44 protein-coding genes (2 of these 44 only partly in view) are annotated in these 57671 nt (G+C 28.6%); 21 read left to right on the top strand and 23 right to left on the bottom strand.

The window, feature by feature from the left end; genetic code table 11:
• Positions 1 to 461 carry the 3' portion of an argininosuccinate lyase gene (argH, locus tag B0174_RS01255; protein ID WP_108557817.1) on the top strand. 928 nt of this gene lie to the left of the window's left edge, so only the last 461 of its 1389 coding nucleotides appear in the window; its start codon lies beyond the left edge, outside the window; its stop codon occupies positions 459 to 461.
• 52 nt (positions 462 to 513) lie between these two features.
• Here argH and B0174_RS01250 read toward each other — a convergent pair whose 3' ends face one another.
• Entirely contained in the window at positions 514 to 1422 is a 909-nt protein-coding gene (locus B0174_RS01250; RefSeq protein WP_108557816.1) for a chemotaxis protein CheV, read from the bottom strand.
• A 58-nt stretch (positions 1423 to 1480) separates the two neighbouring features.
• Positions 1481 to 2137 carry a tRNA threonylcarbamoyladenosine dehydratase gene (locus B0174_RS01245; RefSeq protein WP_108557815.1) on the bottom strand — a complete coding sequence of 219 codons (657 nt, stop codon included), beginning with the start codon at positions 2135 to 2137 and terminating at the stop codon, positions 1481 to 1483.
• A gap of 62 nt (positions 2138 to 2199) precedes the next feature.
• Here B0174_RS01245 and greA point away from each other — a divergent pair, with 62 nt between their 5' ends.
• The 6 genes from greA to nth are packed head-to-tail and all read left to right on the top strand — an operon-like array spanning position 2200 to position 7525.
• Positions 2200 to 2688, top strand: a complete 489-nt coding sequence (greA, locus tag B0174_RS01240) for a transcription elongation factor GreA (protein WP_108557814.1) — start codon at positions 2200 to 2202, stop codon at positions 2686 to 2688.
• On the top strand, positions 2685 to 3689 hold the full coding sequence (argC, locus tag B0174_RS01235) for an N-acetyl-gamma-glutamyl-phosphate reductase (RefSeq protein ID WP_108557838.1): 1005 nt from the start codon (positions 2685 to 2687) through the stop codon (positions 3687 to 3689). Before greA ends, argC begins: the two co-directional genes overlap by 4 nt.
• Positions 3679 to 4377: a metallophosphoesterase gene (locus B0174_RS01230; RefSeq protein WP_108557813.1), complete on the top strand. Its 699-nt coding sequence runs from the start codon at positions 3679 to 3681 to the stop codon at positions 4375 to 4377. Before argC ends, B0174_RS01230 begins: the two co-directional genes overlap by 11 nt.
• Positions 4374 to 4904: a hypothetical protein gene (locus tag B0174_RS01225; protein ID WP_108557812.1), complete on the top strand. Its 531-nt coding sequence runs from the start codon at positions 4374 to 4376 to the stop codon at positions 4902 to 4904. Before B0174_RS01230 ends, B0174_RS01225 begins: the two co-directional genes overlap by 4 nt.
• Positions 4905 to 4907: 3 nt before the next feature.
• Entirely contained in the window at positions 4908 to 6881 is a 1974-nt protein-coding gene (gene uvrB / locus B0174_RS01220; protein WP_108557811.1) for an excinuclease ABC subunit UvrB, read from the top strand.
• Positions 6878 to 7525, top strand: coding sequence for an endonuclease III (nth, locus tag B0174_RS01215; RefSeq protein ID WP_108557810.1), 648 nt, complete (start codon positions 6878 to 6880; stop codon positions 7523 to 7525). Before uvrB ends, nth begins: the two co-directional genes overlap by 4 nt.
• 27 nt (positions 7526 to 7552) lie before the next feature.
• Here the strand turns inward: nth and B0174_RS01210 are convergent, their stop codons facing one another.
• The gene (locus B0174_RS01210) at positions 7553 to 7963 is read right to left on the bottom strand and encodes a hypothetical protein (protein WP_108557809.1); all 411 of its coding nucleotides are present in this window, start codon (positions 7961 to 7963) and stop codon (positions 7553 to 7555) included.
• An 80-nt stretch (positions 7964 to 8043) separates the two neighbouring features.
• Here B0174_RS01210 and B0174_RS01205 point away from each other — a divergent pair, with 80 nt between their 5' ends.
• Together B0174_RS01205 and B0174_RS01200 are read left to right on the top strand one after the other, a co-directional pair.
• Positions 8044 to 9633, top strand: a complete 1590-nt coding sequence (locus B0174_RS01205) for a glycerol-3-phosphate dehydrogenase/oxidase (RefSeq protein WP_108557808.1) — start codon at positions 8044 to 8046, stop codon at positions 9631 to 9633.
• A gap of 69 nt (positions 9634 to 9702) precedes the next feature.
• Positions 9703 to 11664: a TonB-dependent receptor plug domain-containing protein gene (locus B0174_RS01200; RefSeq protein ID WP_108557807.1), complete on the top strand. Its 1962-nt coding sequence runs from the start codon at positions 9703 to 9705 to the stop codon at positions 11662 to 11664.
• Between the two features lie 10 nt (positions 11665 to 11674).
• Here B0174_RS01200 and B0174_RS01195 read toward each other — a convergent pair whose 3' ends face one another.
• The 4 genes from B0174_RS01195 to folD form a co-directional block, all read right to left on the bottom strand.
• Positions 11675 to 12901 carry an HD domain-containing protein gene (locus B0174_RS01195; protein WP_108557806.1) on the bottom strand — a complete coding sequence of 409 codons (1227 nt, stop codon included), beginning with the start codon at positions 12899 to 12901 and terminating at the stop codon, positions 11675 to 11677.
• A 113-nt stretch (positions 12902 to 13014) separates the two neighbouring features.
• On the bottom strand, positions 13015 to 13470 hold the full coding sequence (gene rpiB, locus B0174_RS01190) for a ribose 5-phosphate isomerase B (RefSeq protein WP_108557805.1): 456 nt from the start codon (positions 13468 to 13470) through the stop codon (positions 13015 to 13017).
• Positions 13470 to 14255 (bottom strand): signal peptidase I, encoded by a 786-nt coding sequence (lepB, locus tag B0174_RS01185; RefSeq protein WP_108557804.1) that lies wholly within the window; start codon positions 14253 to 14255, stop codon positions 13470 to 13472. The genes rpiB and lepB overlap by 1 nt, the downstream gene beginning before the upstream one ends.
• Positions 14256 to 15116 carry a bifunctional methylenetetrahydrofolate dehydrogenase/methenyltetrahydrofolate cyclohydrolase FolD gene (gene folD, locus B0174_RS01180; RefSeq protein WP_108557803.1) on the bottom strand — a complete coding sequence of 287 codons (861 nt, stop codon included), beginning with the start codon at positions 15114 to 15116 and terminating at the stop codon, positions 14256 to 14258.
• A 155-nt stretch (positions 15117 to 15271) separates the two neighbouring features.
• Between folD and B0174_RS01175 the strand changes: the two genes are divergently transcribed.
• The 4 genes from B0174_RS01175 to B0174_RS01160 are packed head-to-tail and all read left to right on the top strand — an operon-like array spanning position 15272 to position 17899.
• The gene (locus tag B0174_RS01175) at positions 15272 to 15808 is read left to right on the top strand and encodes a 50S ribosomal protein L25/general stress protein Ctc (RefSeq protein ID WP_108557802.1); all 537 of its coding nucleotides are present in this window, start codon (positions 15272 to 15274) and stop codon (positions 15806 to 15808) included.
• A 9-nt stretch (positions 15809 to 15817) separates the two neighbouring features.
• Positions 15818 to 16369 carry an aminoacyl-tRNA hydrolase gene (gene pth, locus B0174_RS01170; RefSeq protein WP_108557801.1) on the top strand — a complete coding sequence of 184 codons (552 nt, stop codon included), beginning with the start codon at positions 15818 to 15820 and terminating at the stop codon, positions 16367 to 16369.
• 1 nt (position 16370) lies between these two features.
• Positions 16371 to 17438, top strand: a complete 1068-nt coding sequence (locus B0174_RS01165; RefSeq protein WP_108557800.1) for an LptF/LptG family permease — start codon at positions 16371 to 16373, stop codon at positions 17436 to 17438.
• A 14-nt stretch (positions 17439 to 17452) separates the two neighbouring features.
• On the top strand, positions 17453 to 17899 hold the full coding sequence (locus B0174_RS01160; protein ID WP_108557799.1) for an NUDIX domain-containing protein: 447 nt from the start codon (positions 17453 to 17455) through the stop codon (positions 17897 to 17899).
• Here B0174_RS01160 and B0174_RS01155 read toward each other — a convergent pair.
• The 15 genes from B0174_RS01155 to B0174_RS01085 form a co-directional block, all read right to left on the bottom strand.
• A complete protein-coding gene (locus B0174_RS01155) occupies positions 17862 to 19241 on the bottom strand; it encodes an N-acetylmuramoyl-L-alanine amidase family protein (protein ID WP_108557798.1) in 1380 nt (459 codons plus the stop codon). The two genes, B0174_RS01160 and B0174_RS01155, sit on opposite strands and share 38 nt — an antisense overlap.
• A 101-nt stretch (positions 19242 to 19342) precedes the next feature.
• Positions 19343 to 20422, bottom strand: a complete 1080-nt coding sequence (locus B0174_RS01150) for a nitronate monooxygenase (protein ID WP_108557797.1) — start codon at positions 20420 to 20422, stop codon at positions 19343 to 19345.
• An 11-nt stretch (positions 20423 to 20433) separates the two neighbouring features.
• Entirely contained in the window at positions 20434 to 21642 is a 1209-nt protein-coding gene (tyrS, locus tag B0174_RS01145; RefSeq protein WP_108557796.1) for a tyrosine--tRNA ligase, read from the bottom strand.
• A gap of 18 nt (positions 21643 to 21660) precedes the next feature.
• Positions 21661 to 23805 (bottom strand): RelA/SpoT family protein, encoded by a 2145-nt coding sequence (locus B0174_RS01140; protein ID WP_108557795.1) that lies wholly within the window; start codon positions 23803 to 23805, stop codon positions 21661 to 21663.
• 38 nt (positions 23806 to 23843) lie between these two features.
• Positions 23844 to 24062 (bottom strand): DNA-directed RNA polymerase subunit omega, encoded by a 219-nt coding sequence (locus tag B0174_RS01135; protein WP_108557794.1) that lies wholly within the window; start codon positions 24060 to 24062, stop codon positions 23844 to 23846.
• 24 nt (positions 24063 to 24086) lie between these two features.
• Positions 24087 to 24794 carry a UMP kinase gene (pyrH, locus tag B0174_RS01130; protein ID WP_108557793.1) on the bottom strand — a complete coding sequence of 236 codons (708 nt, stop codon included), beginning with the start codon at positions 24792 to 24794 and terminating at the stop codon, positions 24087 to 24089.
• 55 nt (positions 24795 to 24849) lie between these two features.
• Positions 24850 to 25917 carry an ATP-binding protein gene (locus tag B0174_RS01125; RefSeq protein WP_108557792.1) on the bottom strand — a complete coding sequence of 356 codons (1068 nt, stop codon included), beginning with the start codon at positions 25915 to 25917 and terminating at the stop codon, positions 24850 to 24852.
• Entirely contained in the window at positions 25914 to 26849 is a 936-nt protein-coding gene (gene pdxA, locus B0174_RS01120) for a 4-hydroxythreonine-4-phosphate dehydrogenase (RefSeq protein ID WP_108557791.1), read from the bottom strand. The genes B0174_RS01125 and pdxA overlap by 4 nt, the downstream gene beginning before the upstream one ends.
• Positions 26842 to 27627, bottom strand: a complete 786-nt coding sequence (locus B0174_RS01115) for a pyridoxine 5'-phosphate synthase (protein ID WP_108557790.1) — start codon at positions 27625 to 27627, stop codon at positions 26842 to 26844. Before B0174_RS01115 ends, pdxA begins: the two co-directional genes overlap by 8 nt.
• 79 nt (positions 27628 to 27706) lie before the next feature.
• The gene (locus B0174_RS01110; protein ID WP_108557789.1) at positions 27707 to 29116 is read right to left on the bottom strand and encodes an anthranilate synthase component I family protein; all 1410 of its coding nucleotides are present in this window, start codon (positions 29114 to 29116) and stop codon (positions 27707 to 27709) included.
• Between the two features lie 14 nt (positions 29117 to 29130).
• Complete coding sequence (locus B0174_RS01105; RefSeq protein ID WP_108557788.1) at positions 29131 to 30147, bottom strand: SPOR domain-containing protein; 1017 nt, start codon at positions 30145 to 30147, stop codon at positions 29131 to 29133.
• A gap of 26 nt (positions 30148 to 30173) precedes the next feature.
• Positions 30174 to 31436 (bottom strand): serine hydroxymethyltransferase, encoded by a 1263-nt coding sequence (locus B0174_RS01100; protein ID WP_108557787.1) that lies wholly within the window; start codon positions 31434 to 31436, stop codon positions 30174 to 30176.
• A 23-nt stretch (positions 31437 to 31459) separates the two neighbouring features.
• Positions 31460 to 32980, bottom strand: a complete 1521-nt coding sequence (lysS, locus tag B0174_RS01095; RefSeq protein ID WP_205663481.1) for a lysine--tRNA ligase — start codon at positions 32978 to 32980, stop codon at positions 31460 to 31462.
• 15 nt (positions 32981 to 32995) lie between these two features.
• The gene (locus B0174_RS01090; protein ID WP_108557785.1) at positions 32996 to 33727 is read right to left on the bottom strand and encodes a CvpA family protein; all 732 of its coding nucleotides are present in this window, start codon (positions 33725 to 33727) and stop codon (positions 32996 to 32998) included.
• 55 nt (positions 33728 to 33782) lie between these two features.
• Positions 33783 to 35858: an ATP-binding protein gene (locus B0174_RS01085; RefSeq protein ID WP_108557784.1), complete on the bottom strand. Its 2076-nt coding sequence runs from the start codon at positions 35856 to 35858 to the stop codon at positions 33783 to 33785.
• Between the two features lie 106 nt (positions 35859 to 35964).
• Here B0174_RS01085 and ispG point away from each other — a divergent pair, with 106 nt between their 5' ends.
• The 3 genes from ispG to B0174_RS01070 all read left to right on the top strand — a co-directional run bounded on the left by ispG (position 35965) and on the right by B0174_RS01070 (position 38932).
• Positions 35965 to 37026, top strand: coding sequence for a flavodoxin-dependent (E)-4-hydroxy-3-methylbut-2-enyl-diphosphate synthase (gene ispG / locus B0174_RS01080; RefSeq protein ID WP_108557783.1), 1062 nt, complete (start codon positions 35965 to 35967; stop codon positions 37024 to 37026).
• Positions 37026 to 38468, top strand: a complete 1443-nt coding sequence (locus B0174_RS01075; protein WP_108557782.1) for a replicative DNA helicase — start codon at positions 37026 to 37028, stop codon at positions 38466 to 38468. The genes ispG and B0174_RS01075 overlap by 1 nt, the downstream gene beginning before the upstream one ends.
• 65 nt (positions 38469 to 38533) lie before the next feature.
• Entirely contained in the window at positions 38534 to 38932 is a 399-nt protein-coding gene (locus tag B0174_RS01070) for a type II secretion system protein (protein WP_108557781.1), read from the top strand.
• Between the two features lie 4 nt (positions 38933 to 38936).
• On the opposite strand, the gene B0174_RS01065 is transcribed toward B0174_RS01070, so the two are convergent.
• A complete protein-coding gene (locus tag B0174_RS01065) occupies positions 38937 to 39740 on the bottom strand; it encodes a DNA ligase (RefSeq protein ID WP_108557780.1) in 804 nt (267 codons plus the stop codon).
• 148 nt (positions 39741 to 39888) lie between these two features.
• Here B0174_RS01065 and B0174_RS01060 point away from each other — a divergent pair, with 148 nt between their 5' ends.
• The 5 genes from B0174_RS01060 to B0174_RS01040 all read left to right on the top strand — a co-directional run.
• Positions 39889 to 40434: an adenine phosphoribosyltransferase gene (locus B0174_RS01060; RefSeq protein WP_108557837.1), complete on the top strand. Its 546-nt coding sequence runs from the start codon at positions 39889 to 39891 to the stop codon at positions 40432 to 40434.
• A 24-nt stretch (positions 40435 to 40458) separates the two neighbouring features.
• On the top strand, positions 40459 to 41667 hold the full coding sequence (trpB, locus tag B0174_RS01055) for a tryptophan synthase subunit beta (RefSeq protein WP_108557779.1): 1209 nt from the start codon (positions 40459 to 40461) through the stop codon (positions 41665 to 41667).
• Positions 41668 to 41679: 12 nt separating this feature from the next.
• Positions 41680 to 42381 (top strand): DedA family protein, encoded by a 702-nt coding sequence (locus B0174_RS01050; RefSeq protein WP_108557778.1) that lies wholly within the window; start codon positions 41680 to 41682, stop codon positions 42379 to 42381.
• A complete protein-coding gene (locus B0174_RS01045; RefSeq protein WP_108557777.1) occupies positions 42371 to 43792 on the top strand; it encodes a leucyl aminopeptidase in 1422 nt (473 codons plus the stop codon). Before B0174_RS01050 ends, B0174_RS01045 begins: the two co-directional genes overlap by 11 nt.
• Before the next feature lie 249 nt (positions 43793 to 44041).
• Positions 44042 to 57671: the 5' portion of a hypothetical protein gene (locus B0174_RS01040; RefSeq protein ID WP_108557776.1), read on the top strand. The gene runs 12041 nt beyond the window's last position; only the first 13630 of its 25671 coding nucleotides appear in the window; it begins with the start codon at positions 44042 to 44044; its stop codon lies off the right edge, out of view.

The raw sequence follows: 57671 nt of genomic DNA, 5'->3' as shown, positions 1-57671 counted from the left end.
TGAAAGGTTTACCACTTGCATATAACAAAGATACTCAAGAAGATAAAGAGGGAGTTTTTGATTCAGTTAAAACTATGGAAATTTCAATTTCTATTTTAAATGAAGTAATCAAAACAATGATTGTAAATGTAGATAAAATGCAAAATGCTTGTAAAATTGGGCATTTAAGTGCAACAGATTTTGCAGATTATTTAGTAACTAAGCAAAATATGCCATTTAGAACAGCATATTACCTTACAAAAGATGTGGTTACAAAAGCAAATAGTTTAAATAAAGATATTAGTGAATTAAATATTGATGAAATTAGAAGTTCAAATGAAGAATTAAAAGATATAAATGAAGAAATTCTGATGTTTTTAGATTTAAGAAACTCAATGAATGCAAGAACTTCATTAGGTGGAACAGCTACAAGTCAAACAGTTAGTCAAATAGAAATATTTAAAGAGTGGTTAAAAAATTAGAGTAAAAAAATAAGATGAGAAAATCTCATCTTATTTATAAAAGATTATCATATTATCTTAGTAAGAATTTTTTCGTTAATTTGAAAAGATTTGAAATATCAGTTTTTCCAACAAATCCATCAACACCAACTTGACTCATTTTCCCTCTTACTGCATCTGTTGTCATTGAAGAGTTTACAATAACTGGAATATGAGCGAAATTTTTATTACTTTTTATAAATGAAGCAACTTGATAACCATCAGTTCCAGGCATTTCAATATCAGTAATAACCATTCCGATCTTATCAGGATTTAGTTCTTCTAATCTTTTTATTAGAAGTGTTCCATTTGCATAAATTTCATATTCAAGACCAGTTTCTTGAAAGAATGAACTTAAAACTTCCCTAGCAACTCCTGAATCCTCAGCTGCTAAAATAATTTTACTTGAGTGAAGTTTTTCATCAACATATTTTTTAATTTCATCAGAACCATCATCAGTCCATTTAATATCTCTTAATAATTGTTCTGCATTAAATACAGTACAAAGTTCGTCTTTATTATTTACTTTTACATAAGTTGTATAAGTTATCTTTGAATTTGTTTCTTCTGTATGTCTTAATTCATCAGTTGTTTTTTCAACAATATCAAGCATATCTTTTACTAAAAAACCAATTTTTTTATGATTAAATTCACAAAAAATAATAAGTTTATAATCTTTCACTTCTAAAGCTGGAAGTCCAAGCCAAGCATCAAGATTTATTAAAGTTACAGGTTCACCTCTTATTGTTGCAATTCCTGCTATAACATTTGTGTCTTTTGGAGTATCATTTATAGCAACTTCTTCAGTAATTATAAAAGCTTTAACTTTTGCTATATTAATTGCGTAAATATTACTGTGACCAGTGTAAAATACAGCTAATTGTTGAACATTCCTAAGATGTCCTTGAGTCATTTGTTCAACACTACTACTAATACCGCTCATGAGAATCCTTTATTAAGTATAAGTTAATTATTATATATCTTTTAAACTTTAAGTAACTTTAAGTTATTTTTTTGAATTTATTTATCAATTTTTGAATAGTTACAGATGCCATCATTAAACCGAAACTTCCTGTAACTCCCTCAAAACTTCCCTTTTCTACGCATATTGGAAGTTCAGATGAAAAAATTACTTTGAATTTTTTCTTAAAGCCTTGAGCTTTTAATTCAGTTCTTATTTTTTTTATAAATGGGTCATTGTATGTATCCCAAATAGAAATATATTCTATTTTAGATGGGTCAATTCTTTTTGCTCCACCACTTGTACTGATTATTTTTGTAAAATATTTTTTTATTAGGTGAACTTTTGGTTTTACATCATCAATTGCATCTAAAATATAATCATAAGACGAAAAATCAAAATCGTCAATCCATTCAGGTGTAATTTTTATATGAATAGCTGTAACTTCGGGATATTTTTCTTTTAAAGCTTCTACTTTTACTCGTCCAATATTCCCAAAACTTCCCATTTGTCTATTTAAATTTGATTCTTCATATGTATCAAAATCTACTATTGTGATATTTTTAATTCCAGTGTTATAAAGTGCATCTAAAGCAAAACTTCCAACACCACCAACTCCTAAAAGTATTAGTTTAACATCTTTGAATTTTTCAAAAATATCCTCACCAAATAGCTTTTTCGATCTATCATATTTCATCTAAACTTCTCTTTTACTTGTTTTTGGGTATTATAACATAAATTAATTTATTGGAGATGTTCATGGATAAAGAACCAATGACCCTAGCTGGGTATAACAAAATTACTGGTGATTTGGAATTTTTGAAAAAATCAGAAAGACCTGAAACTGTAATTGCACTTGAAGAAGCTAGACAATTAGGAGACTTAAAAGAAAATGCTGAATATCACTCTGCTAAAGATAAATTAAAACTAATTGATTTTCAAATAGCTGAATTAAATGCAGTTATTTCAAAAGCTGTAATAATTGATCCAGCAACTCTTCCACACAATAAAGTAAGTTTTGGTTCAACTGTTTCTTTAGTTGATTCAAATACTGATGAAGAACTTACTTATATGATTGTTGGTGGAGTTGAATCAAATGCCGAAAAAGGAATGATTTCATTTAATTCTCCCTTAGCTAAACAACTAATGGGAAAAGAAGAGGGCGATGAAGTAAAAGCTACACTTCCAGGTGGAGTTAGAACTTTTGAAGTTTTAGGTGTATGTTACAAGGAAATTATTTTACAATGAATGTAGCAATTATTGGTGCTAGTGGTTATACAGGTTTAGAATTAATAAAGATTTTAATAAACCATCCAAAGTTTAATATTGCTTATATTGCAAATTCAAGTGGGGATATAAATGTTAAAGATTTACATCCTTGTTTAAAAAATGTAATAAATATGGATGTAAGTTTAGCAAATGCGTCAGAAGTTGCAAAAGTAGCTGATTTAGCCTTTTTAGCACTTCCCCATAAAACTGCAATGTCATTTGCAAAAGAGCTTTTAGAACTTGGTCTAAAAGTTATTGATTTAAGCGCTGATTATAGACTTGAGCTTGAAACTTATGAAAAATATTATTGTGAACACCTTGATAAAGAACATATCAAAGATGCTGTTTATGGTTTACCTGAATATTTTAAAGAAGATATTAAAACTGCAAAATTAATCGCAAATCCAGGTTGTTACCCAACAGCTTCACTTTTAGCATTATTACCATTTATTGATTATATTGACACCGATGCACAGATTTTTATTGATGCAAAATCTGGTGTTAGTGGAGCTGGAAAAAATCCTAGTGAAACGACTCATTATTGTCAAATAAATGATAATGTTCATGCTTATAATCCATTTAAACATAGACATATGCCAGAGATTCATGAAAAAGTGAAGATTTTAAAAGGTAAAGATGTTTCTATAAATTTTGTACCTCATTTATTGCCACTCACAAGGGGAATGTTGGTATCAGTTTTTGCCACATTAAAAGATGATATTGATGTAAATGAGATTTTAAATAAAGCTTACAAAGATTGTGAATTTATAAGAATTAGAGAAAAACCAGTTGATGTTAAATCAGTTGCTGGAACAAATTTTTGTGATTTATTTGTAGCTAAAAATGGTAAAGCACTTTTTGTTAGTTCTGCTATTGATAATCTTCTAAGAGGAGCTTCATCTCAAGCTGTTGTAAATGCAAATATCATTTGTGGGTATGAAGAATATGAGGGAATCCCTAAAATAGCCTATGTTCCTTAGTATAAAACCAGATGCTATTTTTGTAGCTGATTCGCATTTTAATAATAAAAACCAAGAATTATTAACATTTTTAACAAAAGTTGAAAGTAAAAAAATACTTACTTCTCAACTTTTTCTTATGGGTGATATGATAGATTTTATTTCAGGTGAAAGTAGATATTTTGTCAAACAAAATAGTGTTGTAATAAATCTTTTAAATAAATTATCAAATGAAATAGAGATTATTTATTTAGAGGGAAATCATGATTATAATCTAAAAAATCTTTTCCCAAATATTCAAGTAATAAAAAGAGAAAATCAACCATTATTTGCTAACTTTGAAGAAAAAACTGTTGCAATTTCACATGGAGATAATTTTATAAATTGGAAATATGATTTGTATTGTAAGTTTATAAGAAACGCTGTTTTTTTAAGAGTTATGAACTTTTTGGATATAAATTATTTTATTTCAAAGAAAATAGAAAATGCATTATTGAGTAAAAATATTTGTCATAAAATGAACAATTTTGAACATATTGTAAAAAGAAGATTAGAAAATTATAATACAGATATTGTAATAGAAGGACATTATCATCAAGGTGTTGGATATTTCTTTGATAATAAAGAGTATATAAATATTCCATCTTTATGTTGTCAGAAAAAATATATGAGAATCTCAAAATCAGGATTTCATGGAGAAGAAATATGAATTTGATGTTTTTGGTCATAGGATTAGTTGTTTTATTAATAGTTGTTATTTTAATTCCTACATCATTGGGTAGTAAAAAAAATAAGAAAAATAGTGAAAATATTAATAATTCAGAAATAAAAATAAATGATTTAATACTTCCAAGAAAAATAGAACAGATGAATCCTTACTCTTTATTTCAAGCTTGTAAAATAATCACAGATTCTTATGTAGCTTTAAATTATGTGAATAAACTTGCAAGTGCTTTAGATAAAATCGAATGGCATTCATGGCAAATATCGATTTTGATTCAATTTTTAAAAGTACATAAAGATTTTATTCTTCCTTATGATATAAAAATAATTAATAGTATGATTTTAAATTTGAGTAATGATTTAAAAGAAAAAGAGATGCAAAAAATCTTTAAAAAATATATAAACCATGTTAATATAGAAAAAAATAGAGATGAATTAAGTAGAGAAATAATTTGGACAGCAAGAGAAGTTTCTGTTATTTTATTTAATATATTGAAAAACCAAAAAGGATAACCCATCGCAAAGTTTGAAGTAGTAAGTGATTATGAACCAGCAGGTGATCAACCAGTTGCCATAAAAGCTTTAAGTGATTCTATAAACGCAGGAAACCAATACAACACGCTTTTAGGGGTTACTGGTTCAGGTAAAACATATACTATTGCAAAAGTAATAGAAGCCACACAAAAGCCAACTTTGATTATGACTCACAATAAAACATTAGCTGCTCAGTTGTACTCAGAGTTTAAGCAGTTTTTTCCTAATAATCATGTTGAATATTTTATTTCTTATTATGATTATTATCAGCCAGAAGCTTATATTCCAAGAAGTGATTTATTTATTGAAAAAGATAGTTCGATAAATGAAGAACTAGAAAGATTAAGATTAAGTGCCACAGCTTCACTTTTATCTTTTGATGATGTTATTGTAATTGCATCAGTATCAGCAAACTATGGTTTGGGAAATCCTGAGGAATACAAAGCTATGGTTCAAAGGGTTGAAGTTGGATTTGAATACTCTCAAAAAGCCTTTTTGATAAAACTTGTGGAAATGGGTTATAAAAGAAATGATAAGTTTTTTGATAGGGCAGATTTTAGAGTAAATGGCGATGTTATAGATATTTTCCCTGCTTATTATGAAGATGAATTTATAAGAGTTGAGTTTTTTGGCGATGAGGTTGAATCAATTTCAAAAAGAGAATATTTAACAAATAATAAAATAAAAGATTTGCAAGAATCAATTATTTATTCAGTAAATCCATTTGTTGTTTCAAATGATAAATTAGCAACTGCTGTAAAAAGAATAGAAGAAGAACTGGATGAGAGACTTGATTTTTATACAAAAGAGCAAAAGTTAGTAGAATATCAAAGACTAAAACAAAGAGTTGAGTTTGATTTAGAAATGATTGAGGGAACTGGAATGTGTAAAGGAATTGAAAATTACGCAAGTCATTTAACTGGTCAACAACCAGGTGAAACTCCATATTCTCTTTTGAATTATTTTGAACAAATGGATAAAGATTTTTTATTAGTTGTTGATGAATCTCATGTTTCTTTATCTCAGTTTCGTGGAATGCACGCAGCTGATAGAAGTAGAAAAGAAGTTTTAGTTGAGTATGGTTTTAGACTTCCAAGTGCTTTGGATAATAGACCTTTAAAATTTGAAGAATTTATAAAAAAAGCGCCAAATTATGTGTTTGTAAGTGCCACTCCAAATGAGTTAGAATTAAATTTAAGTTCAGTTGTAGCAGAGCAAATTATTCGACCAACGGGATTACTTGACCCAATTATTGATATTGTGGATAGTGAATTTCAAGTGGAAAAACTTCATGATGAAATCAAAAAAGTAGTTGCTAAAAATGAAAGAGTTTTAGTTACTGTTTTGACTAAAAAAATGGCAGAAGAACTAGCAAGTTATTACGCAGATTTGGGAATAAAAGTAAAATATATGCATAGTGAAATTGATGCAATACAAAGAAATCATATTATTAGAGAATTAAGACTTGGAGTTTTTGATGTATTAATTGGAATTAACCTTTTAAGAGAAGGTTTGGATATTCCAGAAACTTCTTTGGTTGCTATTTTAGATGCAGATAAAGAAGGATTTTTAAGAAGTAAAACATCACTTATTCAAACAATCGGACGAGCTGCTAGAAATGAAAATGGAAGAGTTATTTTATTTGCAAAAAAAATCACAGCATCAATGCAGTTTGCAATAGATGAAACAAATAGAAGAAGAAAAATCCAAGAAGAACACAATATTCTTCATGGAATCACACCAAAATCAACAAAAAGAAAACTAGACCAAAGTCTAAAACTAGAAGAGTACGATGAACTTGCATGGAAAAAAGAAAAAATAGAAAAAATGCCAGCAAGTGAGAGAAAAAAGATTTTAATTGAACTAAATAGACTAATGAAAAAAGCAGCTCAAGACTTAAATTTTGAAGAAGCTATTAGGCTAAGAGATGAAATTTCTAAGGTTAAAGAGATATGAAAAAAGCAACAAAACAAGATATAGAAATCATAAAACAAGCCTTTATAGAAAAATACAGTGATGCTGTTACTGAACTTAATTATAAAAATGATTATGAGTTATTAATTGCGATTATTTTAAGCGCACAATGTACAGATAAAAGGGTAAATATTATAACTCCAGCACTTTTTCTTAAATATCCAAGTGTGAAAGAACTAGCACTTGCCCAACTTGATGATGTAAAAGCTTTATTAAATTCTTGTTCATTTTTTAACAATAAATCAAAAAATATTATTAAAATGGCTCAAAGTGTATTAACTGAATATGATGGAGAAATTCCACATAATCAAAAAGAACTTATGAAATTAGCAGGTGTTGGAAACAAAACTGCGAATGTTTTTATGATTGAATTCGAAGGTGCAAATCTTATGGCTGTTGATACTCATGTTTTTAGAGTTTCTCACAGACTTGGTCTTAGTGATGGGAAAACAGTAGATATAACTGAAGCTGATTTAGTTAAAAAACTAAAAGGGCATGATTTACATATTTTTCATCAAGCGATGGTTTTATTTGGAAGATATATTTGTAAAGCTGTAAAACCTGAGTGTGATAATTGTTTATTTCCACAGGTTTGCAAAACTAAAGTCTCTTTTAAACCTGCATAAATATGAGAGAAGAAGAGTTATTTTAGACTATCTTTTTAGACACTCTTCTTGTAAATCTGAGAAATTTTTAAATATAAAATTATCTTTAATCTTATCTATTTCAATATTTGTAGCCACACACAAAAACTCTTGATTATCTTTTTTTACAATGTATGTAAATTTATAAATAAATTTATCTTTTGAGCTTACAACTTTGTTATTTAAAAGTTCTGCACTTAAGCTTTCAATAATTAAGTTTTTTTCTTTTTCATATTTTTCTTTAAATAAATTTGGAAAAAATTCTTCTTGTTTTTTTTCGTATAATATATAAGTAATAGTAGATATTACGATAACTAATAAAAGGATTATAAGCTCTCTTTTTTCAAATTGATTATTTACTCTATAAATTATCAAAGTAATAGCGATAATTAAAGCAGCAATTATAATTATTATTTGCATTTTATTCCTTTTTGTTTATTTTTATTATATCCTAGCTTAACAAAAAGCTTTTGGAATAAAGCTTTGAAAGTAGGGGAATTATGGAATTGTCTGAGGAAAAATATGATATTGCAATAATTGGCGGTGGCTGTGTTGGAAGTGGGATTGCTTTGGATGCAACATTGCGAGGATATAAAGTAATATTACTTGAAAAAAATGATTTTTCAAGTGGATCTAGTTCTAAAAGTTCCAAGTTAGTTCATGGTGGTGTTAGATACCTTGAAAAAGCTATAAAAGAGCTGGATATAACTCAATATAATTTAGTAAAAGAGGGCATAAAAGAAAGAGCAATTTTTCTAAAAAATGCTCCATATTTCTCAAAAAAAATAAAAATCAATATTCCAATATTTTCATATTTAAATCTTATTTATACATATTTTGGAATTTTAATTTATAAATTAATTGCTAGAAAAAAAAGCTTAGGTAAAAACTCTTTTATAAATAAGATTGTTAGTGTTTTATGTTTTCCAAATATAAAACAAGAGAAATTAAAAGGTTGTATTTCTTTTTATGATGGAAGTTTTTTAGACTCAAGAATGATAATATCACTTCTACAAACAGCTTCTAAAAATGCAGCAATAATAAAAAATTATTGTGAGGTAATTGAATTCTTATATGATGAAAATAATAAAATTAAAGGCGTTAAATATTTTGATAAAACTCAAAATAAAACTTATGAAATAAATGCAAAAATTGTTGTAAATGCAAGTGGTGCAAATGTAGATAATTTGAGATTAAAAGATGATGAAACATCAAATGAAGTTTTGGCTTTAAGTAGTGGAATTCATATTGTAGTTTCAAAGGAAGTTTTGCCTTTGGAGGAAGGACTTTTACTTCCAAATACAAGTGATGGAAGAATTATTTTTATTTTGCCTTATTTAAATCATTGTTTAATTGGAACAACTGATAATAAAACTATTTATGAAGAAAATCAAAGAGTGAAAGATGAAGAAATAAAGTATTTATTAAAAGAGATAAATAATTATTTTGAAAAAGAGATAACAAAAGATGATATTTTGTCTTCATGGAGTGGAATTAGACCATTAATAAAAAGTAATAAAAGCACAACACAACAAATGGTAAGAGAACATATAATTTTAAAATCAAAGAACAATTTAGTTTCAATAGCTGGTGGAAAATGGACAACTTATAGAAAAATGTCTGAAGATTTAGTAGATTTTTTAATTAAAAATAAGTTTATAGAAAAACAAAAAAATTGTGAAACTAGAAATTATAAATTAGCTGGAAATGAAGCAAATATAGAAGAATTTGATAAATTTATGAGTTTTTATCCTATATTAAAAATGACAAAAGAGTCTTTGAAAACTTTATATGGAACTTTTTGTATTAAAATTTTGAGTTTAGCAAATGAAACAGATAATTTTGAGTTAATAAATGAAAATTTGCCATATTTAAAAGCTGAAATAGAATATTGTATAAAAGAAGAATTTGTAGAAAAACCAATAGATTTTTTAGCAAGAAGAATAGGGCTTTGTTTTTTAGATAAAAAAATGGCACTTGAGTGTGTAAATTGTGTTTGTGAAGAAATGGGAAAAATTCTTTTTTGGGATGAAAAAAGAGTCGAAGATGAGAAAATTGAGTGTAAAGAGTATATAAATAATTATTTCTAATAGATAATTAACAAAAAATTAACAGCTCTTGGTAATACTTTTATAAATTTATTAATTTAAGGCAAATTTATGAAAAAATTTATTTCATTATCACTTATAACAACTGCAATTTTGTTAAATGCAAGTGAAGTTGAAACTTTAGAAACTATAAGTGTTGTAGAAACTGCGAACTCTAAAATAGTAAAAGATGTTAGTTCTGAAGAACTAAAAAGTGCTGATTTAGCTGAAGCTTTAAGTAAAAATGTACCATCTATTTCAATAGTAAGAAGAAGTGGAATTGCAAATGATATTATTTTAAGAGGTCAGAAAAAAGATAATATTAATATTCTTCTTGATGAAGCAAAAATCTATGGAGCTTGTCCAAATAGAATGGATCCTGCAACTTCTCATGTATTAACAAACAATATTCAAAGTGTAAAAGTAATCGAGGGACCTTATGATGTTGAAAATTTTGGAACATTAAGTGGACTTGTTCAAGTAAAAACAAAAGAACCAACAAAAGATGTTCATGGGGAAATCAACTTAAACGCTGGAAGTTTTGGATATAAAAAAGCTAGTGCAACGGTAAGTGGTGGAACAGATAGATTTAAGCTTTTAGTATCAACTTCAACAGAAGAGGGTGATCAATATAAAGATGGAAATGGGGATAATTTTTCGCAGCAACAATTAGAAAAAGGTGTTGAATATAAAAGTCAATACTCAAATCCAAAACAAAAAGCATTTGAGAAAAAAACACTTCTAACAAAAGGTGTATTTAATATCAATGATGATTCTGAAATAAAATTATCTTATACTGCAAATAGAAGTGATAATATTTTATATCCAACTGGTTCAATGGATGCTGATTATGATGATTCAAATATTTATACAGTTGGATATACTGCTAGAAATTTAGGTGATTTTTCTAAAGAGTTGAATTTAGATTATTATTATTCAGAAGTTGATCATCCAATGAGTACTACATTAAGAAATAGAAAAGCAACAGCAACATCAATGATGCCTATGGCTCCAATGATAAGTCGTCTAAAAACATCTATTTGGGGAACTAAAGTTAAAAATAGTGTAGAAGTTGCAGATTCAATTGTTACAGTTGGCTTAGATACAAGTGTTAGAAATTGGAGAGCCGTTGATACTGCAACTCCTAGTATTCCCTCAACTGATACTACAAATAAAGCAATTTTCTCAAAAGTTGAAAAATCATTCGGTAAATTAGATTTAGAACTTGGAGCTAGATATGATTATACAGATATTGATACAAGTAAGATAATAAATCCTGATGATAAAAAATATGTTGGATTAAATGCAAATATTTTTGGTGTTTATAATATTGATGAAAATACAAAAACTTTTGCTGGTATTGGTAAATCTTCAAGAGTTCCAGATGCAAGAGAACTTTATAATAGTATGGCTGGAAATTCTACATTAGATCAAACAAAAAATTATGAAGCAGATATAGGTTTTGATAAAACTATTGGAACATTTAACATTAGACCAAAACTCTTTTATTCAGTGTTAAAAGATTATATTTATAATTCAACAGTTACTTCAACAACAAGTAAATTTGAAAATGTTGATGCAAAAATCTATGGATTAGATGTTTCAGGATTTTATTTTATGACTGAAAATTTATCACTTGATTATGGAATAGCATATCAAAGAGGGACAAAAGATGGAGATTTTGCAGACAAAGATTTAGCAGAAATTCCACCATTAAAAGGAAATTTAGCATTAAATTATGAAATGGATAAATCAAAATATACAGCTGAAGTTGTAGCTGTTGATTCTTGGGATAGTTATGATAGTTCAGCTAAAGAGCAAGAATTAGGTGGATATGCAGTGTTTAATTTAAAATATACTAATCAATTACATAAAAATATCGGTATAACTTTGGGAGTTGATAATGTATTAGATAAAAATTATGCTTCAACAAATACTTATCAAGATATAAGTTACTTATCATTGAATAATGAAAGAATTTTATTCAATGACCCAGGAAGATATGGATATGTAAATTTAAAATATAGCTTTTAAAAGCTATATTTTAATCAAACTCCATTCGGACTTGTGTTTGTCCAGTTGTTCCAAATTCATAATCTATTTGTGTGGCAATTGCTTTAAAATCAATACCTTGAACTACTTTTAAACCTTTTAGAATCTCTTTTTTCCCACTTATTAATTCTTTTGATTTTATTCCATGAGAAATAGATAAACTAGCTTCCACAAATGCTGATAATTTATCACATTGTTTTAAAGCTAATCCATCAATTGCATTATATTTATTTGAGTTATATTTTGAAATATCTTCTACTATTTGAATCTTATCTTCATAGATTTTATCTTGAAATTCTTCTTTAATTCCATCATAAAGACCTAAAATATAAGAAAATTCATCATGTAATATTTCTGGAATATTAGGCAAAATATCATCTTGAATTTTTTCTATTTCATACTCTGCAATTATGTCTGATAACTCATCAACACAATATTTTACAGGTGTTATAATATCTCTAGTAAGAGCTTCAGGTAAATCATGAAATAGTGCTGTAAAGAAGTTATTTTGTAATCTTTTATCACAAGCATTTACTTCAACTGAAAAGAAATATCCAAAAATTGCAACTGTTAACATATGTCCTAAAACTGATGTTTCAGGAACTCTTGGCGTTTGTGCCCATCTTTTTTGAAATCTTAATCTTCCACTTAAATCAATAATTTTTCCAAGTTTTTTATTTAGTGCAATTTTTCGAACTCCAATTAATTCATAATAATCTTCAAGTTCTTCATCAACACTTTTTTTGACATCTTCAATATCATTTAAAAATTGACTTGTTTGATAAACAATAGAAAATTCCCATTTAGTTGCTAAATATGAAGCAGCTTTGAGAACAAATCTCTCTTTTTTATACATTTCAGGATTACTTAAATATTCTTCAAATTTTTGTAAAAAATTCCCATTATCTATATCTTTTATAGATGGAGTCAGTTTTGAAATAACCCAAGCATTAATCTCTTTTGATTTTTTTTGTAAAGCTTTTCTAAAAACATCAGGTCTAATATCAGTTACAACAACTCGTCTTAAAAACTCAAAAATTCCAGCTTCTATCAAATGAGTATAGTTTATATCTGTTTCAAGTTTTGCAATAAAATATGCAATTATAAATTTATGTGCTTGTTTATCAAGTTCAACAAGTTCAACCATTCGAGGATAATCATTCCATCTTTGAATTGAAGCTGAAGTAAAAATATAATCTATAATTCTTGGATTTATCAATTTCTAACCTTATTTGTCTTTTTTTGAATCATCAAAAAACATCATTTTTTTACCAAGTAACATTAGTCCAACAACAACAAACATCATTAAATATACTTGCCAATCACTCATAATTAACTCCTACAATTTCCCATTTTCCCCAAAGCATTGATTTTCTCAACTCGACCTTGGTGTCTTCCACCCTCAAATTCTGTTTTGTCCCATGATTTAATAATAGCTTCAATCATACCATGACCTGAAACTCGCTCACCTAAACAAATAATATTTGCATCATTGTGTTTTCTAGCCATTCTTGCACTATATTCATTGTGACAAAGTGCTGCTCTAATCCCATCAAATTTATTTGCAGCCATACTCATTCCAAGTCCTGAACCACAAATTAAAATTCCCATAGTTCCTTCATTTTCAAGAACTTTTTTACAAACTTTTGCTGCATAATCAGGATAATCAACTCTATCTTTACTAAAAGGTCCTAAATCAACCACTTCATGACCTCTTTCTTCAAAAAGTTCTTTAACATAATCTTTTATATCGATTCCAGCATGATCAGCACCAATAAAATATTTCATTAATAAATTCCTTCTTGCTGTTCAATTTTTAATTTCTCAAAATCAACAGTTTCTTCTAAAGTTTTAACACTTTTTAAAACTCTATTCCATCTAATTTCTTTATGCTCATCCCATGAAAAATATATAAACCAAGGAGTTCCAACTATATCTTTATACGGAACTGTTCCCCAAAATCTTGAATCATTTGAATGGTCTCTATTATCTCCCATCATAAATGTTTCATCTTCTGGAACAATTATTGCTGACATATTAAATAATTCAGCTGGATTTAGACCATTATCCACAACATTTTCATCATTATGAATACCTGAATGTTCTTTTCTATATGGATTTACAACCCAAAGTTTATCCCCAACTTCAACAATATTCTCTTTTGGATAGTTTGCTTTTACAAACTCATTTCCCTCTTTTGGATGAAGTAAAAGATGCTTATCTTGGATTGCTACTAAATCGCCACCTGTTGCTACTGCTCTTTTTACATAGTGAATAGTTTCATTTTTTGGGTATCTAAAAACTACAATATCACCTCTTTTTGGTCTTGGTCCTTCAATTAAGTGACCATTTCCATTAAAATCTGGTAATACTTTTATTTCTAGCCATGGAATTCTAGGAGTTGGAATACCATAAGAGAATTTTTTAACAAAAAGCATATCTCCAATTAGAAGAGTATTTTTCATACTTCCACTTGGAATCACAAATGCTTGTGCAATAAAAAATATTATTCCAAGAACAATTATAATCGTTCCGGTCCATGAAGAAGACCATTTATATATTTTGCTAAACATTTATTTTTTTTCTCTTTTTTCTCTTAGTTTTGCGGCTTTAATTGTATTTTTTAAAAGCATTCCAATAGTCATTGGTCCTACACCACCTGGAACTGGTGTTATATGAGAACATTTGTTTTTACAGTCTTCAAAATCTGCATCACCTGTTAATTTACCAGTATCAAGTCTATTAATACCAACATCAATAACAATAGCACCATCTTTAATCATGTCAGCTTTTAATAAGTGAGGAACACCAACAGCAATTACAACAATGTCAGCAGCTTTTGTGAAAAATGCTAAATCTTTTGTTCTACTATTACAAACAGTTACTGTTGCTTTTGCATTAATTAAAAGTGAAGCCATAGGTTTTCCAACAATATCAGAAGAACCAATTACAACAACATTTTTTCCACTTACTTCAATTCCATACTCTTCAAACATTCTCATAACACCAAAAGGAGTTGCTGGTAAAAATGCATCAAGATTTGAAACCATTCTTCCTACATTGTATGGATGAAATCCATCAACATCTTTTAAAGGATCAATTGCTTCAAGAACTACAGTTGTATCTATATGTTTTGGAAGTGGTAATTGAACTAAAATACCATCAAGTTTAGGATTTTCATTCATTCTTGCAATTGTTTCAAGTAACTCTTCTTGAGTTATACTTTCAGGCATTTCATGAACAACTGAATAAATACCAGCATTTTTGCATGATTTTGCCTTACTTGCTACATATGTTGCACTTGCTGCATCATTTCCTACTAAAATAACAGCAAGACCTGGAGTGATTTGTTTTTCCTCTACAAGTTCTGCTACTTCAACTTTTACTTCTTCTTTGATTTTTTCAGATAATGCTTTTCCATCTAATAATATCATTGGATTTTACCTTGTTTTGTATTTATATATAAGACAGTCATTTTATCCAAAAATGAATTAATAAAAGTTAAATGTAAAATTAATAAAAACTTAAACTTACATTTAGAAAACTTTTTATATAATTCTGCCCTAAATTTAAAAACAAAGGAACCGTTATGTTAGAGGGTATCATCAGAGATAGTATGACAAAACAAGCTACTAAAACTTTAAGAAGAGATGGGTATTTAATTGCGAATATCTATGGTAAAGGTTTAGAAAATATTTCAGCTGCATTCAAAAGAAATGAATTCATCAAATTTTTAAAAAACAAAGAGACTTTAGCATTTGATGTTAATCTTGGTGGAAACATTGTAAAAGTTGTAGTTCAAGAATATCAAAAATGTCCATTAACTTCAGAGTTATTACATGTTGATTTAATGGTAGCACAAGCTGGTCTTAAAACTGCATATAAAATTCCTGTTAAAACAACTGGTATTGCAAAAGGTCTAAAAAATAAAGGTCTTTTAATGATTCATACAAAAAGAGTACCTGTAAGATGTACATTAGAAAACTTACCAAATAGTATTACTTTAGATGTAACAGAATTAGATACAGGTGATAATATCTTAATTAGAGATTTAACTTTATCTGATACTTTAGAGTGTTTCTTAGACCCTAGAGTTCCTGTTGTTGGTATTATTAAAGCTAAATAGTTTTAATTAATGCATTTAATTGTAGGTCTTGGTAATATTGGTGAAAAATACCAATTAACTAGACATAATGTAGGATTTATGGTTATTGATGAAATAACCAAAAGTCTTACAACTTCTAATATCCAAAAATCAAATTTTCATTCTACCTTAGAAAAATCTGCTTATGATTTATTCTCAAAACCAACTACATATATGAATAATTCTGGAATGGCAGTTCATGCAATTAAAGAGTATTATAAATTAGGAATTGAAGATATTATTGTAATTCATGATGATATTGATTTACCATTTGGAGCTATAAAGTTCAAAATTGGTGGTGGTCATGGTGGACATAATGGCTTAAAATCAATAGATGCACATATAGGAAAAGAGTATATTCGTGTAAGAATTGGTGTTGGAAAACCACAAGATAAAGCAGATGTTGCAAATTATGTTCTTAATAACTTTTCAAAAGAAGAATTAAACAAACTACAAGATATAATGCCTCATATTATGAATGCTATAAAAGCACTAAAAAGTGAAGATATAGAACAAGTAAAATCTAAATTTACATTGAAGTAAGATGAACATATTAACAAAATATATTTTAAAAAAGTACCTAATTAATTTTATTATTGTTCTTATTTCCTTAGAGTTCTTTTTTGTAGGTATTGATATTTTACAAAACTTCAAATCTATTCCTCAATCAGCTAATTTACAAATTTTATATGTGCTATATATGGGATTTTTTACATTAACTCTAACTTTACCTTTATCAATTGTTTTTGCTTGGATTGTAACTTTAGTTGTATTTATTAAAAATAATGAATTTGTTGCTTTTAATGCACTTGGTTCTACAAATAAAAGAATCTTTTTACCAGTTGTAAATATCTCTATTTTATTATTAATAATGCTTATTTCTCTTCAAATGACTCCTTTAGCCTATTCATCAGATCAAAAAAGTAAGATATTAAGTAATCAATATTTTACAAATACAAAAAAAGATATTTTTTTAAAATATAATGATTATTATGTATATTTTAAAAAATTATTCCCTTTAGAAAAAAGAGCAGAGGGTATACATATTTTTAAAGTTTCAGGAAAAGATGTTATTGAAACAATTATTGGAGAAAAAGCATATTTCCAAAATAATAGATGGTATGTTTTAGATGTAAAGATAATTAATAAACCAAAAGATTTAAATTTAGATAATTCAAAATTAGATATTAGATATGAGAAATTTTTACATACATTAGATGGATTTAAGCCAAAAATTCTTGATAATGTTTATGATAATAAGTCTGATTTTTCTATATTAGATGCTGTTTCAGCACTTACTTTACTAAAAGAACAAGGAATAAACACAGCTAAAATAAGAAGTATTTTATATAATCAAACTGTAATTCCTTTTTTTGTTATTCCTCTTATCTTATTAATTTTTGCCTATGCTTCTTTAAATAGCAGATTTTTTAATATGGGAAAATTTACTTCTATTTCAATTTTTGGAACATTAATAATCTGGGGTATTTTCTTTATGTTATTTAAACTAACAAATGGTGGAATTATCCTCCCTGAAGTATCAATTTTATTGCCAATGTTATTTTGGATAATTATTTCAATCTATTTTTATAATAAAAAAATCAATTCTTAATACCAAGGCTAAAAATGAGATCTCATATAAAATCATATGGAGTAGTTCCTTATCTTGTAAAAGGTAATAATATAAAAATATTATTATGTAAATCTGTTGCAAGTAAAGATAAATGGGGTTGCCTTAAAGGAACTAAAACTAGTAAAGAAAGTGCTTATGAATGCGCTAAAAGAGAGTTTATTGAAGAGAGTTCAATTAATGTTGATATTGCTTTATTTGAGAACTATTTTGAGCAAATTAATATAGATAAAGATGTTGGAATTTGGCTAGTAAATGCAAATAATATTGAAAATTTAGAACAATATTTTGTTGATGATACTTTAAAAAATAGCTATTTATCTTGGGAAAATTCAAAAGTTAAATTTTTTTCTTTAAGTAATTTACCTAGAATAAAAAATAAGCAAATAACTTTAATAAAAGAAATTAAGGATTTTTTGAAAAATAAGAATCTACACCATTAGCAATTCCATTTGCTAATAATTGTTGATATGCTTTATCATATAATCTTTTACTTTCTACTGGATGTGAAACATATCCTAATTCTACAAGAATAGAAGGCATTTGAGCACCTACAAGAACCCAGAATGGTCCTTCTCTTACTCCTGAATCTTTTATATCTTTATATTTACTTCTTGCTGATTGTAAAATTCCTGATTGTACATCAATTGCAAATTTATGTGATGCAGTTATTCTTGGACGATTTAAAGATTCTAAAAATACATCTTTTGATGAAGCACTCATTTCTCTAATATCAGTTTTATTTTCTAGTGCAGCAACTCTTTTTGCTCTTTCATTTCTTGCAGGACTTAAGAAAAATGTTTCAATTCCATCAACCTCATTTGCTTTTTCTTTAGGAACTGCATTTGTATGAATTGAAATAAATAAATCTGCATTTTTTTCATTTGCTAAAACAGTTCTATCCATAACTTTTATAAATGTATCATCATTTCTTGTCAAATAAACGGTATATCCTCTTTGTTTTAAAAGAGCTCCCACATATTTTGTAACATTTAAGTTAATAACTTTTTCATATCTATTATTTGGTCCAACAGCACCAACATCATCAGCACCATGTCCTGCATCAAGTACAATTACTTTATTTTTTGATTTAGATTCTGATTTTATAGATGAAGAGATAGAACTTGGAAGATTTAATGGTGCTTCTTTGGTTTTTGAAGATTCTTTTTTATTTGGAATTACAGTTGCTACATTTGTATTTGATAGTTGATTATTTATAGTGATAATTAATTCTCGAGGAGCTAAAGAATATGTAATTTTTGTATTTTCTTTATTAGAAATTTTAATATTTACACTGTCTTTATTATCATTTACAGAGATAGTATCAATATTATTTATTTCCAATTTTGTAGGCATTGTATATTTATATTTACCTGCTATATCAAAAGAATATACATAATTGTTAGCAATTTTTTGTGATGTTTGTTTTATATCATTTTTTACATAATTTTTATTGAATTTTACTACTATTTTATTTTCATTTGTAGAAATAGAACGAATAGAGTTTATTGTATCAATATTTATTTGTTCTGTTTTTAAGATATTATTTTCAGGTTCATTTTTTGCAAGAACTTTTTCTTGCACTTGATTTTTTACTACATTAGATGTTGTAACTTTTTTATTTGTTTTTGAATTTGAAGAGATTTGTCTTCCTAATAAAATTTCAAGTTTCTTTTTATCAGGTCTTACATCTTTATTTAATTTTTCACCAATAGATACAATATTTTTTAATTCGTCAATTTTTAATTGTTCATCATTTTGCATTACAGCTTTTAGGTAATTCATTTTTGATGAATGATATTGTTCATTTAAGCTACTACTTGATTCGGCACTAAGTAGTAAGTTAAAAGTTAGAGTGATGAGAATAAAAAATTTTTTAAAAATTTTTATTCTCCTTTTGTTAATTTTTCCATTAGTTCTTTTACAGATATAATTTTTTCAATTCTGTACCCATTTGAACCTGAAAAGAATAAACCTGTTTCTACATCACCTTTATATGCAGCACCTAATCTATCTGCAATACAGTAACCTACAATTTTAGCTTCATGTCCTCTATTGCAAGGAGCAACGCAGTTTGATACACATTGAACTTTTGGAGCAGTTTTATTTACAATTGAAAATTGTAAATTAGTCATAACTCCTCTTGCAGGAAGTCCAACAGGTGATTTCATTAACTGAATATCTTCAGCTTTTGCATTTAATAAAACATTTTTAAAGTTTGCATCAGCATCACATTCAAAAGTTCCTATAAATCTAGTTGCCATTTGAACACCTGTACAACCCATTTTTATAAATTTATCAATATCATTTTTATCCCAAATTCCACCAGCTGCAATAATTGGAATATTTCCCCAATTTTTGGCTTCTTCAATAATTGGTCCAATAATATTTTCTAATTGAAATTCTTCTTGTGCACATTGTTCATATGTAAATCCTTGATGACCACCACTTAATGGACCTTCAACAATTATTGCATCTGGAAGTTTATTATATCTTTGCCATTTTTTACAGATTAATTTTAATGCTCTAGCACTTGAAACAATAGGAACAATTGCAACATCTGGAAAATCTTTTGTAAATTCAGGCATATTTGTAGGTAATCCAGCACCTGTAATAATTATATTTGCACCAGCTTCACAGGCATCTCTTACAACTCTTCCATAATCGTTAATTGCATACAACACATTACATGCAATTGGTGCATCTCCACAAATTTTTCTTGCATTTGCAAAAATTTCAAAAAGTGAATCTCTACTATAAAAATTTAAAACATCTTTTGGTTTATCTTTTTTTGTAACAATATGAATATTTTCACTTATATTTTTATAATAACCAGTCCCAACAGCAGATATTACACCTAATCCACCTTCTAAACTAACATTTCCAGCTAATTGGTCCCAGCTAATTCCTACACCCATTCCACCTTGTATAATTGGATGTTTTATCTCATATTTTCCTATTTTCACAACTAGCCTTTCTATTTTATTACTATCTTAGCGAAATTTTTTTTACCTTTTTGTAAAATGTATTCGCCAGTTTCTAAATTTAACTTATCATCATCTATTTTTTCTTGATTTATTGATACTGCATTTGCTTTTATATCTCTTCTTGCTTGAGAAGTTGAATCAACAAGTTTACTATCAACTAACGCTTGACAAACCCAAATTGGAGCTTCAAATACAAATTCAGCCATATCTGTTGGAATATCTTTTTTAGCAAAAACTCTTTCAAACTCTTCTTTTGCTTTTTGTCCCTCGCCCTTTCCATGGAATCTTTCTACTATTTCCATAGCAAGTTCTTCTTTTATTTTTTTAGGGTGTAAAGTTTCATTTTTTACACCTTCTTTAATTTCATCAATCTCTTTTAATGATTTAGAAGATAATAATTCAAAATATCTCCACATTAATTCATCACTAATTGATAATATTTTCCCAAACATATCAAAAGGTTGGTCTGTTACACCAATATAGTTACCTAATGATTTAGACATTTTTTGAATACCATCAAGACCTTCTAAAATAGGCATCATTAAAACTGCTTGTTGTTTTTTACAGTTATATGCTTTTTGTAAAGTTCTTCCCATTAGAAGGTTGAATTTTTGGTCTGTTCCACCAAGTTCAATATCTGTATTCATTGCAACTGAATCATAACCTTGAAGTAAAGGATATGTAAATTCACTTAATGCAATAGGTGTATTACTAGCATATCTTTTTGAAAAATCATCTCTTTCTAACATTCTAGCTACCGTTAAATTTGAAGCAAGTTGAATAAGTCCACCTGTTCCTAACTCTTTTAACCAAGTTGAATTAAACATTACTTGTGTTTTTTTAGGGTCCAAAATTTTAAAAACTTGTTCTTTATATGTTTCTGCATTATTTAAAACTTGTTCATTACTTAAAATCTTTCTAGTTTCACTTTTCCCTGTTGGGTCACCAATAGTTGCTGTAAAATCTCCAATTAAAAATTGAATAATTCCTCCAAATTTTTGGAAAGTTGCTAGTTTTTGAATAAGAACTGTATGTCCTAAATGTAAATCAGGGGCTGTTGGGTCAAATCCAGCTTTTATATAAAAATTTTCACCAGTTTCAAAATATTTTTTTATAAGTTTCTCTATTGCTTCAATATCAATAATTTCAGATGTTCCTCTTTTTATCTCACTTAATGCTTCTTGAACTTTTTTTTCCATTAATTTTTTACCCTTTAATTATTTGTTATAAGCATCTTTTTTTGAATAAAATTCTATAACTTTTACTTTTCTTTCTATTATTTTTCTAACTTCTTCTATATTTGATTTGTTTATTTCAAACTCAATATAACAGTATTGTATATATGAGTGAGTTTGTCGTCCAAACTCTACACCTAATATATAAAACTCATATTCAGCCATATAAGTTAGTACTTTTGCTAATTCACCTTTTGTATTTGGAATACTAATTACCATTTTATATTGATAAACTGTATCTATTGTCCATTTACAAAAAAGCATTTGTTGATTTGTTTTTATTTTGTCGTAGGCTTTATCACACATTTTATGATGAATTATAGCTTCATTACCACTTCTAAAAGCAACAATATCATCACCAAACTTTGGATGACAACAATGGTCAAATGATACAGAACTTATACTGAAATTTGAATTTATTAAAACATTATCAAATTTATATTCTTTAATTTTACTAGTTAATATTTTAAATCTGGTCATTAAACCTTTATGACTTATTATTTTTTTCTCAATTATCTGTTTAGTATGTTTAAAAAAATCTAAAATTTGTGGTATTTTATGTGGAGATTCTATTGGATATATTTCTGTAATATCATCAGAATATCTCGAAAATACAGTATTTATAATATTCTTTCCAGATAATTCGTCTATCTCTTTTTGTCTATGTGTACATAAAAATTTAATTTGTTTTTTTGCTCTTGAAGTTTTTACCATATCCATCCAAGAACATCTAACAATAATCTCATCACCTAATTCAATAGATACAATATCTGTACTTTTTAATTCAGTTAAAAGAGGTTTTTTTATTTTATTAATATAACATCCAATTGCTTTTTTCCCAACATTACTGTGAACTGCAAATGCGAAATCATAGGCTGTTGAGCCAACCGGTAGCATAAATACTTCACCTTTTGGTGAATAAACAACAATTTCTTGAGTATACAAATTGTCTTTTGCATCTTGGTAAAACTCTTCTACATTTTCATTTGAAAACTCTAAAGATTTTAACCAGTTAAGATTTGTAGTATTTTTAGCTCCAGATTTGTATTTCCAATGTGCTGCAATCCCAAATTCTGCGATTTTGTTCATCTCAAAAGAACGAATTTGAATTTCATAAATTTTAGAATTATAAAATATTGTAGTATGTATCGTTTGGTAACCATTTTCTTTAGGAGTTGCTACATAATCTTTAAATCTTGAAATTAATGGTTTAAATTCTAGGTGCATATATCCTAAAATTTTATAACAATCAATATCATCTTCAACTAAAATTCTAATTGCAAATAAATCTAAAACTTCATCTATTGAAATCCCTTTTCTTTGCATTTTTAAATAAATTGAATAATGATGTTTTATTCTACTGTAAATTTTAATTTTATTTAAATCATAGCCATTTTTTTCTAAAAGGTTTTTTGTTGTAGAAATAAATGTATTAAAAGTAAGTTGCATTGCACTTTGTTGCTCTCTTAAAAAATTATCAATCTTTTTATATTCATTTGGATAAATATAAAAAAATGCCAAATCTTCTAAAGCATTTTTTAAAGTAGAAATTCCTAGTCTATTTGCAATAGGAACATAAACAACTAAAGTTTCTTCGGCAATTCTTTTTTGTTTATTTGCAGGTAAAACACTAAGTGTTAACATATTATGCAATCTATCACAAAGTTTTACGATTAAAACTCTAACATCATCTATTGAGGCTATTAACATTTTTCTAAAAGTAAGTGCAGAAGATATTATTTTAGAATCACTAGCATCAATTGAAGTTATAAATTCATTTTCTCTAATTTCAACAATTTTAGTTAATCCATCAACCATATGAGCAATATCACTGCCCCATCTCTCTTTTATGAAGTCCAAAGAATAATTAGTGTCTTCTACTACATCATGCAATAATGCAGTTGCAATAATTGCTTCGTCTTTTGAAAAATGAGCTGTAATAGAGGCAACTAAAATTGGATGAACGCAATATGGTTCTCCACTTTTTCTGTATTGACCTTCATGGGCTTCTATTACAAAATTAATTATTTCACTTAGTTTTTCAGATATTTCTGTTTGAGTATTTAGTTTGTTAATTGCATCTTCAACATTGTTTATATGTTGAATTTCTTTGATAAATGGATCCATAGTATATTAGACTTTAAAGATAAGCTTTTGGCTCATCTTTATTTCTTGTCCACAAAACCTTCTATTCTTAGTAAGCCACTTGCAATTTCATCAATTGCAATATCAGTATATTTCATTTTTTGAGTATTTTGTTCTAATAATGGTTTTGCACCTTTACTTAATTCATCCGCTCTTTGTCCAACAGCGATTGCTAAAATATATCTGTCATTGTCAACATATTTTAAAGCTTTTGATATTCTTTCTTCTAATCTCATCATAAGTTATCCTTTTGTATTTAATTATTAACTAACTATTGAACATCTACTATAATCACCTAAAATGATTTTTAGTAAGTTTCCTTTTTCATTCATATTTGCAACAACTATAGGAAGTTTGTTGTCTTTAGCAAGTGCAATGGCTGTATCATCCATTACTTTAATATGGTCTTCTAATGCTCTATCATAAGATAAAGTTTCTAATTTTTTAGCATCTGGATATTTCATTGGATCTCTGTCATAAACACCATCAACTTTTGTAGCTTTTATTAACATACAAGCCCCAATTTCAGTTGCTCTTAAAGTAGCTCCTGTATCAGTTGTGAAATATGGATTACCTGTACCTGCACCAAAAATTACAACTCTTCCTTTTTCAAGGTGTCTTGTTGCTTTTCTTACAATAAATGGCTCAGCTATTTGCTCCATTTTAATTGCAGTTTGTAATCTTGCACTTAAACCTTTGTACTCCAATGCTTCTTGCATAGCAATACCATTAATTACAGTTCCTAACATTCCCATGTAATCAGCACTTGTTCTTTTAATAACACCATCAGCTGCTGCTGTTACTCCTCTGATTATATTTCCACCACCAATTACAATACCAACTTCAATACCGTTTTCAACTAAACTTTTTATCTCTTCAGCAATATAATCTAATATTTGAGTATCAATACCATAACCTTCAGCACCAGCCAATGCTTCACCAGAAAATTTTACAAGTACTCTTTTGTTCATTATGCATATCCTTCTATAATTTTTGGATTTTATCTAAAAAATCATTAACAAATACTTAGCTTAACGCCCATTCGTAAAATGGAATTATATTTATTTTCAATTTTGGATCAGATATTTTTTCATTGTTAGAAATTGTAATAATATTTATCTCATTTATTTCAAATTCATTAGCATTTTTAATAATTTTTTTTAGTGCATTATTCATTAAAAATCTATTAAAAAATGGAATAGGTATGATTGCAATATTTTTTGATTTAATATAAAAATCAATACTATCTAAATAATAAATATCTTTATATTTATGTACTAATTCTAAAAATATCATATTAGAAAACTCATTTTTAAACTTTTTTACATGGGAAATTGCATTTAAAAAAGAGTGATTATAACAATATATTTTTTTTACAGATTTTTCTTGATTGTATTTTTGTAAAAAATAGATAGATTTATTATTTTCATAAATTTTACAAGTTTCATAAAACTTATCTTTTGATATTTTGATTTTTGATTTTAAAGTGTTAAATAGTTGAAATAAAGACTTTTTTTCATCTATATTTTCAATTAAAATTTTAAAAATTTCATATTGAGTTTCATTTTTACATTGTAATTCTATTATTTCTTGTAAACGATTTATTTTTTTGTGATCTTCATAATTAATTAATTCAGGAATATTTCCAAATTTTAGAAAACTATTAAAACTTTGAGTTATATTTTGATGTCTATTATCATGTAGTAAATACTCTTCAAAATCTAAAGCAGAAATTATTATATTTTTGAAACCTTTTAGATTTATAGGTGTTTTGGTAGAAATAATAATATTTTCACAAGTTGGAAGTTCAAAATCAAAATCAAAATTTTCTAATACTAAAACAGTAATTTCATTCATTTTTATAAATTTTTCTAAATTTTTACTAACTTCACTAGCATCATTTCTTAAATCTGAAAAATCAATATAAAGATAATCTTTGGGTTTAAAAGTAGATAAAAAGTCATAAATAAGATAACTCTTTCCCGTTTTAAAAGCACCACTTATTAGAGTTTTTGATTCAGTTATTTTTGTTTTTCGCTCCATGAAATTAACTTTTGAGAAGTTAATTTCATAACAAGCTTCTAGTGTTCTCATTTTTTATTTTGTATTAAAATGATTGCTTCTTTGATTGCATTTACATAACTTTTTGTATTTATTTTTTCATGTTTATAAGCAATATTAAAAGCAGTTCCATGATCAACAGAAGTTCTAATTATTGGAAGATTTAAACTTACATTTATACTTTGGTCAAAATATAAAGCTTTAAGTGGAGCTAATCCTTGATCATGATACATTGCAACAAAATATTTAAAGTTTTTTCTTGAAAGTGGTGAAAAAGCAGTGTCAGGAACTAATGGTCCTTTGAAAATATCTTTTTCCAAATATTTATTTGCTTTTTTTATAGCTTTAATTATTTGTTCTTCTTCATTTCCTAATACACCATTATCACTTGCATGGGGATTTAGTCCTAAAACACCTATATTATTACTTTTTGTATTTTTATAAAAATCAATTAAAAAAGTTGTTAAATCTTTTTCATTTATTTTTTTTGCAACTTTTTTAAGTGGAATATGTTCTGTAAAAAGCCCTACAAACATTTTTTTACAACCAAGCATCATAATTGCATTTTTATCAAAATAATCTCTTAAAACTTCAGTATGACCTTTGTATTTTATATTTGCTTTACTCCAAGATTCTTTATTAATTGGAAGTGTACAAATTGCATCAACTTCTTTTTTATTGGCCAAATTAATTGCATCTATAAATGAATCATAAGAATATTTTCCTGCTTTTTTTGAAACAGTTCCCGCTTCTAAATCAAAGTTACCCTTTGTTTCAAATAGTTTAAAATTCTCTGGAACAGCAATTTTTAATTCATAACTTGCAAGTTTTAGCATTTTGTTATTTATACAATAAATTGGTTGGCAGATTTTTGATATTTTTTCATGACATCTTAAAGCTATTTCAATTCCAATACCATTTAAATCACCTATACTAACAGCTATTTTTGGTTTTAAATCAGTCATTTTTAATTAACTCTCTCATGTCAATAATTGCTTTATTTAAACCTGTAAATACAGATCTTGCAATAATACTTTGTCCTATATTTAACTCTTCAATTTCAGGTATTTTTGAAATAAGTGTAACATTTTGATAGTTTAATCCATGTCCAGCAGCTATTTTTAGATTTAATTTTTTTGCTAATTTTGATGAAGTTTCTATTTCTTTAATTGCTTTAGTTAATTTGTTTTTTAACTCTTCTTTACTTAATTCTAACTCTTTTATACTGTGATGCGTTGAAGATAAGTTTGAATGAATCATTGCATAAACATTGGCAAAAGTTCCAGTATGTAACTCCACCCATTCAACTTCCAGTTGGCTTGAAAGTTCTATAATTTCTTCATTTGGGTCAATAAAAAGTGATACTTCAATCTCATTTTCATGAAGTTTATCTATTACTTTTTGAAGTTTTTCAAAATTTCCTTTAACATCAAGTCCACCCTCAGTTGTAACTTCATTTCTATTTTCAGGAACTAATGTTGCCCGTGCAGGTTTTAGTTTGCAAACAATATCAATAATTTCAGGGTTAATTGAACACTCCAAATTAACAGGAAGTGATGATTGCTGAATAATGGCAATTGCATCATTGTCATGAATATGTCGTCTATCTTCTCTTAAATGAATAGTTATTTGATTCGCACCTGCAAGTTTGCAAATACTAAGAGCATCAAGTGGATTTGGATCGTTGATTTTTCTAGCTTCTCTCAAAACTGCAATGTGATCAATATTTACACCAAGTAGCAATTTATATCCTTTAATATTGGCTTTTTCTATGAAATAATAGCCAATATTAAATAAAGAAGTCTTTGTGGGATTTTTTAGATTATGATAAATCTTTTAGTGTTGCAATATTTGCAGCTAGTTTATTTTGAACTTCTAAATATTCATCTTCAGGATTAGAATCTGCAACAACTCCTGCACCTGCTTGAAATATTAAAGTATCATGTGTAAGCATTGTAGTTCTAATAGTAATTGCACTATCCATATTTCCATCAAAACCAAAATAAGCAATACTTCCTGAGTAAAAATTTCTTTTAATTCCCTCAAATTGAGCAATTAATTCCATAGCTCTAATTTTTGGAGCGCCAGTCATTGTTCCTGCTGTAAAAGTTGCTGCAAATAAATCAAACATATCATACTTATCATCAATAATTGCTTCCACATCTGAAACAATATGCATAACATGAGAATATCTTTCAATTCGCATTAAATCAGTAACTTTTACAGTTCCTGGTCGTGCAACTCTTCCCACATCATTTCTTCCTAAATCAACAAGCATTAGATGTTCAGCTCTTTCTTTTGCATCGTTGATTAGTTCATTTTCCATTTCAAGGTCTTTTTCTAAAGTTCGACCTCTTTTTCTTGTTCCTGCAATTGGTCTTAAAAGAAGATGCCCATCAACAAGTCTTATCATAACCTCAGGAGAACTTCCAGCGATTGAGAAATTTTCAAATTGTAATAAAAACAAATATGGACTAGGATTTTTACTTCTTAATGCTCTATAAAAACTAAGATGATCAACAATGGCTTTTTGAGTAAATCTATTAGACATTAAAATCTGAAAAACATCTCCTGATTTTATCATCTCTTTTGATTTTGCAACCATTTCAAAGAACTCTTTTTTTGTAAAGTTGAATTTTCCTTCATCAAGAATAGTTGCTTTTTTTAATGGAGTATATTCATAACTTTTTAAGAGTTCTTTTTCTATTAATTCTAAATCTTTTTCTTTTTCATTCATGGATGTAATAATCACAAGTTTTGAAGTTTTGTGTGAAAATCCAAGAATTATTTTGGGTCTTATTAAATCTAAATCGGGAATATTTAGTTCATCAACTAATGAATTCATAGACTCTTTTAATTTAGGTTCAAACTCTTTTCCAATGTCATATCCAACATTTCCAATGAATCCATCAATTAGACCAATTCCTAATTCTAAAGATTTGTTTTTGTAAAGTTCTTTATCGAAATTTTTATAATATCTTTTTAAAAAAATTAATGGATTTGATTCAACTGTAGAAATTTCTTGTTGTTCATTTTTATAAAAGCAAGTTCCATTTTCATACCAAACTCTTTCTCTATCCCCAATAATAATATAAGAATAATTTCCAGTACTTGAATTAATAGTACTTTCAAATAAAAATGTTATTTCATCTTTATATAAATTCTTTATTTTTTCATATATTGAAACAGGTGTAAATTGATCTAAAAACAGTTCTTTGCTATAAAAATTCATTAATGTCACTTTTTCTAAAATTTAACTACAAATGCACTTGTAACATTTAGTTTTTGTTTTACATCTTCAACACTTTCACTTGCTGCTGCTTTTGAACTATAAGGACCAATTAATACTTTATTATAAGCTACACCGTTTACTGTGTCTTGATATATTTTATATTTTAATTTTGCATTTCTAATTGTGCTTACATAACTATCTGTTGGTTTTTTTGTAAATGCTCCAATTTGAATAAAATATCCACTTGACATACTAGTTGATACTGTATTTTCAGAATGAGTTTCTACTAAATCTTTAATAGAAGATTTTTTTGTCTCTACTTTTTTTGTAACAATTTCTTCTTTTTGTGTTGAAACAGGAGTTGTAGATACTTTTTCTTTTTGTCCAGAAGATTTACTTCTTTCAACTTTTTTTATAGTTTGATCAATTGCTTCATCTGAAATTCCTGTTGATTTTGAATTATAACTTTCAGCTTCTTTTTGTAGGTTTTCAAAAGCTTGTAGAGTATTTGAATCTTCTGCTTTTTCATTATTTTGAGATTTTGATGCTGAGTTATGAACTTCTGGTGCCATTGGTTCATTTGTATCTTTTTTTACTCTCTCATTAATAATTTTTTGAAAATTTTCTTCAATATTATCACTATCTTGTAGTTTTTTCATTTCAGTAGAACTAGCACTATTTGATGTAAATTGGTCTTCTTTGGGAGCATCACTTGTTAATAGTCGTATAATAATTATAGTTAGTAAAAATAAAACTACAAGAACAATACCTAATATTAGATATTTTTTCTTATTATCTTCATTTGCATTAGATGAACCCAGCATAATATTATCAAGCTCATGTTCATTTGGTTCAACATTATTATTATAGCTATTGCTATTATAATCATTAGTATTGTTTCTTTCCAAAATAACAGAGTCATTATTAATTGACATTTCTACTTCTTCAAGTTCATTTAATTTTCGTTCTAATTCTTCTCTTTCTTGCTGAATTTGAACTTTTTTTACAAACTCTTCACCTTTTATTTGCATAACATATCCTTATTTATATAAAACCCTTAAAAAGTCGATTTATTGTAAATCACAAAACCACTAGCTAATTCTTCTAGTTCTTTATTAATCTTAGCATGTAAAACTGTATCTTCAATATTATCTAATACATCACAAATTTTGTTTGCAATTATTTCAAACTCTTTTTCTTTCATTCCTCTAGCTGTTAATGCAGGACTTCCTATTCTAATACCTGAAGTTACAAATGGGCTTCTTGTTTCACCTGGAACTGTATTTTTATTTACAGTTATCCCTGCATTTCCTAAAGCTGCATCTGCATCTTTACCACTGAATGGTTTATTTAAAAAACTCACTAATACTAGATGATTATCTGTTCCACCTGAAACTAAATCATATCCTCTTTTAATTAACACATCAGCTAATACTTTTATATTTACTTTTACTTGTTTTGCGTAATCTTTCCATGCAGGATCTAAAATCTCTTTAAATGCTACTGCTTTTGCAGCTATTACATGAACAAGTGGTCCACCTTGAATTCCTGGGAAAATTGCACTATTGATTTTTTTAGCTATCTCTTCATCATTTGTCATAATCATCCCACCTCTTGGACCTCGTAAAGTCTTATGAGTAGTAGTTGTTACAACATGTGCATAAGGAAATGGACTCATATGCTCATTTGCAGCAACAAGTCCTGCAATATGAGCAATATCAGCAAATAAAATAGCACCAACGCTATCAGCTATTTCTCTGAATTTTTTAAAGTCAATTTCTCTTGCATATGCAGAAGCACCACAAACAATGATTTTAGGTTGACAAACTTTTGCAATTTCCATAACTTTATCATAATTGATTCTACCATCAAGTTCAACACCATAATAAAATGCAGAATAGTTTTTTCCAGAAAAAGATGGTTTAGAACCATGAGTTAAATGTCCACCATGAGATAAATCCATACCTAAGATTCTATCACCAGCATTTATAAGTGCAGCATAAACAGCACCATTAGCTTGAGAACCAGAATGAGGTTGAACATTAGCATAAGAACATCCAAAGATTTCACAAGCTCTATCTATTGCTAATTGCTCAACAGCATCAGCAAACTCACAACCACCATAATATCTTTTATAAGGATAACCCTCAGCATATTTGTTAGTAAAAACAGAACCCATAGCTTCCATAACAGCTGGACTTGTAAAGTTTTCACTTGCAATCATTTCTAAATGATTAGTTTGTCTTTTTAATTCATTCTCTATTATGTCAAATACTTCTTTATCTGCTTGTTCTAGCGTTGCGTTTGTTATATATCTCATCTTTGTATCCTAAATATTATAAATTATTGTATTTCTTCATCATGAAGATTTATTTCATTTTTGATTGGTTTCATTGCTGGGAAAAGTAATACATCTCTAATTGAGTGCTCATTTGTAAGCATCATAACTAATCTATCAATTCCTATTCCTTGTCCAGCTGTTGGAGCCATTCCATAAGATAAAGCATTTACAAAATCTTCATCCATTTCATGGGCTTCATCATCTCCACCACACTCTTTTGCTTCCATTTGACCTTCAAATCTTTGAAGTTGATCAATTGGGTCATTTAACTCTGAGAATGCATTTGCTATCTCTTTTCCAGCAATAAATAATTCAAATCTATCAGTTAAATGAGGTTTTTCATCATTTCTTCTAGCAAGTGGAGAAATTTCAACTGGATATTCTGTAATAAATGTTGGATTTATAAGTTTTGCTTCAACATATTCATCAAATAGTTCACCTTGAAGCTGTCCGATATTCATTTTATCATTTACATCTAATTTCTTTTCTCTCATAAATGTAATAATTTTATCTTTATCTTCAACAATATCAGCAGGAACTCCACCTATTTGTACTAAAGATTGAATTAATGGAATTTCAGTAAAGTTACTAAAATCTATTTTTAATTCTCCATAAGGTAAAACTGTTGGTAATTCTAAATGTTCAAATAAATATTCAAAATACTCTTTTGTTAAAACGATTAAATCTTTGTAAGTTTTATAAGCCCAATAAAATTCAATAGATGTAAATTCAGGATTATGCGTTGCATCCATTCCTTCATTTCTAAAGTTTCTATTAATTTCAAATACAGCTTCAAATCCACCAACAATTAATCTTTTTAGATATAACTCAGGAGCAATTCTTAAAAATCTATCAATTCCTAAAGCATTATGATGAGTAACAAATGGTTTAGCATTTGCTCCACCTGCAATTGGGTGCATCATTGGAGTTTCTACTTCTAAAAATCCTTTGTTTTCAAAGAATCTTCTTGTTAAACTTATTACTTTACTTCTAATATGAAAAGTTTTTCGCACTTCTGAATTCATAATTAAATCTAAATATCTTTGTCTATATCTTAACTCTTTATCTTGAATACCATGAAATTTTTCTGGAAGTGGAGAAATAGCTTTTGTAAGAATTTTTAAACCATCTGCATGAAGTGAAAGTTCACCTTGTCCTGTTACAAATGGATAACCAGAAACTTCTATAATATCTCCAACTTCAATATTTTTTTTGAATATGTCGTTATAAAATCCCTCAGGTAAATTATCTCTTGCCACATAAATTTGAAGCATTCCACTTTCATCTTCGATTTTTAAGAAACTAGCTTTTCCCATAAGTCTGAAAAGTTTAATTCTTCCAGCAACTGTATAAGTTCTATTTTCATCTCTTTTTTCTTCTGTATGAAGAATATCACTATTTACATTTAAATATTTTGCAATCGTACAATTTCTTGAGCATTCATTTGCATAAGGATTAATTCCAACTTCTCTTAGTTTTTCAGCTTTTTCAATTCTTTGTTGTATATATGTATTTTCAAACAATATTAAATCCCTTAATTAATTTTCTTGTGGTTTATTAGCAATACTTCTTAGTTTTTCTTTTGTACTACCTAGTTCTTCTTTTGTTGTATTTTTTGTATCTTCTATTTTTTCTTTAATAGTATCTATAACTTCTTCTTCAACAGCTTCTTTTACACTATCTGTAGTTGTTTGAATATTTTCTTTTATGTTATTTTTTGTATTTTCAATAACTTCAGAAGCTTTTGTTGTATCAATTACTTTATTAACATTTGTTGTAATTGCAGTTGTATCAAGTTTTATAATAAATGAACCTGTACTTATTAAATGAGGCATCATAAATGAGTTTTCAAATTTTTCATCCATTACTTTTTTGAAAGATTGAACTTGATATAAAGCATAAGCGATAACTGAGAATATTAAAAATACTTTTGATGCTCCAAATATAAATCCAAAAATTCTATCAACAACACCTAATCCACTCGCTGAAAAAATCTTACTAACAATTATACCAGCTGTATAAACTATAAGCCAAACAGCAACTAACGCAGTTATAAATCCAATTAATTTTATGGTTGCTGGATTATCTAAAACTAAAACTGGAGCTAATAAATCGCCTGTTTCTTTTGAAATTCTTGAAGCAACAAATATCGCACCAATAATTCCAATAATTCCAAATACTTCTTTTATTAATCCTCTAAATAGTCCTTTTAGTCCTAATATTAGAGTAATAGTTATAATAATTAAATCAAAAATAGAAAAATCTTGCATTAAATCCCTTTTCTTATAATTCGTGCATTATATCTAATCTTTACAAAATCGAAGTTTAATTAAAATCGATAATAAAGTTAAGCCCAGAATAATTTTTATTTTTATAATCATAAGTTACATTTTGAATATCAATTTTATAACCAAGATTTTGAACAAAAAATTCGTTTACTATATAAAGCCCAAGTCCGACTCCAAAAGCCTGATGTTTAGTTGTAAAGTAAGGTTCTAATATCTTTGAAATAATATTTTCATCTATACCATTTCCTGAATCTTTTATTTGTAAAATATTATTTTTAAATTCCATAAATATAAATCTATCTTCAATATTTTCAACATTTATTAAAGCATGAACTGAATTATCTAAAATATTTAAAATAGCTTGTGAAAAATCATTTTTATTACAGTTTAGAATTATGTCATTATCGTAAATCAATTCACATTCAATTGAATTTTTTTCTAAAATTGAATCCATAAATTTTCTTGTATTTTCAAGAGCTTCTATTAATGAAAATCTAGTTGAATTATCATCTGTATTAAAGAAATTTGTAAAATTATCTATAGTTGTAGATAATTTATTTGTATTATTTATTATTCCATCACAAGATAAATTAAATTCATTATCATCAAGAATATTTAACTCTTTTTGTAGTTTCATTCCACTTGTTATTGTACTTATTACACTTAAAGGTTGTCTCCATTGATGGGCAATATTTTTTAAAGTATCTGTAATCGCAGCAATTTTTGATTGTTGAAAAAGTATTCTATCTTTTTCCTTATTTGCTTGAATTTGTTCTATTTCTTGAGTTATATCTGTAAAAGTTGCGATTATAAAATCTTCATCTTTAACTATTGAACATTTAATAGAAAAGTGTCTTATTTCTTCTTGCATATTTTTTATAGCAACTCGAAAATTTTTATCTGGATTTGCTAAAACATGTTCAGCCCAATTTTTTCCATTGTAATATTTTTCAATAATATAAATATCATCTTTCATATCTATGAAAGCACTACAAATACATTTATATTTTCTTTTAAAACTTTCTAAATCTTTAGTATTTGTAAAAAAATCATACAATCTTTGATTTGCATCAATAATTTCATTTCCAAGCGTAATTACAATAATATTTTCTTGAGAATTAAGAATAGCTTCTTTTTTATTTTCTTGAATTCTTAAAAGTCTTAAATAACTTGTATAAAGATAAATTAAAAAGAAGAAAAGCATAGTAATTAGAACTATTGCGGAAATCATAATGGTTTGAATTTTAAAAGATTCCACAATTCGAATATCTATATCTGATAATTTTACAAAATTTAAAATATATCCTAGTTTTTCATTTTTATTATTATAAAGATCATATTTTGAAATCATATAGTTGTTTTCTATTATATAATTATCAATTTTAAGATATTTCTCAATTTTATTTTGTTGTAAATAAGTGATTAATTCTTTATTTACATTTTCATTTGCAATATAATAATCATCTATAAATATTTTGCTAAATGGAAGTTGAATTATTTCATTATATTTTTTATCTGCAATTATTACAGAATCAATTTTATTTTCTTTTAAATCAGTAGAAATAGAATTAAAATTACCAATAACTTCAATAGCTCCTAAAAAGTTATTTTCTTCATCCATTATAGGTGCTCTGGCTTTTATTGTCATAGAATATAATCCAACACTAATAGAAGTAGAAACTTTTTTATTTTCGATAAATTTTTTTAAATCTTTTCTAAAAAAAAGATTGTCACCTTTTTTATCTGTCCAAGAACGATAGACACTATTTCCGTTTTTATCTATTATTTGAATCCAAATATTCTTATATTTTGTATTTTCTTTTATTTGTAGTGAAATATCGTTATAGTTAAATTTATTATACTCTTCACTCGACATTAATTTATGTAATTCAGAATCTTTTACCAACGATAAAGCTATTGCTAGTGTAGTGTTTGTTTTATTATCTATAAAATTTTCAGTAAGTTTTAAAATATGTGTATTCATTGTATTATAAGTAGAATCTAATAGAATTTTTTGTTTATTTAAGATGTAATAATAAGTGCCACTAAGGACACAAATAGTTAGAACTAAAAAAGAGAAAATCGCAATAAAAACATTTCTTTTGGTGTGCATTAATATAAACTTTTAGTAGATTTAAGAGTTTTTACTATACATAAACCCAACTTTCTTTTTAATTAATATTCATTTAGAATTAATAAATTTGTGATAAAATCACACCATGATAAAAAGATACCCAACTAAACAAATATTTGTAGGAAATGTACGAATTGGTGGCGATGCCCCAATTCCTGTACAATCAATGACATTCACAAAAACATCAGATGTAAAAGCAACAGTTGAGCAAATCACAGCTTTACATTTTGCAGGTGCTGATATAGTAAGAGTTGCTGTTCCAAATATGGAAGCAGCATTAGCATTAAAAGAGATTAGAAAACAGGTTGATTTACCTTTAGTAGCTGATATTCATTTTCATTATAAATTAGCTCTAATTGCTGCTGAAGTGGTAGATTGTATTAGAATTAATCCAGGAAACATTGGAGATAAAAAAAGAGTTCAAGAAGTAGTAAAGGCTTGTAGTGAGCGAAATATACCTATTAGAATTGGAGTAAATTCAGGGTCTCTTGAAAAACAATTTGAAGATAAATATGGACAAACTCCTGCTGGAATGGTAGCAAGTGCAGATTATAATATTAAGTTTCTTGAAGATTTAGGTTTTACAAATTTAAAAGTTTCACTAAAAGCCTCTGATGTTCAAAGAACAGTTGAAGCTTATAGAACTTTGCGACCTATGAATAATTATCCATTTCATTTAGGTGTTACAGAAGCTGGAACTCAGTTTCATTCAACTATTAAATCATCAATAGCTTTAGGTTCACTTTTACTTGATGGAATAGGTGATACTTTAAGAGTTTCAATGACAGGTGAACTTGAAGAAGAGATAAAAGTTGCAAAGGCAATTTTAAAAGATGTGGGAATTGCAAAAGAGGGCTTAAATATTGTTTCATGCCCAACTTGTGGAAGAATTGAAGCTGATTTAGTAAGTGCAGTTTCTGAAATAGAAAAAAGAACAGCACACATTAAAACATCAATGGATGTTTCAGTTATGGGTTGTGTTGTAAATGCAATTGGAGAAGCAAAAAGTGCTGATGTTGCTATTGCTTTTGGAAAAGGAAGTGGACTTGTTATGAAAAGAGGTGAAATTATTGCCAAACTTTCAGGAGATGCTTTAATAAACAGATTTATAGAGGAAGTGGAAATAGAAGCCCAAAAGAGAAAATAATGGATAGCGTTTATAGTATAAATATAGAAAGAGCTGTATTAAGTTCTATTTTATTTAATCCTGAAGAACTCGAAGATGTTTTAGGTGTTTTAAAACCTAAAGATTTTTATTTACCAGCACATAAAAAAATATTTGAAGTAATGGTAAAACTTCATAATGACGATATGCCAATTGATGAAGAGTTTATAAGAAAAAGAGTTGATTCAAAAGATGTTGATGATTCTATTTTATTAGAAATTCTTTCAGCAAATCCAATCACTAATACTTTAGCATATGTACGAGAAATAAAAGATGGTTCAGTAAAAAGAGAATTAGCAACACTTGCCACAACTATAAAAAAAGTAGCAATTGAAGAAGATATGAGTGCAAATGAAGCCCTTGATACTATTCAAGGAGAACTTTATAAAATCTCAACAGACTCAGCAACTTCTGAATTAAAAGATATGCAGGTTGTAACTCATGATACTCTTGAATATATAGAAAAAATGAAAAAAATGGGGAATAAACACCTCATTGGTGAAACAACTGGATTTGAAGCACTTGATAGAAGAACAACAGGTTTTAATGCAGGGGATTTGATTATTATTGCAGCAAGACCTGCGATGGGGAAAACAGCACTTGTTTTAAATATGGCTTTAAAAAATGTAGAACAAGGAAAAGGTGTTATTCTTTTTTCACTGGAAATGCCAGCTGAACAATTGATGTTAAGGATGCTTTCTGCAAAAACTTCTATTCCTTTGCAAAACCTTAGAAAAGGTGATTTAGATGATCAACAATGGACAAACCTTAGTGGCGCTTTTGATGATTTAAATACAAAAAAACTTTTTGTTGATGATGGTGGAAGTATAAATATTAATCAACTTCGAGCAAGAGTGCGGAAACTTGCTCAAAATGAATCAAATAATATAAAACTTGTAATCATAGATTACCTTCAATTAATGCAAGGAACAGGAAATAAAGATAGACACCAAGAGGTTTCAGATATTTCAAGGGGTTTAAAAATGTTAGCAAGGGAGATGAAAATCCCAATTATTGCCCTTTCTCAGTTAAATAGAGGACTTGAAAATAGACCAGATAAAAGACCAATGTTATCAGATTTAAGAGAATCTGGAGCAATCGAACAAGATGCCGATATTATAATGTTTGTTTATAGAGATGATGTTTATAAAGAACGAGATGAAGCACGAAAAGAAAAAGAAGCAAAAGACAAAGGTGAAGATTATAAATCTAAATTTATAAATAAACCAGAAGAAGAAGCAGAAATAATTATTGGAAAACAAAGAAATGGACCAATTGGAACAGTAAAACTTAATTTCCAAAAAGCACTTACACGATTTGTAGATAAAGAAAATGAGCATAATAATTCACCAATAGAAATGGTATTTGAAACAGTTGCTGATACGGAACGAGAGACAAATATCGATATGCCGGATATTTTTTAAATAATACATAAACTTATTTTAAGAAATAAGTACATATAATCTTTAAAATTATTTTAAGGATTATTATGAAATCTGCTTTTTCACTTTTAGAACTTATTTTTGCTATTGTTATTTTAGGAATAGTTGCATCTTTTGCAATTCCTAAATATATTGATACAAAAGATTCTGCTTTGGTTTCAACTATTAAAAGAGATTTAAATACAGCTGTTTCTTCTCTTCAAAGTTATTATTTATTAAATCAAAAAATTGAAAAAATAAGCGATGTTTTGACGATAAATGACACTAACTGGACGGTAAGTGATACAAAAATAAGTGATAAAAATTCTTGCGTATATTTAGAAGTTAAAACTTCACAAAGTGAAAATAAATCTATTGAAGTTGTAGTTGATAGCCAAAAAGATACGACTATTTGTAAAAAAATAAAAGAAGCAAAGATAGTTACAGCTTCTTATGAGCTTTATTAAATTATTATTCTTTTTTTCTTATTCTTAAAAAAGAAGCAAATTTTGGTTTATTATTTTTTGTTAAATCATAATACTTAAAAGTTACAATATCTCCAATTTGAGGTGGATTTTTTCTTTGTATATCTGAAAAACCACCACCTAAATTAAAAATAATTCCATTATTTAATTTAAGTTTTAAACTTTTAAATTCATCATTTTTTGAGTAGTTTAATCCTATTACCAAACCCTCATTATCATAAAATTTTTTAACTTTTAAAATATTTTCACTTCGCCCACTAAAATATTCTAAGTTAGGATTTTTTAGAATAATTCCCTCTGCTTTTTCATTAACTAATTTTTCTAAATAGATATTTAATTCAGTATCATTTTTACAAATTATTTGAGGAATTATTTTAATAAATTTAGTAGGATTTTTATCTAACCAATTTTTTACTTTTTCTAATCTTTTATCAAAATTTCCTTTTTCATTTGGAACTTCAAAGATATTGTAAGTTATTTCTTCCCATTTTAATGATGGATTTGTATCTAAAACTATATTTTGTATATTTTCAAAATCTTCTCTTTTTGTCCATAATTCACCATCAAGTTCAAAAGGCGGGAAATCTTTTGTAAACCAACTTGGTGTATATATTTTATTACCATTTTTACTAAGAAGTTCTTTCCCATTCCAGTATGCACGGATTCCATCAAGTTTTTCACTCATATACCAATTTGTAATATTATGTTTTGAATTATCATAATTTTTTGCTTTTTGAAGCTCTTGAGAATTTAGGTTAATAATAAGAAAAAATAGTATCAAGAATCTCATAATAATCCTTTATAAATAATGTTTTATATTATATATTATAGATTCTTAAATATTCGAAAAACATCATTAAACAATAATAAATATTTAGATAGAATATTCAACTTATGATAAAGTAGCGATAATAAAAGGATTTTGATTGAATAAAAATATTGTATTAAATGACAATGATAAAAAAATATTAGTAGATTCAATAAGAAGTGTAAATGATTTTCCCAAACATGGAATAGTTTTTAAAGATATTACAACTTTATTAAATAATAAAGTTGCATTTAAGCTTTTGATGAACCATTTAGAAGATAGATATAAATCTTATAATTTAGATTATGTCGCAGGTATCGATTCACGAGGTTTTATTTTTGGTGCTGCACTTGCTGATAGATTAGGCGTTGGTTTTGTTCCTGTAAGAAAAAAGGGAAAACTTCCAACTACGACAGTTTGTGAAAAATATGAGCTTGAATATGGTTTTGATGAAGTTGAAATTCACCTTGATGCTTTTAATAATGAAAAAAATGTAAATGTTTTATTAATAGATGACATAATTGTAAGTGGTGGAACCGCAAACGCAGCTGCTACTTTAATCAAAAAATTAGATGTAAATTTAGTAGAAGTGTGTTTTTTAATGAATATACAAATATTAGATGGTGCTAAAAAATTAAGAGAAATAGCTCCTGTTTATTCCGTGTTAGAAATTTAATAATTTAATAAAAAGAGAAAATAAATGAGTAATTATATTCCAAAACCAAGCATATTTGACCCAAATGAAAAAGGTCAATTTGGTATTTTTGGTGGACAATATGTTCCAGAAACTTTGATGCCAATTTTAAAAGAATTAGAAGCTGAATATAAAAAATATAGATTTGATAAAGAATTTTGGACGGAAGTTAATTATTTATTAAAAGATTATGTTGGACGAGAAAATCCTTTATATTTTGCAAAAAATATAAGTGATGAAATTGGTGCAAAAGTATATTTAAAAAGAGAAGATTTAAATCATACAGGTGCTCATAAAGTTAATAATGTTATAGCTCAAGGATTGTTAGCAAAAAAACTAGGGAAAACAAAAGTAATAGCAGAAACAGGAGCAGGGCAACATGGAGTTGCGACTGCAACTATTGCTGCTCTTATGGGCTTAGAATGTACTGTTTTTATGGGTGCAAAAGATGTTGAGAGACAAGAATTAAATGTATTTAGAATGAAACTTTTAGGGGCAAAAGTAATAGCTGTACAAAGTGGAAGTAAAACTTTAAAAGACGCCATGAATGACGCAATTAGATATTGGGTTACAAATGCACGAGATACTTTTTATATAATTGGAACAGTTGCAGGTCCTCATCCATATCCTATGATGGTTCGTGATTTCCAAGCTGTTATTGGATATGAAGCAAGAAAACAGATTTTAGAAAAAGAGAATAGATTGCCAGATTATGTAGTTGCTTGTATTGGTGGAGGTTCTAATGCTATTGGTATTTTTTCACACTTCTTAGAAGATAAAGAGGTAACTTGTATAGGAATTGAAGCTGGTGGTTTAGGACTTGATACAGATAAACATGGCTGTTCACTAGAAAAAGGAAGTCCTGGAGTTTTACACGGACAATGTTCATATTTACTTCAAGATGAAGATGGTCAAGTAATAGAAGCTCACTCTTTTAGTGCGGGACTTGATTATCCAGGAATTGGACCTGAACACTCTTTTCATAAAGATAATAAATCAGTTTCTTATGATTCAATAACGGATAAAGAAGCTTTAGATGCTTTTGTATGGCTTAGTAGAAAAGAGGGAATTATTCCAGCTTTTGAATCATCACATGCAATCGCTTATTTAAAAAAGGCAAAGGAGAAATTTAAAGATAAAATAGTTATCGTAAACTTATCTGGTCGAGGAGATAAAGATATGGTACAAGCTAAAAGTTTGTTAAATTTTGAATAAAAAAGGGGTATTGTGAAAGAGCTTTTTAGGAGAATACAACCCCATTCGGGAAAAATACTAGCAATATTTTTGATTTTATTTTTTTCATTTCTAGCTTATAATTTATATAATGCGCCAGTAGATGGCTTAGAAGAAAAGTTTGTATATCTTCTTAGAAAATATGGATATATAATACTTTTTGCATGGGGAATGTTAGAGGGTGAAGCTGGTCTTATAATGGCTGGATTATTGGCACATACTGGTGATATGAATCTTTATATTGCAATATTTGTTGCAGGTCTTGGTGGTTTTGCTGGAGATCAAGTTTATTTTTATATTGGTAGATTTAATAAAGATTATGTTTATAAAAAATTTAGAGGACAAAGAAGAAAATTTGCATTTGCACATTTACTTTTAAAAAAACATGGATGGCCAATAATTTTTATGCAAAGATATATGTATGGAATGAGAACAATAATTCCTATTTCTATTGGACTTACAAGATATGATGCAAGAATGTTTGCATTTATAAATCTAATATCCGCATGGTGTTGGGCAGCTCTTACAATAGTTCCTGTTTGGTATTTTGGAAATGAGATTATAATAGTTCTTGAATGGACAAAAAAACATTGGTATTTTGCAATTCCCCTTATCGTTATTTTAGGCGGAAGCATAATATTTTATATTAATAAAGCTACAAAAAAAGTTGAAAAAGGAGTTATAAATGAAAATTAATTTAGTTGATAAAAATATAGAGAAAAATGATGCAGAAATTGAGATCATTTTTGTAAAAAATATTGAAAATTTAGAGGATAAAGAGCTTTTAGAATTTTTAGATTTTAAAGCAAAAGATGAAGCTTGTATACTATTAGCAGAATCAAAAAAGATTTATGTGGGTTACGAAGAAGAAAATTATGACTCAATTGCAATTGCTAGTGCAACTGCAATCAAAAAACTTCAAACAACAAAATTTGCAAATGCAAGAATTGAATTAAATGAAGTTTTAGAAAATAATTTTAAAGCTTTAATCGAAGGTGCAATTCTTGGTGAATATAAATTTGTAAATTATAAATCAGAAAAAGATAAAAAGAGAATTGAACTTCAAATTTTAGTACCAAATAAAAACGATAAATTTGAAGAAATATTAAATGAATCAATAATTATTTCAAAAGCTGTAAATAAAACAAGAGATATGGTAAATACTCCACCTGCTGATTTTTATCCTGAAGTTATGGCTAAATTTGCAAAAAAACTTGCAAAAAGTGCTGATATTGAAGTTAAAATTGAGGGTGAAAAGTTTTTAAAAGAAAATAAAATGAATGCAATGTTAAGTGTTGGAAGAGCTTCTGTTCATGAATCACAACTTATTCATTTAACTTACAAACCAAAAAATGCGCAAGCTAAAATAGTTTTAGTTGGAAAAGGTTTAACTTACGATTCAGGTGGATTATCTTTAAAACCTGCTGATTTTATGGTTACTATGAAATCTGATAAATCAGGTGGTTGTGCTGTTATGTCAACTCTTTGGGCAATTGCAAAATTAGAACTTCCTTTTGAAGTTCATGGAATTGTTGGAGCTGTTGAAAATATGATTGGTGGAAATGCTTATAAACCGGATGATGTTTTAAAAGCAAAAAATGGGAAAACTATTGAAATAAGAAATACAGATGCAGAGGGGAGACTTGTTCTTGCTGATTGTTTATGTTACGCTCAAGATGAAATAAAAGATATTGATTATATTTTTGATTATGCAACACTAACAGGTGCTTGTGTGGTAGGAGTTGGTGAATATACAACAGGAATCATGGGAAATAATGAAATATTAAAAAGAAATGCAGTTTTATCTGCTTTAAAATCAGGTGAATATGCAACAACTTTAGATTTCAATAGATTCTTAAAAAAATCTATTAAATCAGAAATTGCTGATATTTGTAATATTGCAAACACAAGATATGGTGGAGCAATTACTGCTGGAATGTTTTTAGATAACTTTATTAATGATGAAAACAAAGAAAAATGGATTCATTTTGATATAGCAGGACCTGCATTTGTAGAAAAACCTTGGGGATATAATCCACATGGAGCAAGTGGCGCTGGAGTTAGAATGACAATTAAATTTTTACAAGATTTAGTTGATAATAACTAAAATTTTTATATAAAAAGAGATCAAGTATTCTAATACTAGATCTTTTTTTACTGCACTTTTTCTGTACTTATTTTTTAAAATAATATCCTAAAAAAATAAAATAAATAATTGAGTTATTTAATATATTGTTCCTAAATATACTTGATAATTTGGTGATTTGTTTATTTATATTTCCAAAAAGTAATCAAATTTTTTATTAACAATAATTATGGTATATTAAGTAAAATAATATATTACAAAGAGTTCAAGATGGCACAAGAAGAATCTAAATCTATCAAGTATTTAAATAACAAAGTTCAAATAAAAGAAAAAGCACCAGTTGGTGAAAACATAGCTATTTATGTAAGACCTGGTGATAAAATTGATCTTGAAGCCCTTGGGATTAATTTAGAAAATGCAAAATTTAAACTTATTGGTGGTGATATAGTATTAGAAATGCCAGGTGCAGGAAATTATACTTTTGTTTCATTAGCTCTAATGGGATATGGTGAGAATACTCCTGAATTTATTGGTTTAAGCGGGAAAGTTACATCTTTATCTACTATTTTATCAAATATTGAAGAGATAAATGCCTTACCAATTAACTCTGTTGTTACTAATGAATTTGTAAATCTACCTGATGCCTCTGAACAAGATAAAAAAAATAAAGCTGCCGAAGAAAAACGAAACGAAGCCACTCCTCAAGTAATTGTAATAGATAATAATGTTGCAATGGATGATAATATATCTCAAAGTTTGGCTGAAAGTACTGCTCAATTTATTCAACCATCAATTCAAGAATCGGTTATAAATACAAATATTTCAATGAAAACTGAGACAAACAAAGCTAAAGCAACAAAAACAGAAGATGCGGCTGTTGAAGGAGTAAAGCCTTCGTTGACTTTTGATATTAATATTGAGCATGTAAAATCAAGTAGCGAATTTTCAGGTGATGGAGTAGATAAAACTTTAATTGTAAAAGGTGGTGGAGGAAATATTTATGCTAATGATTATCCTAATTCACCTGCTTTAAGCGAGTTACAAAAACAGACTAATGCTGAAGATATTGATTATAGAACAGTTAATAATTTACTTGCTAATAAATCAGTTATTAAAGCAGATAATGAAGCTTTCTTTGGAAATACATTTACTTCTAGGTTGATTAATCTATCTCCTTCTCAACCTCTAGGTTTTGGTGTTACTACTATTAAAATTAGCGGAATTCCAAGTATCGCTTCTATTGTAGGAGGTACAAAAGTAAGTGAGGGTGTTTGGACAATTAATAAAGCTGATGCTCTAGTAAATGGCTTTACTATTGATTCTAATAATGGTTCAATTAATTTTGTAATTAAGTATGATACGCAATTAACTGAAGCTAAAAATTTTACGATGAATATTGAAGCTCAATCTGTATGGGATATAGCTAATGTTCCTGAACACCTAAAAACAGATGCAGAAAAACCTCTTATTTCAGATCTAACATTTAACAAATCATATGGTATGAATATTAAAGAAGTGGATATAAATGCTCCTTTATCATACAAATATACACCAGTAGGTGGAAACAAAGATGGATTTGTTTTAGCAACAAACTTAAATGACAATATTATTCGTACAGGAGATATAGATACAACTGTTATAGGTGGAGTTACTCAAGATACTATTTATGCACAAAGTGGAAATGACACACTATATGGAAATGAAGGCAATGACACAATTGCGCCAGGACTTGGGAATGATATAGTTGATGGAGGAGCAGGAAATGATACAGTTTCTTACTCAAATTTAGCTATTTCAAATGCTGGTGCTGGAGTTGAGGTTAATCTAACAGCAGGTACATCAACAGGTTCTGGAAATGATACGCTAATTAGCATTGAAAATATTATTGGGAGTGATTTTAGAGATACTTTAATTGGAAGTTCAGGTATTAACACTATTCGTGGTGGTGCAGGAAACGACACTATTGATGGAAAAGAAGGTGATGACTCATTATTTGGTGAAGCTGGAGATGACATTTTTAAAAGTGGATTTGGGAACAATTACATAGATGGAGGAACGGGGAGTAATACAGTAGATTATTCACAAGTAACTGACACAAATGGAGTAATTGTTAAGCTTTTAAGTCCAGATGCGGTTATTCTAGGAGAGAAATGGGGAACATCCACAACAAGTTCTGGAAATGACCGTTTAGTTAATATTCAAAATGTTGTAGGAACTCAGTTTAACGATACTTTTAGCGGAGCGGATAATACTAATAATAGTTTTGATGGAGGAACTGGTGGAAGCGATTTAGTTGATTACAGCTACTACAAAAGTAATGCAATAACTGTTAATTTAGATGAAAGCTGGGCAACTGGTCAAGGAACAGATAGTTTTAAAAATATTGATGCTATTAGAGGGACAGATATATTAGCCTTTGGAGATACACTTATAGGTTCTTCTACACAAGGGAATACTCTTTATGGTATGGCTGGTAATGATATTATAAAAGGGATGGGCGGAAATAACTCTTTATATGGAGGAAGTGGAGCTGATACTATTTATAGTGGAACAGGTAATGATATTATCGATGGTGGAGCAGGTAATGATACTGCAAGTTATGAAGAAGTTAAAACAGGTGGAGTTACTGTTTACTTAGGAAAAACTGGTTCTCAAAATACAGTTAATTCAGGACAAGACACTTTAATAAATATTGAAAATTTAATAGGAACAGTTTTTAACGACACTTTGGGTGCAAGTTTAACAGAGGTTAATACTCTTAATGGTTTAGGAGGAAATGATACAGCTGATTATAGTGTACTACCTAAAGCTGTAGGCGATGATGGAGTTATTGCAAACTTACTTTTAGGAACTGCTTCAAAAGGTCTTAGTACAGATGATACGCTAATTAATATTGAAAATCTAATAGGAACAGATGGAAAAGATACGCTAATAGGAAATAACTCTAACAATATTTTAGATGGTGGAAAAGGGAATGACTATTTTATATCTTATGGTGGAAATAATAGCATTATTGGTGGAGAGGGGATTGATGCCCTTGATTACAGCCAATCTGGTAAATCTTTAATTATTGAAGACCTAGATATTACAGGAACAGTGAAAAGAGGAACAGGTTCAGCTCAAGAAATAGATGCACTAAACAGTATTGAAAAGATAATAGGAACAAGTTCTAAAGATATTATAAAAGCCAATGCAACTTCTACTGTTAATTTTGAATTTCAAGCAGGTTCTGGAAATGACACACTTCAAGGTGGTGCTGGAAATGATATTCTTTCAGGTGAAAGTGGAGATGACTACTTTTATGCAAGTGCTGGAAAAGATTATATAGATGGTGGAAATGACGGTGAAGTAACGGGTGATACAGTTGATTTTTCAAATATAGCTAATAAAATAGAACTAAAACTAGCAGAAATAGGAAATGAAGCAAAAGTTTTAGAAGGTGATTCAAAAACTCAAACACACACAATTATAAATATTGAAAATATTACTGGAAGTTTGACGAATGAAAATACTTTAGCAGGAAACTCACAAAATAACACGCTAATAGGTGGAAATTTAAATGATACTTTAAGTGGTGGAAATGGTGGAACTAACTATCTTGATGGTGGATTAGGAGTTAATACTATTGATTATAGTGCCATTAATACAAATGGAACAGGGGTTACATTAAACTTAAATAATACAGCACTTCAAGAAGTATTTACAAATAATAGTGGAATAACTGTTCGTGAAACAGTTAAAAACATTCAAAATGTAATAGGAAGTAGCTATAAAGATATTATTACTGGAAATTCACAAAGCAATTCACTTTTTGGTGGATTGGGAGATGATACACTTATAGGAAGTGCTGGAAATGATACTTTAAACGGTGGAGATGGAATTGATGTTGTAAGTTATGCAAATGCAACTGATGATTTGAATATTGATTTAGGAAGTACATCGGTTTATATTAATGCAACCTATGGAACAGATACCTTTATTAGTATTGAAGGAGCTATTGGAGGAAGTGGAAATGACACGATTAAAGGAACAAATGGTTCGAATGTTTTAATTGGTGGTGCAGGAGATGATACTTTACTTCCTAATGGAAATAATGGGATTGATGAATTAGATTATATCGATGGAGGAACTGGTACAGATTTCGTAAGTTTTAATTTTGGAGATACTCCAAGTGCTACAAATGTGACTCTTGATTTAGCAAATGCTGATATTCAAAATACAGGAAAAGGTCGAGTTCAAATTATCAATGTTGAAAATGTTGAAGGTGGAGCTGGAGATGATAAACTTTTTGGAAACAGCAGTGATAATGTTTTAAAAGGTGGATTAGGAAACGACACTTTAGTTGGACGACAAGGAAATAATACATTAGATGGTGGAGCTGGAATTGATACTGCGGATTATAGTGCGGTTGATAGTTCAAATGGATTAATTGTTAATTTAGGACTTACTTCTCAACAAGTTCAAAATAATGGTTATGTTGGAAAAGATACTCTTCTTTCAATAGAAAAAATTATTGGAACAAAAAACAGTGATATTATCATTGGGAAAACTACTAACTTATCAACAGATACTATGACTTTTGAGTTGGGTGCTGGAAATGACACTATTTGGGCAGGTAGTGGAACTAATGTTATTTATACATCAAGAATGACTGAGAGTGGTGTAGATTATACAAGTTATAACAACACTGTATTTAGTGGAACAGGAAGTGATACAGTAATAGGAAGTAGTGGAAATGATACTTTTATTGTGGCTCAAAATGATACATTAGCAACAGCTGGAAACGATACTTTTAATGGAGTTAGTGGTTCAAATACGATTGATTATAGTTTAATTCTTGATAGCGATTCAAATCAAACAACGGGTGGAATTAATGTTACTTTAAATGGTTCAAATCCTGTAGCTATATCTTTGAGTGGTGGAAATACAGTTACGATTCAAAATGTTTCACATATTATTGGAACAGCAAATAGTGATACCTTAACAGGGGATAATTTTAATAACATATTAGATGGTGGAGCTGGAAATGACACTATTTTTGGAACGGCTGGAAATAACACATTAAGCGGTGGAAGCGGAAATGATAGTATTACTGGTGGAACAGGCGTTGATACTATATATGGTGGAAGTGGAGATGATACTATTTTCAGTAGTACAGGAAACGATACTATTTATGGTGGAGATGGACTTGACACTTTCGATTTAAGTTCTCGTAGTGGAAAAATATATGTAAACCTATCTGAAAATAGAGCTCAAATAGATACAAATAGTAGTGGTACTTTTGATATTGGTGATGAAACGGATATTTTAAATAGTATTGAAAGAGTTGTTGGAAATAGTTCTGATAATACATTGTTTGGAGATGGATTTGCAAATATTTTAGATGGTGGAACTGCTGGAACAAACTCTTTATATGGAGCAGGGGGAAATGATACTTTAATTGGAAGTGGAACAGGAATAGATATTGCTTACTACAAACCTACAAATGCTTCAATTTATGTTGATATGAATCAAACTGCTCAAGTTGTTCGTGATGGAGATGGGGGAAGTGATACTTTAATTGATATTAATGAAATCCACGGAAGTGATTACGGAGATACATTTTTAGGAAACAGTGCAAATAGTACATTTAGAGGTGGAATAGGAAACGATACTTTCTACAGTAGTGCAGGAAGCAATATTCATGACGGTGGTGCTGATAATGACTTGTTTATTATTACTTCTTCAACTCATGGAGTAGATTCTTTAATAGGTGGACTTGGAAGTGATACAGTTGATTTTAGTGGCGTTACTGATTTAGGTACACCAACTAAAGGTTTAGTAATCACTTTAAATGGAAACGAAACTGTACAAGCCTCTTTAAATGATGTTCTTTCTCATAAATTAACAGGGATTGAAAATATTACAGGAACAATTTATAATGATACTATCCAAGGTGATTATAATAATAATATTTTAAAAGGGTTTGCTGGAAATAATACGCTTATTGGTGGTGCTGGAGATGATACTTTAATTGGTGGAACAGGTACAGATGTAGCTAGTTATGAAACATCAGCAAGTGGTATAAAAGTAGATTTGACAAATGTTAACTTCCAAGTGACTGATGATGGGCTTGGAGGAAGAGATAATTTAATCGGAATTGATACTATTGTAGGAAGTAATTATGCAGATACTTTTAAAGGTAGTACTTCTAATGACACTTTTATTGGTGGAACAGGAGATGATTGGTTTATTGGAAGCCAAGGAAACGATTATTTTGAGGGTGGTGTAAACAGTAGTGATACAGTTGATTATAGTGCCGCAATTACTAATTTAGTAGTAGATATTAATGATGGCTCAAAATATATAAATTCATATTATGGAACAGATACTTTTAAAAATATTAATGGAATTGTAGGTGGAAGTGGAGATGATACATTAATAGGAAACAGTGGTCGAAATACTTTAATTGGTGGAAGTGGAAATGACACACTATTGGGGTATGGCGGAGATGATTATATTGATGGTGGAAGTGGAAGTGATTTTGTTAGTTTTGCTTACACTGCTAAAAATATTAAACTCGATTTATCTATTATCGATGCACAAGAAACAAATGATGGAAACTTGACGATTAAGAGTATCGAGAATATTGCAGGTGGAGCGGGAAATGATACTATTTATGGTAACGATAGCAACAACACTTTAAGTGGTGGATATGGAAATGATACTCTTTGGGGTCGTGGAGGAAACAATACTCTAATTGGTGGATTAAATGGCTATCAAATAGTTCTTGGAGCTATTGTTTTAGGAACGACTTATAGTTTTGCATTAGAAGGGAAAACTGTAAGTTATGTAGCACAAAATGGAGATACAAAAGCAAGTGTACTAAAAGCACTAGAAAATAGTTTTAATACGAATAATATAGCAAACAGTTATATAGTAAATGATGGTGAAAAATTATATATAGAAACAAATAGTGCTATTAGTTCAAATACTAATCTAACAGCTACTGCAGAAACATTTATTGATATTGCTGATTATAGTTTAAACCCATACAATGGTATTAAAGTCGATCTTTCTAACGCAACTCAACAAGTTTATGATAATGGTAATGGTGGTCACGACACTTTAATAGGAATTGAGCAAATAAAAGGAAGTAATTTTGCAGATACTTTTATAGGAAGCAATAACGCAGACACAATATATGGTGGAGCAGGAAATGATACTTTTACAGGAAAAGCTGGAAACGATACTTTTTACGGTGAAGCTGGAGATGATATATTTATAAGCTCATATAATGATGGGAATAACACTTATTGGGGTGGAACAACAGCTGAGGTAAATGGAGATACTGTAGATTATAGTGGTATTACAGACAGTCAATACAAAGTTGTAGCAGATTTAAGTAGTAGCTCAATTAGTGTATATAACTCTTCAGATGTACTTCAAAAAACAGATACTATTCATGACATAGAAAACCTAACAGGTGGAGCGGGAAATGATACTTTAAGAGGAAATACAAGTAAAAATACTTTAAAAGGTGGAGCTGGAAATGATACTTTATATGTAAGTTCTGGTGGAGATTTTCTTTTTGGAGAAGCTGGTGATGATAGATTTGTTTTTGAAGATGGAATTGATGGAACTTCTGTAGTTATTGATGGTGGAACAACAAATCAAACTCTTGGGGATACTGTAGATTATAGTGCTTTAACAGCTGGTGTTAATGTAAGACTAAAAGGAAGTTCTTATAGTGATGTTACTGTAGGAGCTACAGCAAATCATCATAAAATAAGAGATATAAATAATATTTTAGGCTCTAAAGGTGATGATATTATTGAAGGTGATAGTTCAAATAATACTCTTGATGGATATGATGGAACAAATACTATAAGCTTTGAAAATTCAGGGGCAAAAGTAGTTGCGAATATTGGTGTGCAAGTTACACTTGATGGCACTAATTATACTGAAAATCAAGCAACAGGTACAACAATAGGTACCGATACTATTTTAAATTTTCAAAATATTAAAAGTGGAAGTGGAAATGATACTTTAATAGGAAGTAGTGTTCAAAACACAATTTATGGTGGTTTGGGAGCTGATATTATTTATGGAATATCAGGCGATAACAAGCTTTTTGGAGAAGAAGGAAATGACACAATTTCAGGGGGTAGTGGAAACAATATCATTGATGGTGGAGATGGAAGCGATACTGTAACTTATAGTGGTGCTGATAAAGTAACAGTTACATTAAGAGGTGCAACAAATGGTGTGGGAAACTCTACTTATGGTGCCACTAATTATCTAGATAAACTTATTTCCATAGAAAATGTAATGGGAAGTGCTGGAAATGACACAATCCAAGGAAATGAAGGAAATAACACTCTTGATGGTTCAGGTGGAAACAACACTGTAAGTTATAGTGGAGCTTTAGGAAGTGTAAGTGTAAATTTAGGTTTACAAGGACAAAGCCAAAATACTAATGCAGATGGAGATGATTATCTTCTTAATTTTCAAAACTTAATAGGTTCTTCTTATTCAGATACTTTAAAAGGTGATGCTAATACAAATATTATTAATGCAGGAGCCGGAGATGATGTTCTTTATGGAATTGCAGGCTCTAACTATTTATATGGTGGATTGGGGAATGATACTTTTATAGGAAAATTAACTGGAAGTGACTTTATAGATGGAGAAAGTGGAAACGATAAAGTTGATTATAGTAATTTATCTTCAGTAAATAGTATTAGAGTAAATTTAGGAACAACTACAACAATAAATGATGAACAAGGTATTTCACAAACAGTATATGAAATTTCAAAAATAGGTGGAAATAGTGACTATGTTAAAAACATCTCTGTTTTTGAAGGAAGTGCTGGAAATGATATTTTTACAGTAGGAGCTGGAAATTATACTTTTATAGGTGGAGCTGGAGATGATACTTTTAATGGTTCAAACTTTAAAGATGTACTAATAGATGGTGGCTCACACATAAATGGTGATTATGTTGATTATAGTAGCGTAAAAGATAAAATCATTATTTCTTTACAAGATGGAAGTGACCCTACTGTTGTAAGAGTTGGTGGAGATACAGTAAACCATACTATTAAAAATATAGAAAATATTATAGGTTCAAACACTGCTGATGATACTATCATAGGAAACAGTAGCAATAACACTATTATTGGTGGTGGTGGTGATGATACTATTGATGGAGCAGGTGGAAGTAACTATCTTGATGGTGGAACTCATACTACAGGAGATACTGTTTCGTTTGAAAGTGTTACAAGTGTAAATGGAATTAGTGTAAATATTGGAAATAGTGCTGTTACTATAAATGGTACTTCTTATGCTGCAGAAAGTGCTATTAGAAATGGTTTGACAAGTACGGTTGTAAACTTTGAAAATATTCAAGGTTCAAAAAACGCAGATATTCTAATAGGAAGCGATGAATCAAACATTATAAAAGCAGGAGATGGAAACGATACTATTTATGGTGGTAAAGGTTCTAACTTCTTATTTGGTGAGGCAGGTTCTGACACTTTTATTATGGGTGGGTTTTTTGGAAGTGGAAATAACTATATTAATCAAGTAGATGGTGGAAGTGGGACTGATATACTTGATTATAGTAAAGTAACTACAGGAGCTATTAGTGTAACTCTTGATGGAGAAGAGTTCTCGAAAGTAAGTATTTATAGTGATAATGTAAGAGCTACTGAAATAGTAGGTACATATGATACAGTTAAAAACATTAAAAATGTTATCGGTACAAGTGGAAATGACTACATCAAAGGTGATACAAATGCCAATGAACTTTATGGAGGAGCTGGTGATGATACTCTTGATGGAGGAGCTGGTGATGATAAACTTTTTGGAGGAAGTGGTGATGATACCATTATAAGCTCAGGTGGAAATAATACTATTGATGGTGGAGACCATACGACTGGTATTGGAGACTGGGTTTGGTATAACCAAAAACTAATGGCACTTAATATAAATATGAATAGTATTGATGCCAGTGGATATGCTAGTGCAATTTTTGGAAGTGAAACAGATAAATTAATTAATATTGAAAATATAAAAGGAACAATATTAGCAGACTTTATTGGTGGAAATAATTCAAATAATATACTTGATGCTTATATGGGAGATGGAAATACTCTTGTAGGAAGTGGTGGAGATGATACACTTCTTGGAAGTAGTAATGGAAACGACATATTTAAAGCAGGTATTTTACTATCAGATGGAAGTATCGTAGATGGAGATGATGGAAATAACCTAATTAATGGAGTAGGTGGTACTAGTAACACTGTTGATTATAGTGCATATGCAAGCAATAGAACAATTGAAGTTGATTTAGCCAGTGGTAATAATGAAATAACTAAAAAATTAAATGGTACAATTTTTGGAAAAGACACAATAACAAATATCACAAACATAACAGGTGGAGCTGGAGCTGATACAATTATTGGTTCAAGTACTCAAAATAACACTTTATTAGGTGGAGCTGGAAACGACACTATTAGTGGTGGTGGTGGAAAAAACTACCTTGATGGTGGAGCTGGAACAGCTGATTATGTAAGTTATGACTATCTTGCAAATGGTGAAAAAGTTGTTGTTGATTTAGCTGCAGGGACAGGATATGTAGATGCTTCAAATAGCGATGTAGTTGTTGGATTTGAGAATGTTATTGGCTCGTCTGGAAATGATATTATTAAAGGAAATAATAGTGCCAATATCTTAATAGGTGCAGCTGGAGATGATACATTTATAGCTAGTAGAGGTAAAGATACTATTTATGGTGGAACACTTGATAATTCATTAGTATCAGGTGAAATCAATACGATAAGTTATGAAGATGAAACACAAAGTGTAATTGTAAATATGTCTCAAAATTTAAGTGGACTAAATGTTAGCGGAAGTATAAGCACTACAGATAATGCAACACTTTACGGAGTTCAAAATGCAATTGGTGGAAGTGGCGATGATATATTTAAAACGAATACTTCTGTAAGCAATAGTTTTGATGGAAAAGACGGAATCGATACTGTTGATTATTCTACATTAACATCAACTCAAAATATTAATGTAACACTAGCTGGTGCAAGTTTCGCTACTGTAACTATTGCAAATGCTCAAAGTGATACTATAAAAAACATAGAAAATGTTATTGGTGGAGCTGGAGCTGATATTATTGTTGGAGATACTCTTAATAATATTTTAAGAGGTGGAGCTGGAAACGATACGATAAAAGGAACTTCTGGAAATAACTCTCTTTATGGTGATGCAGGAGCTGATACTATTTTTAGTGGTAGTGGAAATGACCTTATTGATGGTGGAGCAGATATTGATACTGTAAATTACTCAGAAGCTTTTTCTGCAGTTACAGTTGATTTAGGAAGTGAAGCTGCTCAAAATGTTGGTGGAGGTATGGGTATTGATACTCTTGTAAGTATTGAAAATATTGTTGGAAGTAACTTTGACGATACTTTTAAATCACATTTTAATAGAGACAATAAATTTGATGGAAATGGTAATGGTATAGCTGGAAATACAGTTGATTATAGCAATTTAACAGTTACTGATGCAACAAAAGATTTTGTAAGAGTTGATTTAACTACAAATGGATTAGTAATTCAAAATAGTGCTACAACAGCAACAGATACTTATATAAATATTCAAAATATTATAGGAAGTGCTGGAAATGACACAATTTCTGGTGATGAAAATAATAACACTTTAAAAGGTGGAACTGGAAACGATACTCTTATTGGAAAAGGTGGAAATGATTATTTAGATGGAGAAGCTGGTAATAATACTGTAAGTTATGCATACTCAACAAGTAGTGTTGAAGTTGATTTCAAAATAGGACAAGGATTTGTAAGTGCTAGTGATAAAGATACGCTTGTAAATATTCAAAATGCTATTGGTGGAAGTGGTCAAGATATTTTTAAAATGGCTTCTGGAAATACAGCAAATATAATCGATGGAAATAGTAGTAGCGGAAACCTTGTAAGTTATGAGAATTATACAGCTGGAGTTAGTGTTGATTTAGGAAGAACTGATTCTCAAGAAGTTGTAACAGGAGATGAAGATACTTTAATAAATATCCAAAACATCAAAGGTGGAGAAGGTAACGATACTTTTAAAACTAACTTTACTATAGCAAATCAATTTGATGGAAATAGTGGTAATAACACTATGGATTATAGTAATGCAGATGCTTCTCAAAGTATCACAGTAACACTTGATGGAGCTAACTTTAGAGATGTAATTATCGGCAATGGCACAACAGATAGCATTAAAAATATTCAAAATGTTTATGGTGGAGCTGCTAATGATACTATTATTGGAGATGGAAATAGTAATATCTTAAAAGGTGGAGCTGGAAATGATGTTATCAAAGGAATTGCTGGATTAAATTCACTATATGGAGAAGCTGGAGATGATATTATCACAGGTGGAACAGGTGATGACTTTATAGATGGTGGAGCTGATAATGATATTATTTATGCAAATGCAGGAAATAATATTATCTATGGTGGGACTGGAACAGATACTATTTTTAGTGGAAGTGGAAATGATACTATTTATGGTGGAACTGCTACTGATGTTGGGACTGAACAAGATTGGGTAAGTTTTCAAAATGCACTAGCTGGTGTTACTGTAAACTTAAACAAAATAGCAGGAGATACTGTTACTAATGTATTTACAGGAGCAACTGGATATGCAACAGGTTTAGCAACAGGAATAGATAGTTTATTTGGAATTGAAAATATTATAGGAAGTGCCAATAAAGACACAGTAACTTTAAGAGATACTCAAATAAACACTATTTATGCAGGTGCTGGAAGTGATACTATAAAAGCTGGAACTATAGCTTATACAGGTGGAAACACAATAGATGGTTTTGGAGTAATAGGAACTCAAGATAGTACCGATAGTGATACTATGGATTATAGTGTTTTAGGTGCAGGACAAAATATTAGTGTTGATTTAAATGTAGTTGATGCAAATGGCTTTTCAAATGTTACTTTTAATGGTGGTATAAATCTTGACAAACTTAAAAATATAGAAAATATCATAGGAACAGCAGGAAATGATACATTAAAAGGTGCAGATGGGGTAAACAACACTTTAATAGGTGGAGCTGGAAGCGACTTTTTGATGGGAAGAAGTGGAAACAACACTCTTGATGGTGGAGCTGGAAGTACAGGAAACTATGTAAGTTATGAGTATGTTGTTGATAATACAAAAAGAGTAGTAGTAAATCTTGACGAACAAACAGCAAATGTTGTAGGAAGTGGATATAACGACACTATAAGAAATATTCAAAATGTAATAGGTGGAGCTGGAAATGATACTATTACAGGAAGCAGTAGTTCAAATACTTTAATTGGTGGCGCAGGTGCTGATAGATTTGTGATGAGAGGAAAACTATCTGATACTGTTTATGCTGGAAGTATTACTTTTGATGGAAGCGGCAATATTGTTTTAGGTACAGATGATAGTCTACAAGATACAATAGATTATAGTAGCTACACTAATAAGGCTATTATTAATTTAACATCAGGAACAGCAAAAGTTGATTTACTAAATAATAACTTTGCTAGTGGCACAAAAGATGATACTTTTTTCGGAATTGACAACGCAATAGGAACATCACAAGCAGATACTATATATGGTGGAGCTGGTATAAATACCATTTTTGCAGGAGCTGGAGCTGATACTATTTTCACAGGAGCAGGTGCTGATACTATTTATGGAGAAGATGGAGATGACTATATTAATATGGTATCTGTTACAAATTCTCTTTCAAACTTTGTAGATGGTGGAACAGGCTTTGATACAGTAGATTATAAAGACTTAGCTGAACGAATAGTTGTAAATATGCAAGGTGTTACAGCAGTTGAAGTTCAAGTTG

It is taken from the genome of Arcobacter caeni, assembly GCF_003063245.1.
Lineage (GTDB): Bacteria > Campylobacterota > Campylobacteria > Campylobacterales > Arcobacteraceae > Aliarcobacter > Aliarcobacter caeni.
This window is presented reverse-complemented; position numbering and strand designations above follow the sequence as displayed.

What these genes read in the sequence shown, in the direction of transcription:
- B0174_RS01250 (WP_108557816.1), bottom strand. Translation starts at nt 1,422, where the DNA reads ATGAGCGGTATTAGTAGTAGTGTTGAACAAATGACTCAAGGACATCTT.
- B0174_RS01245 (WP_108557815.1), bottom strand. Translation starts at nt 2,137, where the DNA reads ATGAAATATGATAGATCGAAAAAGCTATTTGGTGAGGATATTTTTGAA.
- greA (WP_108557814.1), top strand. Translation starts at nt 2,200, where the DNA reads ATGGATAAAGAACCAATGACCCTAGCTGGGTATAACAAAATTACTGGT.
- argC (WP_108557838.1), top strand. Translation starts at nt 2,685, where the DNA reads ATGAATGTAGCAATTATTGGTGCTAGTGGTTATACAGGTTTAGAATTA.
- B0174_RS01230 (WP_108557813.1), top strand. Translation starts at nt 3,679, where the DNA reads ATGTTCCTTAGTATAAAACCAGATGCTATTTTTGTAGCTGATTCGCAT.
- B0174_RS01225 (WP_108557812.1), top strand. Translation starts at nt 4,374, where the DNA reads ATGAATTTGATGTTTTTGGTCATAGGATTAGTTGTTTTATTAATAGTT.
- nth (WP_108557810.1), top strand. Translation starts at nt 6,878, where the DNA reads ATGAAAAAAGCAACAAAACAAGATATAGAAATCATAAAACAAGCCTTT.
- B0174_RS01210 (WP_108557809.1), bottom strand. Translation starts at nt 7,963, where the DNA reads ATGCAAATAATAATTATAATTGCTGCTTTAATTATCGCTATTACTTTG.
- B0174_RS01205 (WP_108557808.1), top strand. Translation starts at nt 8,044, where the DNA reads ATGGAATTGTCTGAGGAAAAATATGATATTGCAATAATTGGCGGTGGC.
- B0174_RS01200 (WP_108557807.1), top strand. Translation starts at nt 9,703, where the DNA reads ATGAAAAAATTTATTTCATTATCACTTATAACAACTGCAATTTTGTTA.
- rpiB (WP_108557805.1), bottom strand. Translation starts at nt 13,470, where the DNA reads ATGAAATATTTTATTGGTGCTGATCATGCTGGAATCGATATAAAAGAT.
- lepB (WP_108557804.1), bottom strand. Translation starts at nt 14,255, where the DNA reads ATGTTTAGCAAAATATATAAATGGTCTTCTTCATGGACCGGAACGATT.
- folD (WP_108557803.1), bottom strand. Translation starts at nt 15,116, where the DNA reads ATGATATTATTAGATGGAAAAGCATTATCTGAAAAAATCAAAGAAGAA.
- B0174_RS01175 (WP_108557802.1), top strand. Translation starts at nt 15,272, where the DNA reads ATGTTAGAGGGTATCATCAGAGATAGTATGACAAAACAAGCTACTAAA.
- pth (WP_108557801.1), top strand. Translation starts at nt 15,818, where the DNA reads ATGCATTTAATTGTAGGTCTTGGTAATATTGGTGAAAAATACCAATTA.
- B0174_RS01165 (WP_108557800.1), top strand. Translation starts at nt 16,371, where the DNA reads ATGAACATATTAACAAAATATATTTTAAAAAAGTACCTAATTAATTTT.
- B0174_RS01160 (WP_108557799.1), top strand. Translation starts at nt 17,453, where the DNA reads ATGAGATCTCATATAAAATCATATGGAGTAGTTCCTTATCTTGTAAAA.
- B0174_RS01155 (WP_108557798.1), bottom strand. Translation starts at nt 19,241, where the DNA reads ATGAATTACCTAAAAGCTGTAATGCAAAATGATGAACAATTAAAAATT.
- tyrS (WP_108557796.1), bottom strand. Translation starts at nt 21,642, where the DNA reads ATGGAAAAAAAAGTTCAAGAAGCATTAAGTGAGATAAAAAGAGGAACA.
- B0174_RS01140 (WP_108557795.1), bottom strand. Translation starts at nt 23,805, where the DNA reads ATGGATCCATTTATCAAAGAAATTCAACATATAAACAATGTTGAAGAT.
- B0174_RS01135 (WP_108557794.1), bottom strand. Translation starts at nt 24,062, where the DNA reads ATGATGAGATTAGAAGAAAGAATATCAAAAGCTTTAAAATATGTTGAC.
- pyrH (WP_108557793.1), bottom strand. Translation starts at nt 24,794, where the DNA reads ATGAACAAAAGAGTACTTGTAAAATTTTCTGGTGAAGCATTGGCTGGT.
- B0174_RS01125 (WP_108557792.1), bottom strand. Translation starts at nt 25,917, where the DNA reads ATGAGAACACTAGAAGCTTGTTATGAAATTAACTTCTCAAAAGTTAAT.
- pdxA (WP_108557791.1), bottom strand. Translation starts at nt 26,849, where the DNA reads ATGACTGATTTAAAACCAAAAATAGCTGTTAGTATAGGTGATTTAAAT.
- B0174_RS01110 (WP_108557789.1), bottom strand. Translation starts at nt 29,116, where the DNA reads ATGAATTTTTATAGCAAAGAACTGTTTTTAGATCAATTTACACCTGTT.
- B0174_RS01105 (WP_108557788.1), bottom strand. Translation starts at nt 30,147, where the DNA reads ATGCAAATAAAAGGTGAAGAGTTTGTAAAAAAAGTTCAAATTCAGCAA.
- B0174_RS01100 (WP_108557787.1), bottom strand. Translation starts at nt 31,436, where the DNA reads ATGAGATATATAACAAACGCAACGCTAGAACAAGCAGATAAAGAAGTA.
- B0174_RS01090 (WP_108557785.1), bottom strand. Translation starts at nt 33,727, where the DNA reads ATGCAAGATTTTTCTATTTTTGATTTAATTATTATAACTATTACTCTA.
- B0174_RS01085 (WP_108557784.1), bottom strand. Translation starts at nt 35,858, where the DNA reads ATGCACACCAAAAGAAATGTTTTTATTGCGATTTTCTCTTTTTTAGTT.
- ispG (WP_108557783.1), top strand. Translation starts at nt 35,965, where the DNA reads ATGATAAAAAGATACCCAACTAAACAAATATTTGTAGGAAATGTACGA.
- B0174_RS01075 (WP_108557782.1), top strand. Translation starts at nt 37,026, where the DNA reads ATGGATAGCGTTTATAGTATAAATATAGAAAGAGCTGTATTAAGTTCT.
- B0174_RS01070 (WP_108557781.1), top strand. Translation starts at nt 38,534, where the DNA reads ATGAAATCTGCTTTTTCACTTTTAGAACTTATTTTTGCTATTGTTATT.
- B0174_RS01065 (WP_108557780.1), bottom strand. Translation starts at nt 39,740, where the DNA reads ATGAGATTCTTGATACTATTTTTTCTTATTATTAACCTAAATTCTCAA.
- trpB (WP_108557779.1), top strand. Translation starts at nt 40,459, where the DNA reads ATGAGTAATTATATTCCAAAACCAAGCATATTTGACCCAAATGAAAAA.
- B0174_RS01045 (WP_108557777.1), top strand. Translation starts at nt 42,371, where the DNA reads ATGAAAATTAATTTAGTTGATAAAAATATAGAGAAAAATGATGCAGAA.